Here is a 57,037-nt window from a genome sequence, read left to right as displayed (position 1 = left end):
CCATCATCCACCAGGTCGCAGGTTCCGGAATCGCCGGCACGCCCTGCCCGAAGGCCACTTCAGCGACACCGGTATAACTGACGCCGGCGTGGTTCGGCGGCGTGCTGTTGGCATCGATGCGGAACAGCACGCTGCGCACGCCGGCGACCTGATCGAATGAGAAGGACTGGACTGCCTCATTGCCGAGGCCGCCGACGGCGGCCTGATCCAGCAGTTCGAACAGCGTATCGCCGTTGGCGTCTCGCAGGATCAGGTCGAACCGGGTAACGGCGTAAAAGGCGTTGCTTGCGATGTTGTTGGAGCGATGATTCCACAGGTGAAAATCGCCGATGGTTACCGCCTCGTTGAAGGAAAAGACTGCAAACGCGGTACCGGCGGCGATTGCACCGTTCTGGGTGGTCCAGTGATTGCCGCTGGTGTAGATCGCGTGCAGGCTGTCGAGATCGAAGTTTTCCGGCAGTCCCGATCCGTCGATGGTGTTGCCGATGTCGTACAGGCTGCTGAACTGGCTGCCAGCTGTTGCCGAGTCGGGCTGGAACAGCTGGGCGTGTGCGGAGCCGGTGAAACACGCTGCCGCAATCGCGCAGCTGCCGATGAGACGCAGGTTCATGAAGGTAATCTCCGTTGGCTGAAAGAAGGCGCTGACGGCGCGCCCGCACGGCATTCCGTGAGTGCGCGAAGCAATAGCACCTTTCATGCCAAACCCGGGCCTGCGACGTTCAGCCCCCTGCAAGCAATGGTTTGCGCGTTGTTCGCACAAACCGGACCCAGCGCCGCGTGATGCAATGTAAAGCGTGCCGACAACTCGACCGGCGCGTGTGTGACGGTCAGTGACCCATCACTTCCTCAGCGACCGGCAGCGTCATGCCGACGCCCGGGTTGCGCAGCACCTGGCCCCAGTCGACGACGGCAAATTGCCCGTCGGCATGCTCGACAATGGCAGTGCAGCTGTCTACCCAGTCACCGCAGTTCATGTAGACGAGCCCGTCAATGGTGCGCTGTGCGACCGCATGGATGTGCCCGCAGATGACGCCATCGACGCCCCGGCTGCGCGCCTCGTGCATGACCGAATCCTCGAAGTCGTAGATGAAGCTCACCGCGCTCTTTACCTTGCGTTTGGCATAGCCCGCCAGTGACCAGTAGCCGGCGATGCCGAGCCGGCGACGCACGCGCGACATCCATGCATTGATCCGTACGAGCGCGTTGTAGGCCACGTCGCCGAGCAGCGCCACCCAGCGATGATGGCGCGTCACCTGGTCGAAGTCGTCGCCATGCACGAGCCAGTAGCGCTTGCCGTCCGCCGCGACATGGATGTGATCGAGCCGGACCGCAATGTCGCCGAACACCGTGCCGGCATATTCGCGCAGCGCCTCGTCGTGATTGCCCGGGACGAAGACGACCTGCGTGCCCTTGCGCGCGCGCCGCAGCACCTTCTGCACCACGGTGTTCTGTGCCGGCGTCCAGTGGATCGAGCGGCTCATCGCCCAGAAGTCGATGATGTCGCCGACCAGGTAGAGATAATCGGATTCGTGGTGGCGCAGGAAATCGAGCAGCGCTTCGGCCTGACATCCGCGTGTACCGAGATGGATGTCCGAAAGGAAGATGGCCCGGACGTGGCGCACGAGGGGATCTGGAGCATTCACGCAATGGATTCAAGCCTGTACGTGTGACAGGGCAGTGACGACCGGCAGGTTTTTTCGGGGTGGGCCGTGCGCGCCGTCGCTCATCCGCGGCAGCGGGCTTGCACAGCGGCAGGCTTCACAAGGCGATCGGGATGCGATTCAGCGTACTTTTCGGCTGTGCCCCTCCATGCCCGTCCGCCATGGCCGGAACGCCCGCAATGCCGCGCCATGTGGCAAGGAACCCGGCGACATCCGCCGACGGGAGCGGACGACTGACGAGATAGCCCTGGACCATTCCGCATTTCTTCCTGTTCAGGGTCTCGAAATCCGACCGGGTTTCGACGCCTTCGGCGACCGTCTGCATGTCCAGTGCGACCGACATCGCCAGCAGCGTATCGACGATGGCACACGCCTTGTCCGACTTGCCCATGTCGCGCACGAAGCTCTGGTCGATCTTCAGTGTGTCGAAGGAGAAGGTGCGCAGATAGGTGAGCGCCGAATAGCCGGTCCCGAAGTCGTCGAGCGCAATGCGGTAGCCCAGCGCGCGCAGATCGCGCAACTGTGCCGCGGCGGAGTCGGTACATTCGAGCAGCAGCGATTCGGTGATCTCGAATTCGACCCTCTGCGGCGCGAGTACGGCCGCCGATTGCCGCACGTGGTGCAGAAAGCTGTCGGTACCCAGCTGCACCGCGGACACATTGATGGAGACCGAAATGGATTCGGGCCAGGTGGCAGCCTGCCGGCAGGCTTCGTCCAGCACCCAGTTGCCGATGCCTTCCATCTGACCGGTCGCTTCTGCGATCGGAATGAACTCGGCCGGAGATATGTTTCCAAGTTCCGGATGGCGCCACCGCAGCAAGGCCTCGAAGCCGCAGATGGCGCCGGTGCTCAACATCAGCTGTGGCTGGAAGGCAAGATGCAGCTGCCGGTCGGCGATGGCGTCGCGCAGGGCCATCTCGAGCAGCGTCCGGCGACGCGCCTGTTCGCTCATCGACAGGTCAAAGAATCGCCAGCAGGCGCCTCCATCGCGCTTGGCGGCGTAGAGCGCAAGATCGGCGGAGCCGAGCAGGCTGTCGACGTCATGTCCGTCCTCCGGCGCGATCGCGATGCCCATGCTGGTGCGCATCGGTACGATCTGGCCGGCGATCCGGCAGGGTGCAGTCAGCAAGACGTTCAGCGCCTCAAGTCTTGCCGCGATATCCTCCTCCCGGCACAGATCGGGCAGCAGGAGCGCGAATTCGTCGCCGCCGGTTCGACTTGCGACGTCCTCACTCGTCAGGCAGGCCTTCAGCCGCCGACTGAACTCCTGCAGGTAGCTGTCTCCGGCCGCATGGCCCAGCGTATCGTTGACCTTCTTGAAACCGTCGAGGTCGAAACATACGACCGCAACGCGTTTGCCGGTGGCGCAGGTCAGACGTTCGCGCAGTACCGAACGCACGTAGGCACGGTTGAAAAGACCGGTCAGCGTGTCGTGATGTGCCAGCCATTCCATCCGTTCCACAGCCATCTGGCGCGCCGTGATCTCGGTCGCCACGCCCCGCCATCCGCCCAGCTTTCCGCGGCTGTCGTACAGCGGACTGGCGCTCAGCGACCAGCTCTGCGCACCGCCCTTGCCAACAAGATGAATGATTTCATCGCGAAAGGGTTTGCGGCCGAGAAAGACGTGACGAAGGCGCTGCCAGGCCGCTGCACGTTCTTCGGGTGAGCGCCCGAGCCGATGCCGGATCAGTTGCGCAGCCCTCTTGCTGAAGGCCTCTGCCGACGTCAGGTGCAGACAGGCCTCGAGCCGCTTCGATGCATGGATGAAGCGTCCGTGTCGATCGAGCTCCCAAAGCACATCGCTGGCGTGGTTCTCGAAATCGCGCAACAGCAAGGCGATCACCTCGCTTTGCTGATCGGCCTTCATTTCCGCGACGAGTCGCGCGACGAAGTTGCGCGCCGTTGTCCATGCGCTGAAGATGACGATCAGGCTGTACGCCGCAAGCATGATGCCGATGCCCGGAGCATGATTCATGTCGGACAGTGCCACGGCGATGGCGCTGCCGGTGCCCAGTACGGCCACGTAGCTGGTCGCGGCGCCGGGCACGCTGGACAATGCGAAGCCCCCGCCGCAGATCATGCCGGTGGTCACCAGGCCGACGAACAGCCGCAGCGAATCATCCGGTGACGGGAACAGCACGATGGCCATGGTTGCCCACAGTGCCGCGAGTACGCCGGCCTGCATGCTGGCATGTCGGAATGTTCTGGGCGACGCGGTTTCGATACTGCGGCAACGGGCACGCAGCCAGCCGCGCAGACCCATGCAGGCGGCGATCGTCACCGCGAGCGCCCAGCAGACGAGGAAAACACGCAGGCCGTAGGACCAGGCGGTCAGTACCACCACGATGGCGTTGGTGACGTTGATGGTCATGGCCACGGGCGTGAAGCGCAGCATGGCTTCGATCTGACGACCGCGATAACGCGCGGCCAGCACGTCATCGGGTTCGTACAGGCTGAAGAAGCGCCTGATGGCGTCGCGGGCTCGGTTCAGCATGCTGGCGCGGGTCTTCGTCGCTGCAGGATTGGACGGGCAGCGAGCGGTCGTCGCAAGTGACGGGGGATCCACGTCCATCGAGTCGGCGGGCAGCGTGACCCGGTTGATCAGTTGATGGTCGATGTGTATCGGCTGACTGAGGCGACTGCTTGAGCGGGCGAAGGTGTTCCGGCCAGTGCGTCTCCGGGGGGCTGTCGGGGGCGGTCACCGCGCAGGCAGTGCGGGCTTGCTTCACTGCGCTCGTCGGTCGGACTGGCGTCGCTGACAGGGCGACGGATGCACGAGCGCCGCCCGGATTGAGGTTGAATGAATGCAAGTAATTGATGGGAAAAGAATTTCAGTTGGCGTCCAACGACTTTTCGCTTGGTCGCGGCGCCACCATCCGGATGTCGAGGCTGCCCGTTCGCGGCAGGTGGAGGCCCGGCAGGGCGGGCACGCTCCGACGTTCGGATCGATGTTCGAGACGCCGAAGGTGGATACACTTCTCCACACAAACGGAGGCATGGACGGGGCGGGTCCCGTGCCGGCCTTGCGGCAGCCGGAAAATGGGCACACCACAGCGTGCCCTGCGAGCGACCTGTCCGGCACCTTGCGCGCCGGCATGTCGAACCGGATCAGTACATCAGTTGCAGCCCAAGGATGAAGCGGTTGCGCGAGCGTGCGCCATCGCTGCCCATCTCCGAGTAAAAGGCACTCAGCCGCGCGTTATGTCCCGAAATCACGTAATTCACGCCGACGTCCCATTGGTCGTTGCGGGCGCCGCTGTCCGGCCGGAATTCCTGGTAGCGGACGTGGGGCTCGAAGCGGCCGATGCCGATCTTCGTCGGGAACAGGTAACCGGCCGTGACCAGCCAGGCGTCGCCCTGGACGGCGCCACCGCAGTTCGTGACACGGCTGCAGCCCGGGTCGGCCGGTGAAAGGTCGGTGACGCCGTCGGTGTCGTAGTCGTACCAGGCGCCTTCGAGCGTCACTACGCCGCCGGTGGACAGGCGGGTCTGCATCAATGCGTCGAGGCTCCAGGCCGTGTAGTCACCCCGGGTCAGCGCCGTGCCGACGCCGTCTTTCTGGGTCCGCCACGCGGCGCCGATGGTCAGTATTTCCTTTTCACCGTAGTAATGGTTGCTGTTGAAGTACTCCGTTTCCCGGTCGCGGAAACTCCATGCGAAGCGGGTTGCGTACAGCAGCTGATGCGACGCGTTCGACATATCCTCACCGCGATTCTTGCCCTGGAACGCGCCGACCATGTACTGCAGTCGCCGGTCGAGCACGCTGCCCCACAGCGTTGCGCCGTCATCGCGGCCGGTGTAGGCGTTGGGGTTGCGCGACACCATCGGGTATTCCCACACATTGGCGAAGTAGGGCCCCGCCATCTGCTGACGGTCACCCGGCACGACGTGGCGGCCGACCCACAGGTTGATGTTGTCGGTGAGGGTGAACTGGCCGACCAGATCGAGCAGGCGCATCGACTCACCCGACAGGCGCGCGAAGTTGGTCATGAGTCCGATCTGTTTCGTGAACTTCGCGACCGTGATGATGCGGAAGGAATCGAGCCGCAGGTCGCTGTCGTGCGACCCGTCGGCCTGTTCGGCGCTTGTGTACGCGGCGCTTGACCAGATGCCAAGCGTCAGCGAACTGTCGCCCGGTCCGGTGAAGGTCGGACCGGCGAAGGCATTGCCCGCGGCGGCGACACCGGCGGCGAGCGTGAAGGCGAGCGGCCCGCGTCGCAGGCGGGAAGTCCTCTTCGTCATGGGGTGAGTGTCCTTTGGTGTGCAGTGGCTCGGTACGGGCCCCGGTCTTTGCTGGGTGTCCGCTTGATGCAACAGGCAATGCCCCATCCTGGGGCGGACAAGGGCAGCCGGGTCATGCGCGGCGCATTGTGCACCAAATTGGTGCAATGAGGTCGGGTGGCGCCAGGGGATGTCCGGCGCCACCGCGCGTGCGGAAACGAAAAGGGCGTGCTCGCGCACGCCCTTTGGTTCCGAGGATGCGCCCGCAGGCGCCTGGCTAACCCGTCGGCCCCGACAGGATGGAATTGGCGTGGATGATGGCGCGTGCGATCTCTTCGGTCGGCACGCGGCGGCTCATCGCCTGTTCGCGGATGATGCGGTAGGCCTCGCTGTCGCCGACATTGCGCGTGCGCATCAGGATGGACTTCGCTTCGTTGATCTGGTTGATGCCCAGCAGCTTCTGCTCGAGCCTGAGCACGCGCTTCTCGGCCTTGCGCATCGCTTCGTTCAGACCCACCGTGAGCACCAGCGTCGACAGGATGCCGGTCGAGCGGATCGGCGCCGTGAGCACACCCGTCGCACCCAGCTTGATCATGGCATCGAAGATGGTCGGGTTTTCGTAGCTGATGATGGCAATCACCGCAGGTGGCTGTTCCTGACGGACCCAGTTGAACGACATGCCCATGGCATCCTGGTCGACGGCACAGAACACCAGGTCAACGTTGTCCGGCAGATCGGGCACCGGTGGCCAGAAGGTCTGCACCTGGCAGCCGATGCGCTGCAACTGCTGGGTCAGGGTTTCGCCGTCCTCGTCCTTCGGGTGCAGCACGGCGACGCGCAGGCTGCGCAACTGCCTGAGGAATTCCGGTGTGAGCCGCGCACCGCGGCTGGTGGGGCGCGCCGGGCTACTCACAGCGGGTCTGCTCATCGGCAGGCACGCGCAGGCGATTGCTCCAGTCGTCGAACGAATGACTGACCAGATAGGGATCGGGTTCGACGCCCGACAGCGTTTCCGCGAGTATCGTGAATTGCCCGCTGTCGTTGACGCGGCCGATGCGCGGAAAAAGCCGCGTGTGGTGATTGTTCGGATTGACGCGGATGCGGCCCTGCGGCGCATCGAATTCCATGCCCAGGAGGTGCGGCAGCAGCACATCGCGCTCATCGCTGTTGGCGGCGACGAAGGCACCGGCAAACAGGTGTACCTGGTTGTACGACGATTCCCAGCTCATGTTGGGCTCGACCTGCGAACCGAAAAGCTTGCGGAAGTGCGCCAGGCAGCTGCGGTTGCGTTCGGTGTCGATCGACTGGAAATAGGGGCCCGCCGTGTAGTGACCTTCGGCGATGCGCGTGCCCATTTCGGCGATTTCCTCCTCGCTGGTGCACAGGCTGGCGATCGGCATGCGCGCCGGATCGAGCCCTGCATCGGCGAAGGCCTGATAGAACATCCGGGTCGTCCGTCCGACGACGGTCGAAAAGATGAAATCCGGCTGCTTGGCCTGGATGTCCTTGATGATGGGCGCAAAGGCGCTTTCCAGCGCATCCAGCCGGACGTAGCGCTCGCCCAGCTTCGCGCCGCCCTGCCGCTGGTGTACGAAGTCACTCATGATGCGGTTCGACTCGTACGGAAAGATGTAGTCGCTGCCCACCATGTAGACCCGCGCGCCGAAGCGGCTCGCCATGTAGTCGGCCAGCAGCGCGCTGTTCTGGTTCGGTGCGCCGCCGGTGTAGATCACGTTGCCGGAAAACTCGAAACCTTCGTACATCGTCGGGCAGAACAGCAGGCGGTTCCACTTCTCGACCACCGGAAGTATCGCCTTGCGCGTGCTCGACATATAGCAGCCAAAGATGACATTCACCTTGTCTTCGAGCACCAGCCGCGTCGCGAGTGACTTGAACATCTGCGGGCTGGAGTGCGGGTCGTAATACACCGGCACGAGTTCGCGGCCGTTCAGGCCGCCGGCATCGTTGATTTCACGTATTGCGAAGAGCGTGCCGAGCAGCATCGAATTTTCGATGCGCGAGGTCACACCCTCGCGCGAAAACAGGACGCCGACCTTGACCGGATCGGAGTTGGACACAGGACAGTGAAAGCGGAGAACGAAAAACGAAATTGATACTAACAGAGCTTGACGCGGTGCAGCGGGCGTGACTAGTATTGAGTCATCTCTTCACATCGCCAGCACTGCCGATGTGAGGCAAGGCAAAAGGGCCTGCTCGAATCTCCGGATTCGGCAGGCCCTTTTTTTTTGCGTCTTTTGTCTTGCCGCGCTGCAACAGATTTGCTGCGGCGTCGAGGGATTGATGATCGGCTTTCCATCCAATTTCCGTGTTCTTAAGGAGTCTGACCGATGATTTCAATACCGAAGAAAGGCACGCCGGAGCGCGATCGCCTGATCCGGGCGCATCTCGAGTGCGTGCAGTCGATGGCCGGCGTCGCGGGTTTTTCGGTGCTCAAGTGCGCCACGCCGGGCGACACCACCGTCATCGGCGGCGGCGTGCATGAAGACCCGCTGCTCAAGCGCGTGCTGCTGCGCATGCGGGGTACCTCGACGAAAGGCAAGCTGGTCGTGATCTGTACCCGTGTCGATGCGGAGTGGCGCATTGGGCGGTTGTCCGGCATCCGTGGTGTGCCGCCGGTATTTGCAACCGATGAGGTCTACACCAGCGAGCAGGACATTCAGCACGCCATCTTCCTGATGCGCCTCGATGAAATGCCCGAGTCCGACGGATTCCCTGAGCATTACCACGAAGGCTACAAGCGCCGCGACGACAACTGGCCGGTCACCTGAACCGCGCCTGTCGCGCCGACAGCAGTTTAGCCAGCGACCCCGGCACCGACGCCCGGGCACGCACTTCCCGCAAATTCAAGCAACGCATCCGAACCCCCGGAGGGCGGCGCTCGACTTGGAGAAACGAACACCATGTGTGCAATGCGACTGACCGGATACGCCGACAAGTTCGGTGTTCACCCGGGCGACACGATCAGGTTCTACGTCAATTGCGATGGTCCCGCGAAGTACCGGGCGTCCGTCGTGCAGATGATCAACGGTGATACCAACCCGCGCGGTCCCGGTTTCATCGAGAAGGCGGTGGAGGCGGACTGCGAAGGCGTGTATGACGGCATCAAGCAGGTCGTCTATGGCGGTTCGTACGGCTTCGTGCCTGACGCACCGCAACTCAAGCCGGACAGTTTCACGCTGCAGTGCTGGATCTGGCCGACCACGCCCAAGACCGACAAGCGCTACTGGAAGCACGGTGCACAGGGGCTGGTGACCAAGTGGTCCGGTGGCAAGGGCTATGGCCTGTTCATCAACACCGATGGCTGCGTCGAACTGCGCATCAATGGCGAGACGTACACGAACGGTGCGCCGCTGCGCGACCACGCCTGGCACTTCATCGCCGCCAGCTTCGACGCGCAGACCGGCGAAGTGGTGCTGCATCACGAGCCGCAGGTGGTCTATGCGCTGGACCCGGAGATTCCGCCGGTCAAGGCGACCTTCAAGGGCAAGGTGGAACACACCGACCAGCCGCTGGTGATCGCCGGCTATGTCGATCACCTCGAACCGGGCCCGCTGGGGTTGCCGTCACTGCCGCAGGGCGTCATCGTCGGCGGCCACTACAACGGCAAGATCGACAGCCCGCGCCTGTGCAATCGCGCCCTGTCGCGTTTCGAGATCGAAATGATGAAGGGCGGCGCGCAGCCCGGCCTGACCGAACGCCGCAACGCCGGCCCGACCGGCGCGCTGTCTGAAGCCATCGTGGCGGCCTGGGACTTTTCCGATGGCATCGACACGCTGGTGGCGAAGGACGCCGGCCCGTACCGCTTCAACGCCACGCTGGTGAATTGCCCGACGCGCGCGCTGACCGGCTACAACTGGGCCGGCCAGACCTTCGACTGGAAGGTGGCGCCGAAGGAATACGGGGCCATCCACTTCCACGACGACGACCTCGACAACGCGCGCTGGGAGGTGAGTTTCGAGTGGACGGTGCCGACCGACATCAAGAGCCGCTTCTACGCCGCCAAGCTGACCACGCCCGAGGGCGACGAGGACTACATCCCGTTCTGGATCGTGCCGAAGATCGGCCAGGAACAGTCGAAGATCGCGGTCATGGTGCCCACGATCAGCTACATGGCCTACGCGAACGAACACGTGGCGTGCAACGCCGGTGGCGCGGAACTGTTCATCTATCGCGTACCCATCATGCAGCAGCAGAACATGTTCCTCGCCGAGCACCGCGAGTACGGCGGTTCGATCTACGACACCCACACCGACGGCAGCGGCATCTGCCTGTCGTCGCGGCTGCGCCCCATCCTGAGCATCCGTCCCAAGTACGATCACTTCCTGGCCCAGGCGCCCTGGCAGTACCCGGCCGACCTGCACCTGATCTGCTGGCTCGAGCAGATGGGCTACGAGTACGACGTGTTCACCGACGAGGACGCGACCTACGACGGCCTGGCCCGGCTGGAGAACTACAACGTCATCATCACCGGCTCGCACCCGGAGCACAACTCGGGCACCCAGCTCGATGCCCTGCACAATTACACGCAGCGCGGCGGTCGCCTGATGTACATGGGCGCCGACGCCTGGTACTGGGTGCATTCGTTCCACCCGGGCTACGACGGTCTGGGCAGAGGCGTGGTGACCGAGATGCGCCGCTGTGAATCTGGCATCCGCACCTGGCGCGCCGATCCGGGCGAGTACTACCACCAGGGCACCGGTGAGCTCGGCGGCATGTGGCGTTATCGCGGCCGCTATCTCCATTCGGTGGCCGGGACCGGCATGTCGTCCGAAGGTTTCGACATTTCGTCCTACTTCACGCGGACGCCGGAAAGTCTGGATCCGCGCGTGAGCTGGGCGTTCGACGGCATCACCTACGAAGAGAACCTGGGCAACTTCGGCCTGGTCGGCGGTGGCGCGGCCGGTCTGGAACTGGACATCGTCGACACCATGCTCGGTTCGCCGCCGCACATCCTCACCGTTGCCACGTCGGCCGGCCGTCATACCGAGGCCTACCTGCTGGTGATGGAGGACTTCGGCTTCAATCAGCAAGGTCTGGACGGCACCGTGCATCCGCGGGTGCGTGCCGACGTGACCTTCCACGAGACGCCGAACGGCGGCGGCTGCTTCGCGTTCAGCTCGATCGCCTACTGCGGTTCGCTGCCGTGGAACAACTGCGACAACAACATTTCGCGCCTGACCAAAAATGTGCTCGACCGCTTCATGCAGGACGGCCCGCTGCCGGCCGCGCCGAAGGAAGCGTTCAAGCATCGCGGTCGCGCGGATTACGAGTCGCCGGCGCTGGCCTCATCCACCTGAAGCCCGTCTGCCCGTCCGCAGCATCGTCGGCGGACGGGCAGACGGTATCTGACCCATGTCGATCACGGAGGCTGCATGCTCGATGAAATGATCCGCCCCCCCGGCCTCGATGGCTCGGCGTTCCGGTCGCTGCGCATGGCCCGGCGCGAAGACGAGACGATCTGGACGCGCGACTGGGTGTGCGTCGGGACGACGCATGAACTGGCGGGCGTCGGTGACCTGTTGCCGTTCACCGCGGGCGATCACGCCATCCACATCCAGAGGATGGCGGGCGACGTCCTCGCCGGTCGATTCAACAAGGCGCAGCACGGCGGTTGCCGTGTGGTGCCGGTGCAATGCCAGCAGGGCACGAAGACACCGTGCTCGTTCACTTCCTGCGGACACAGCCGCGACCGGCCGGTCATTGCAGCGTCGGAACTGGGCGATGCGACGCCTGAAATGCACCAGTATCTCGGTCTGCGACCGGAGCGCCTGCTGCCGGTCCGCGTCGACCGGATCGGGCCGCTGCTGTGCGTCAATCTCGATCCGCACGGCGAGGCGATCACGGACACGGCCAGGTCGCTGCAGGCCGCGGTTCCGGCGCTTTCGCGGCAGGACATGCCGCTGCAGGGCAGTCACTGGCAGGAGACAGACGGCAACTGGAAGCGCGTGGCTCAGCGTCTGCTCGCCACGGAACAACTGCCGCGTGCCTTCGGTGCCTCGGTACTGGTGGCTGACACCACCCTCGCCGGCCTGCCGGCCAGGGCGCTCTGGCTGTTTCCGAATCTTGTTCTGCTGGCGCTGCAGCACGCCATGTGTGCCGTCGTGCTGCAACCGGTGGCGCTGACGCGCACGCTGTGCCGCATCACCGTGCTGGGTGACGACACGTTGCCCATGAACGACTGGCGGGCGCTGATCGGCGAACGCCTGTCGGAGGCAACGCCTGATGCGCCGACCCGGGCCGACGCAGCTGTCGCGTCCTGGCTGGCGCACGAAATGACACATCGTCTCGACACCCTGGACCTTGCAACGCACCCATGAAGGACATGCCATGAACACGTCGTCACGACCCGTCGATGCAGCCGTCGCGGCCTATCGCGAAGGCCAGCTTGCCGACGCCCACGCACGCTTCTCGGTGCTGGCCCAGGCGGGAGATCCGGAGGCCCAGGCCTGGATCGGTTCGCTGCATGCCAATGGCGAAGGGGTGCCGGCCGATCTCGAAGCGGCTTTCGCGTGGTATCTGCGCGCGGCCGAGCAGGATCACGTTCCGGCGCAGACCAATGTCGGCGCCATGCTCGTCATGGGGCAGGGCACCGCCGCCGATCCGGTTGCCGGGCTGCACTGGCTGACCCGTGCCGCACAGGCCGGCGACGCGATGGCGCAGAGCAATCTCGCCACGTTGTTGTTCAAGGGTGACCGCGTACCGCACGATGAAGCGGCCGCCGCACACTGGTATCGGCGCGCGGCCGAACAGGGTCACTACCCGTCGCAGGCGCGGCTGGGTTTCATGTACGCAAACGGACTCGGTGTGGAGAAGGACCGCGCGCAGGCTTTCGCCTGGCTTTCGCTGGCTGCGCAGCATGGCGTCGGCACGGCGCTGAATGCGCTCGAAGGCATCGTCGGTCAGATGTCGGTGGAAGAGAAGCACCGGGGGGCGGCGCAGTTCGACCAATGGCGGACGCGCACGGCCGCGGTGTCATCGCCTGCGCGACTGGTGCCGGTTCCGGGGTGAGGCGATGACCTTCAGCGTGCAGCAGATCAAGTTCGAGTGCCTCAGCTACATCAAGGAATTCGGCGCGAAGACGGAGGAATGGGCGATCGGCATGGCGGACGACGCCGAACAGGCGCTGTTCTTGGTCTGCGGTGTCGACAGCCGGGATGACATCTGGCTGTGGAAGCCGACGTTGTCGCCGGCCGCGGCCCGCACCGTCGTCGATTTCATGGTGGCCCGGCACCGGCTTCATCCGGTCGCCGGCTTCGAGGCCGGGCAGCAGGGGCGCTGCATCTTCATGTACCGGATGCGACGCTGAAGGCATGCCCGCAGTGCTGAGCCGAGGGAGTCGGGACCCGGCGGACCACCCCTGCGCGGGTGATGCGTTGCAACAAAAGTGATGCGAATTCAGTGCCGTCAATTTACTGAAAACAGTGCTTGACTCGCTGCAATCGGCTCACTAGTATCAATGTAACTCTTCGCATCGCCAGCATTGCCGGTGCAAAGAAAGGCAAAAAGGCCTGTGCGGATCTCCGGATCCGCCAGGCCTTTTTTTCGTTCTTTTTTCGCAACCGGCGATGTGGCGTTGCAACAAATTTTGTCGTCTGCGCTGCGCTGTGCTGTCTTGAGTCATCCAAACCTTGTCCATCCATTCTTTCGAGGGAAACATGAAAAGTAATCTGCGTCGTGATCTGGTCAAAGCACTCGCCCTGGCTTCCGTGGCGGGCCCGACGATGATGCGTGGTGCGTTTGCGCAGCAGGATGTGGTGAAGGTCGGCATCCTGCATTCGCTGACCGGCACCATTGCGCTGGCCGAAGCCTCTGTGGTCGACGCGGAAAAGCTCGCCATCGACGAAATCAATGCCGCCGGCGGCGTGCTCGGCAAGAAGATCGTGCCAGTGGTGGAGGATGGCGCGAGCGACTGGCCGACCTTCGCCGAAAAGGCCCGCAAGCTGCTCGGGCAGGACAAGGTGGCCGCGGTGTTCGGCTGCTACACGTCGGCGTCGCGCAAGGCGGTGCTGCCGGTATTCGAACAGGCCAAGGGACTGCTGTATTACCCGACCTACTATGAAGGACAGGAGCAGTCGCCGAACATCCTCTACACCGCGCACGAAGCGACCCAGCAATGCGTGCAGGGCTGCAACTGGCTGCTCGAGAACCGCGGCAAGACCTTCTACCTGATCGGTTCCGACTACATCTGGCCGCGCGTCACCAACAAGATTGCCCGCCCGACCATCGTCAAGGGCGGCGGATCGGTGCTCGGCGAGGAATACATGCCGCTGGGCAGCACGTCCTTCGGCTCGACCATCAACAAGATCAAGGCGGTCAAGCCGGACATCATCCTGAGCACCATCGTCGGCGGATCGAACGTGGCGTTCTACAAGCAGCTGAAGGCGGCCGGCGTCAACATGAAGAAGACGACGGTGATGGCGTTCGCCGTATCGGAAGAAGAGGTGTCGGGCATCGGCAACGAGAACGTGCAGGACGTGCTGACCTGCATGAGCTACCTGCAGAGCCTCGATAATCCGGCGAACAAGAAATTCGTGGCTGCGTTCAAGGCGAAGTACGGCCAGAAACGCGTCACCGGCGACACGCTGGCGTGCGCCTACACCGCTGTCTATCTGTGGAAGATGGCGGTCGAGAAGGCCAAGAGCTTCGATGTGGACAAGGTGATCGCCGCGTCGGCCAATCTCGAATTCACCGGACCGGAAGGCCTGGTCAGATTCCACGGCAGCAATCATCACCTGTGGAAGCAGGCGCGCATCGGTGCGTTCGGCGCCGATGGCCAGGTCAACATGATCTACGAGTCACCGCTGATCGAGCCCAACCCTTTCCCGACTATCTGAGCGGGTAGTTGCTGCGCCCGCCGTCGGACGGTGTGCGGCCGTCCGGCGGCGGGTTGTTGGCAAGCACCGCCCCGTGCACACGCCGGAGGCACGTCATGTGCCTCCGGCAACGACGGGTCTTCAAGCCGGTTTTTTCAACCCCGCATTTCAACCTGATGCATCAACCCAACATCAACCGGATCTGTCCATGCTTCGTGTGACCACCATTCTGGGCTGCGCCGCCGACGCCGCGCTGGCGGACAGACTGCATGACATCGAACATCGCGGCGGCCTTGAAACGGTGCGCCTCACGCGCAGCGACATGGCGCGCCGCCGGCAGCAGTTGCAGACCGACCGCGGCAGCACGGTGGCGCTGATGCTGGACCGCGACGCCACGCTGCAGAATGGCTCCGTGCTATGGCTCGATGACGAGCGCGCCGTGGTCGTGCTGCTCGACGAACCGCAGTGGCTTGTGCTGCAGGCCCGCACTGCCGCGGACGCGCTCGAACTGGGCTATTTCGCCGGCAACATGCACTGGAAGGTGAAGTTCGACGGCGAACGGCTGTGCATTGCGCTGGACGGCCCGCGCGACATCTATCTGCAGCGCCTTGCGCACCTGATCCAGCGAGGTTGCGTGAAGGTCTCGGACGAGGCCGGGGCGGGCGCCGGATCCGAACCGGCGCCGCCGGCCGCCCACGGCACCGTGCGTTACATCCCGGTGCCGCATGCACATTGAATCAGGCATCGACCAGCAGCTGGCGATGCTGCAGTTTTCCGACAGCTTCTTCCCCGGCGGTGCCACCTCCTTTTCGTGGGGGCTGGAATCGCTGCGCCTGGACAGGCAGGTCGGCAATGTCGAACAGGTGTTCGGGCTGCTGCAGGCGCAGGTGGCGCATCGCTGGGCCGGCCTGGACCGGCCGCTGATGCATCTGGCACACCAGGCCTGCACGGACTGCGGCGACACGCCGGCGCTGATGGAGGCCCTGTGCGATCTTGACCGTCTGTGCGAGGCGATGTCGCTCACGCGCGGCTGGCGTGAAGCCAGTCGTCGACTGGGCTTCACGCAGCTTCGCATGCACGCCGACCTGGGCGTCGCGTGCGCGCAGCGCTATCTGGAGTCCGTGCGCGGCGCACACGCGCCGGGTCACCTGCCGGTGGTGCAGGGCGCACTGTGGGCGGCGTACGGGCTGCCTGCGGGCAGTTGCGATGCCATGGCGGTGGGCGGCCTGTGCACGTCGATCATCGGTGCGGCGCTGCGCATGGGAATGATCGGGCACGTCGATGGCCAGCGACTGCTCACCCGCATGCGGCCGGTCATCGCCGGCGTGCTGTCACAGCCACCGCCGGCACGCGAGGACATGAGCAGCGGCACGCCCGCGCTCGACATCGCCGCCATGCGCCACGAAGCGCGCAGCGCGCGTCTGTTTGCCAATTGAAGACCGATCGGAATGCAGATCGGACTGCCGACTGGAGTGCCGATGGCGCCCTACCGGGACCGACCGGATGAATGAACTTCGAAGGAGCACGACATGCTGCTGACCCCGACCGAGCTGGAACGTCTCACCATTTTCAACGCGGCGGAACTGTCGCGACGCCGTCGTGCGCGCGGCCTCAAGCTCAATTGCCCGGAGGCGATCGCCTTCATCGTCGATGAAATTCTCGAAGGTGCGCGCGATGGCCGCACGGTGGCGGACATGATCGCGTTCGGCTCGCAGATCCTGAATTCCGACGACGTGCTGCCGGGCGTCGCGGCGCTGATGCCGATGATCCAGATCGAAGCCAGCTTTCCTGACGGCACCAAGCTGGTGACCGTGCATGACCCGATACGGCCCGGACCCGGCGCGCAGATGTCGTCCGGCGGCAGCCGCGCCCGCATTCCGGGCGAAATCATTCCGGCCGAAGGCAGCATCGAAGTCAATGCCGGGCGTCGCAGCGCGACGCTGAAGGCGCTCAATACCGGAGATCGCCCGATACAGATCGGCAGCCACTTCCACTTCTTCGAGGTGAATCGCGCGCTCGACTTCGACCGTGCGCTGGCCTGGGGCATGCATCTGGATATCGCCGCCGGCACCGCCGTGCGCTTCGAGCCGGGCGAATCGAAGGAAGTCACGCTGGTGGCCTTCGGTGGCACGGGCGAGGTGTTCGGCCTGAACCGGCTGACCGAAGGCGCGAGCAACACCGAAGCCGGGTTGGCCGATGCGCTGGTGCGCGCGCGCCAGGCGGGCTTCAGGGGTGCGTGACCGACATGAACAGGAACTGCCGGGAGGATTGATATGGCATGGCTGACCCGTCGCGACTATGCGGCGATGTACGGACCGACCCAGGGCGACATGGTGCGTCTCGGCGACACTTCGCTGCTGGCCGAAATCGAACACGACTTCGCGATACCCGGCGACGAATGCCTGCACGGCGGCGGCAAGACGCTGCGCGACGGACTGGGCATGATGGGCGGGCTGACGTCCGCGCAGGGCGCACTCGACATGCTCATCAGCAATGTCGTGGTGATCGACGCGGTGGTCGGCATCGTGAAGGGTGACATCGGCATCAAGGACGGGCGCATCGTGGCCATCGGCAAGGCGGGCAACCCGCATGTGATGGACGGCGTGCATCCGCAGCTGCTGGTCGGCAACGCGACGACGGTGCGCGACGGTGAAGGGCTGATCGCGACGGCGGGCGGGCTCGACGTACATGTGCATTTCGACTCGGCACAACTGGTCGAGCACGCGCTGGCGTCCGGTATCACGACGATGTTCGGCGGCTCGCTCGGCCCGATCACCGTCGGCATCGACTGCGGCGGTGCGTGGAACGTGGCGCGCATGCTGCAGGCGTCGGAGCAGTGGCCGATGAATTTCGGCTTTCTCGGACGCGGCAATTCGTCGCGTCCCGAATCGCTGGTCGAACAGATGCAGGCCGGCTGCATCGGCCTGAAGATCCATGAGGACTGGGGCGCCACGCCGGCCACCATCGACACCTGCCTGTCGGTCGCCGACGACATGGATTTCCAGGTGCAGCTGCACACCGACACGCTGAACGAATCCGGTTTTCTCGAAGATACGCTGGCGGCGACCAAGGGCCGCACCATCCACATGTATCACACCGAGGGAGCCGGCGGCGGTCATGCGCCGGACGTGATCAGCGTCGTCGGCCAGGCCAACTGCCTGCCGTCGTCGACCAATCCGACCAACCCGTACACGGTGAATACCTTCGACGAACATCTCGACATGATCATGGTGTGCCATCACCTGAACCCGGCCGTGCCGGAGGACGTGGCCTTCGCCGAAAGCCGCATCCGCGCGCAGACCATCGCCGCGGAAGACGTGCTGCACGACATGGGTGCGATATCGATGCTGGGTTCGGACAGCCAGGGCATGGGTCGCATCAATGAAGTCATCTGCCGCACCTGGCAGTTGGCCAGCAAGATGAAGGACCAGTTCGGCCGCCTGCCCGAGGAACGCACACGCAGCGCCGACAACGAACGCATCCTGCGCTACATCGCGAAGTACACCATCAATGCCGCGCGCTCCTTCGGCGTCGACCAGCACGTCGGTTCGCTGGAACCGGGCAAGCTGGCCGACATCGTGCTGTGGCGTCCCGCCTTCTTCGGCATCAAGCCGGAAATCGTCGTCAAGGGCGGTTTCATCGCCTATGGCGCGATGGGCGATTCGGCTGCGTCGCTGATGACCTGCGAGCCGCTCATCATGCGTCCGCAGTGGGGCGCCTTCGGCCGCGCACCGCAGGCGCTGTCGGCCAACTTCGTCTGTGCCGCTTCGCTCGGCCGCGACCTGGAAGGCCGGCTCGATCTGCACAAGGCGCTGCTGCCGGTACACGGCACGCGCACCTTGACCAAGGCCGACATGGTGCGCAACGGCACCTTGCCGAACATCACGGTCAATCCGCAAACCTTCGAGGTCAGCGTGGACAACCACGTGATCGGCTGCGCGCCGGCCACGCATGTGCCGCTGAATCGCCTTTACATGATGAGGTAGCCCCGTATGTCATCGGTCATGCCCCTGCAGTACGCCAGGCCGCGCGGTGCGGCGCGTGTCGGTGTCGGTGGCCCGGTCGGATCGGGCAAGACGGCGCTGCTCGAACAGCTCATTCCGCGCTTCATCGCGCGCGGCACCGACATCGCCGTCATCACCAATGATCTGGTGACTGCGGAAGACGCAGAACGCATCCGTCGCAGCGGCATCATTGCGCCGGAGCGCGTGCTGGCGGTGGAAACCGGCGCCTGCCCGCACACCGCGATACGCGAAGACCCGACACTCAACCTTGCCGCAGCCGATGAACTTGACCGGACCTTTCCCGGCCTGGAACTGATCCTGGTGGAAAGTGGCGGCGACAACCTGGCGTCGTCGTTTTCGCTCGATCTGGTCGATTACTGGCTGTTCGTCATCGATGTGGCCGGCGGCGACGACATTCCGCGCAAGCGCGGTCTGGGTGTGTTGCAGTGCGACCTGCTGGTCATCAACAAGACCGACCTGGCGCCATTCGTGCGTGTGGACCTGGCGCGCATGACGCGTGAAGCCGAAGACGTGCGCGCCGGCAAACCGACACTGCTCACCAACTGCGCGAGCGGCGAAGGCGTCGATGCGGTGGTCGATGCCATCGTGCGCGGGGTCCTGTTTGACTGAACGCCACACCTTCGAGCTGGATTTCGGCTCGGCGGAAGGTCGCAGCTTCGTTGCCCGGCAATACGTTCGTTATCCCGTTCATGTCGGCCGCGCGCTGTACACAGACCCGATCGATCGCGGTCGCTGCACCGTTTTCCTGCAGTCGGTGTCGGGCGGATTGTTCGAAAACGATACGGTGACCGGCCACATTGCCGTGGCGCCGGGCGCGCGCGCGCATGTGGCCACGCCGGCATCGACCATCGTGCACACCATGCGCGGCGGCTGCGCGACGCAGACCGTCGATATCGACGCCGGTGACGGTGCGCAGGTCGAATATCTTCCGGCGCCGCAGATCCTTTTTCCGGGCAGTCATCTGCACGCCCGCATCTCGGTCACGCTGGGTGAGGGCGCCCTCGTGCTGGTGTCGGAAACCTTTCTCGCACACGACCCGACAGCATCCGGTGCGCCATTCGCACTGATGGATTCGGCGATCGACGTCACCGGTCGCGACGGTAGCCTGCTGGCCCGCGAGCGGATGCGCATCCGCGGCGCTGACTGGCTCGGCGCGCAGCCCGGCGTGTCGGGTGAGTTCAGCGTTCAGGGAAGTCTGTGGGTTCTGACGCAGGCCGGATGCGCCGGCTTGCAGGACGCGCTGCGCGCGATCGCGGGCGCAGGGTTGTATGCCGGGGCCTCGACGCTGCCGGGTCAGGCAGGATGGGTGTTCCGTGCGCTGGGCGCAGATGCGATCGTGGTCGGCAAGGCGATGGCCGCAGCGCGCATCGTCGCGCTGGGGTCATTGCAGCCGTAGACGAAAAGGGGCACGCCTGAGCGTGCCCCTGAAGCCACTGAGACCCGGCCGCAGTGCGGCCGGGTCGTGACTCGATCAATACATCAGCTGCACGCCGACGATGAACTTGTCGATGGACTGGGCAGCACCGCCCGGATCCATGTCCGAATACACCGCGGTGATGCGCGCGTTGTGGCCAGCCATCACGTAGGTCACACCCAGATCCCACTGGTCAGCCTTCGAGCCGTTCTGCGGATCGAATTCCTGGAAGCGCGCGTACGGCTGGAACTGGCCGATGCCGAACTTGCCCGGAATCAGGTAGGCGGCCGTCAGCAGGTAGGCTTCACCTTCGGTTGCGCCACCGCAGTTGTTGACATTGACCAGACCGCAGGCGGCTGCAACGGCCACGCCGGTGTCGGCGACACCATCGGTGTCGTAGTCGTAGTAGGCGCCTTCGAGCGTCAGCACGCCGCCGTTCGAGAACTTGGTTTCCATCAGCGCATCGACGTTCCACGCCGTGTAGTCACCCGAGGCACCGGCGATACCGACACCGTTCTTCTGCGTCTGGACAGCGGCGCCGACGGTCAGGATTTCCTTGCCGCCGTAGTAGGTGTTGGTGCCGTAGTAGCCCAGTTCCGGATCCCAGAAGCTGTAGGCCAGACGACCGGCGTACAGCAGCTTGTCGGAGTCATTCGACAGGCCGGCGCCGCGGTTCTTGCCCTGGTAGGCGCCGACTGCGTACAGCAGCTTGCCGCCGAGCACATTGCCCCACAGCAGCGCGCCGTCGTCACGACCGGTGAAGGCGTTCGGGTACTGCGACACCATCGGGTATTCCCAGACGTTGGCGAAATAGGGGCCGGCGAGGTTGGCACGGTCGGTCGGCGGCAGCATGCGGCCGAACCACAGGTTGAGGCCGTCCATCAGTTCGAACTGGGCGACCACGTCGAGCAGGCGCATCGATTCATCCGACTGGCGCTCGAAATTCACCATGCCGCCGATCTGCTTGGTGATCTTGCCGCTGGTGATGATACGGATGGAATCGACCGCAAAATCCTTCGAGCGCGACGTGCCGTTCGGGGCGCCGTCATCCGCGCTGGTGAAGGACGTACGCATCCACAGACCGAGTGTGAGATAGCTCTCGCCGGGGCCGGATACGGTGACGCCGGCATTTGCGGTGCCGGCAGTCGCCAGGGCGACGGCAAGCGCGCCGAGGCGCGGAAGGGACGACACGCTCCGCAGACGGGTTTTGAGGGTGCTTTTCATGGTGCAGGACTCCCGGTTGTTGAAGTGCAGGTTGAAGGTGGAGGGGGCTGGTTACGAAAACCCGGCAATCAGTGACTGATCATCCAGGGACGTTTGGTGGGGAATGCCTTCGAACCGTCCTTGCCTACCGCGGTCGTTCGGCTGGGTTTGCTGCTGCAGCACGAACACCCCGGACCGTGCTTGCGGCTGGCAAGCACCGGTTCGTGGCGGCTGCGTTCGTTGGTGGCATGCGCGAATCGCGTCTCGTGCGGCATGTCGGCGAAGGACGGTGCCGTCACCAGCACCCGCTGCGCGGGCGAACCGCACGCCGGGCACAGGCAGGCGGCGTCGCGCTGGGCGATGCTGCGCAGGGCGGAAAATCCGCCATGCGCCTCGCACTGATAGTCGTAGGTCGGCATGGCGGCGGCCTCAGAGATCCGGCGACAGCGGCATCTGGATGCTGCCGTCGATGAATTTCACCGGGCCGGCTTCGGTCGGCATGATGTCGAAGTCGAAGATGTCGGTCGGCAGCCACAGCGTGGCGCACGCATTCGGAATGTCGACCACGCCGCTGATGTGGCCCTGCACCGGTGCCGTACCCAGAATCGAGTACGCCTGTGCACCCGAGTAGCCGAACTTCTTCAGGTATTCAATGGCGTTCAGGCAGGCCTGGCGATAGGCGACATGCACGTCGAGGTAGTGCTGCTTGCCCTGTTCGTCGACCGAAATGCCTTCGAAGATGAGGTAGTCGTCGTACTTCGGGGTGATCGGGCTGGGCTTGAAGATCGGGTTCTTGATGGCGTACTTCTTCATGCCGTCCTTGATGATGCTCACCCGCAGATGCAGCCAGCCCGCCATTTCGATGGCGCCGCAGAAGGTGATTTCGCCGTCGCCCTGCGAGAAGTGCAGGTCGCCCATCGACAGGCCGCCGCCCTTCACATAGACCGGGAAGTAGATGCGCGAGCCGCGCGACAGATCCTTGATGTCGCAGTTGCCGCCGTGCTCGCGCGGCGGCACGGTACGGGCGGCTTCGGCAGCGGCCTTGTCGCGTGCTTCGCCCTTCAGGCGGCCCATGTGCGCGGTCGGTGCGCACGGCGGGCAGCCCAGCGGCGGCACGCGGTCGGGTTCGGTGTTGATGAAGTCGATTTCGCGGGCGTTCCAGTCGGCCAGCAGCTTCGGGTCCGGCAGGCAGCCGATCAGGCCCGGGTGGATCAGGCCGGCGTACTTGACGCCCGGCACGTGGCGCGATTCGGTGAACATGCCCTTGATGTCCCAGATCGACTTCTGGGCTTCCGGGAAGTGCTCGGTCAGGAAGCCGCCGCCGTTCTTCTTCGAGAAGAAGCCGTTGAAGCCCCACAGGCTGTCTTCCTTGGCACCGATGTCCAGGATGTCGACCACCAGCAGGTCGCCCGGCTCGCAGCCTTCGACGCCGATCGGGCCGGACAGGAAGTGCACCGTCGTCAGGTCGATGTCGCGCACGTCGTCTGCGCTGTCGTTGTTCTGGATGAAGCCGCCGGTCCAGTCGTAGGTTTCGATTTTGAAGTCGTCACCGGGCTTGACCCAGCAGACGATGGGGATGTCCGGGTGCCAGCGGTTGTGCACCATGTCGTTTTCGTACGGCGACTGCTTCAGGTCGACCTTGATCAGGGTCTCAGCCATGTTGATCTCCTTTGGATGTGTGGGCGGATGGTGGGCACTCAGACGGACAGGAACTGCTTGATGCGCGCGGTATCCGTGTCGGCGCGCGTGCTTTCATGGACAAGGCGTCCGCCTTCGATGACGAACAGGCGGTCGGCCACGTCCATGGCGAAACTGAGGACCTGCTCGGACACGACGATGGTGATTTCGCGCAGCTTGCGAATCTCGTTCAGCGCCTTCGCGATGTCCTTGATGATCGAGGGCTGGATGCCTTCGGTCGGTTCGTCGAGCAGCAGCACCTTGGGGTCGGTGACCAGTGCGCGCGCGATGGCCAGCTGCTGCTGCTGCCCGCCGGACAGATTGCCGCCCTTGCGGCTGCGCATTTCCCACAGCACCGGAAAAAGGGCGTAGATCTCGTCCGGCACCTTCTTGACCTTGGCATTCTCGAGGCCGGTGTGGATGTTCTCCTCGACCGTCAGCGTCGGGAAAATCATGCGGCCCTGCGGCACGTAGGCGATGCCCTTGGCGACGCGCTTGTAGCTCTCGTCCCTGGACACTTCCTTGCCGGCGACTTCGATGTGGCCGCTCTTGATCGGCAGGATGCCGATCAGCGATTTGAACAGCGTGGTCTTGCCCATGCCGTTGCGGCCCATGATGGCGATCGTTTCGTTCTTGTTCGCTTCGAACGAAATGCCGTGCAGGGCCTCGCTCTGACCGTAGGCAACGTGGAGATCCTTGACGTTGAGCATGGTGGTGTCCTCTCGTGTTCGATGCGGGTGGCGTGCGGGATCGGTGACCGGACTCAGTGGCCCAGGTACACGTCGATGACCTTGGGATCGTTCTGCACCTTGTCCATCGATCCCTCGGCGAGGATCTTTCCCTGGTGCATGACGGTGACCTTGTGGGCGATGCGCTTGACGAAGTCCATGTCGTGCTCGATCACGATCACCGAGCGTCCCTTGCAGATGCGCTGCAGCAGCTCGCCGGTCAGTTCGCGCTCGCGCACGCTCATGCCGGCGATCGGCTCGTCGAGCATCAGCAGTTCGGGTTCCTGCATCAGCAACATGCCGATCTCCAGCCACTGCTTCTGGCCGTGGCTGAGCAGGCCGGCTTCGACGTCGAGCGAGTCGCCCAGGCTGATTTCGTCGGCCACCGACTGCACGCGTGCCTTCACCTCTTCGGTGCACCGGAAGCCCAGTGCGCCGAACACGCTGCGACCGCGCGGGAAGGACACCTCGAGGTTCTTGAAGACGGAGAGGTTTTCGTAGATCGACGGCGTCTGGAACTTGCGACCGATGCCGGAGCGCACGATCTTGTGCTCGGCCATCTTGGTCATTTCGTGGTTCTTGAACTTGATGCTGCCGCTGCTGGCGCGCGTCTTGCCGCAGATCAGGTCGAGCAGCGTGGTCTTGCCGGCACCGTTCGGGCCGATGATCACGCGCAGCTCGCCGCGATCCACGTACAGGGTCAGCGCGTCGATGGCCTTGAAACCGTCGAAGGACACGGTGAGGTCTTCCACCGCAAGTACGAAGTCGGTATTGCTCATGTCGGTCTCCGTTCGGATCAGGCGGATGTGCCCTGCACGCCGTCAGGCAATGCGGTGCGGGCCAGCGGCTTGCCGCCGTGCGGTGCGCCGCTGTGCAGCGGGGTGGCGGGCGGAACGTCGGACGACGGTGTGCTGTCGGTGCCGGCAGCGGGCTTGTCCTTGCGTTTGCCCAGGCGCGGCTTGACGTGGCTTTCGTACAGACCGGCCAGTCCGTTCGGGAAGGCGAGCACGACGCCGATGAACAGCGCAGCCATCAGGAACAGCCACAGGTCGGGGAAGCTTTCGGAAAAGTAGGTCTTGCCGAAATTGACCAGCAGCGCGCCATACACCGCACCGACCAGCGACATGCGTCCGCCGACGGCGGCGAAGATGACCATTTCGATCGACGGCACGATGCCGACCAGCGACGGCGACATGAAGCCGACCTGCAGCACGAACATCGCGCCGCCGATCGCCGACAGCATCGCGGCGAGGCAGAAGGCGAACACCTTGAACATCGACACGTCGTAGCCGGAGAAGCGCACGCGGTCTTCCTTGTCGCGCATCGCCAGCAGCAGCGTGCCGAGCTTGCTCAGCTGGATCCAGCGGCACAGCAGGATGGCGGCGATCAGCAGTCCGGCGTTGAGGAAGTACAGGATGTACTTGGCTTCGTCGGTGCGCGTGTCCCAGCCGAGGATGGTCTTCAGGTCGGTGATGCCGTTGACGCCGCCGGTGTAGCCTTGCTGACCGACGATGAGCACGGTCAGGATCAGGCACACCGCCTGCGTGATGATGGCGAAATACACGCCGCCGACCCGGCGCCGGAACATCGCGAAACTGATGATGAAGGCCAGCAGCGTGGGGATCAGCAGGACCGCCAGAAGCGCCAGCGGCAGGTGGCGGAACGGCTCCCACCACAGCGGCAGCTCGGTGATCTGGTTCCAGTCCATGAAGTCCGGAATGCCCGGGGTGCTCTGGATCTTGGTGGTTTCCGGATCGGATGCCTCCAGCTTCATGAACATGGCCATCATGTAGCCGCCGAGGCCGAAGAACACGCCCTGGCCGAGACTGAGCACGCCGCCGTAGCCCCACAGCATGACCAGGCCGACGGCGACGAAGGCGTAGGTGAGGTATTTGCCGACCAGATTCAGGCGGAACAAGTCCATCGTCAGCGGGAACACGACGACGATGATCAGCGCGAGTATCAGCACGCTTCCCATTCCGCTACGTGCCAGCCAGCTCTTGATTGAGTCCATTGGGTTCTCCTTGGATCGTGGGTATTCAGGGGTCGGAGCGCAGCCGGACTCAGCGGCGGATCTTCGAAGCAAAGAGGCCTTGCGGACGCAGCATCAGGATGGTCACGATCATCATCAGCGTGAGCACCTTGGCCATCGAGCCGGTCATGAAGAACTCGGCGATCGATTGCGTCTGGGCGATGCCGAAAGCCGAAGCCACGGTCCCGAGCAGACTGCCTGCGCCGCCGAAGGTCACCACCAGGAAGGCGTCGACGATGTACAGCGAACCGCTGGTCGGACCGGTCGAACCGATCGTCGTGAAGGCGGCTCCGGCGATGCCGGCAATGCCGCAGCCGATGGCGAAGGTCAGGCGGTCGGTGCGGCTGGTGTTGATGCCGGTGGCGTTGGCCATCGGGCGGTTGGCCACCGTGGCACGCACACGCAAGCCCCAGCGCGAGCGGTACAGGGCGAGCAGCACGCAGCCGGTCACCAGTGCGGTCAGCGCGAGCACGAACAGGCCGTTGATCGGGATGTCGAGACCTTCGGCCGGCGCCCACGAGCCCAGCAGCCAGTCGGGCAGGGTCGGACTCACTTCGCGTGCGCCGAAGGTCGAGCGGAAGGTCTGCTGCATGGCCAGCGACAGGCCCCAGGTGGCGAGCAGCGTGTCGAGCGGACGCTTGTACAGGTGTCGTATCAGCGCCCATTCGATGAACCAGCCGAAGGCGAAGGCGATGCAGAACGCCGCCGCGATGGCAAACGGGAAGTACATCGACGCGAAACCGGGCAGGAATGTTTCGGTCAGCGACGAGAACATGTAGATCGTGTAGGCGCCGATGGTCATGAACTCGCCATGCGCCATGTTGATCACGCCCATCTGGCCGAAGATGATGGCCAGCCCGAGGCCCATCAGCAGCAGCACCGAAAACAGGCTGAGGCCTGCGAAACCCTGCATCAGGGTGATGTTCATGATGTCGGTCAGTGACATGGTGATCTCCGGCTAGGGGGTATTCACAAATGAAGGTCGTGGGCCGATGAACGCTTGTGGATACGTCCTGGGCGGGGCCGGAGCCCGTGCGAGGAGACGCACGGACCCCGGACCGTCCGGCTTACTGGTAACCCTTGGGGAAGGGGTTCGGTTCGATCAGTTCGGGCGACTCGGCGACCACCTTGAACTGGCCGTCGAGTTGCGCCTGGCCGATGCGCGCCTTGCTCCACAGGTGATGGTTGTCATGCACCTTCACGTAGCCTTCGGGCGCGGTCTTCAACTCGATGCCGCCGGAGGCGGCGGCGATCTTGTCGACATCGAAGCTGCCGGCCTTTTCGACCGTCGCCTTCCAGATCCACGGGCCGAGATAGCCGGCCTGCGTCACGTCGCCGATCACCGACTTCGGACCGTAGGCCTTCTTGAATGCCTCGACGAAAGCCTTGTTGTTGGCGTTGTCGAGTGACTGGAAGTACTTCATCGACGAGTAGAAGCCGGCGATGTTTTCACCACCGATGCCCAGCACTTCGTCTTCGGTCACCGAAATGGTCAGCAGGAACTGCTTGTCCGCGGTGATGCCGGCAGCCTTGAGCTGCTTGTAGAAGGCAACGTTCGAGCCGCCGACCACGGCTGCGAAGATGCAGTCCGGCTTGGCCAGCTTGATCTTGTTGATCAGCGAGTTGAAATTGGTGTGGCCGAGCGGGTAGTACTCCTCGCCGGCGACCTTGCCGAGCTTGGCAACGGATTCGATGTGCTTGCGCGCGATCTTCATCGACGTGCGCGGCCAGATGTAGTCCGAACCGACCAGGAAGAAGGTCTTGGCCTTCTTCTCCTTCGCCGCCCAGTCGAGGCCGTACAGGATCTGCTGCGTGGCTTCCTGGCCGGTGTAGATCACGTTCTTCGACTGTTCCAGACCTTCGTAGAACGTCGGGTAGTACAGCATCCCGTTCTCTTTTTCGAAGATCGGCAGCACCGCCTTGCGCGAAGCCGACGTCCAGCAGCCGAACACGCACGCCACCTTGTCCTGCACCAGCAGCTTCTTCGACTTCTCGGCGAAGGTCGGCCAGTCGGACGCGCCGTCTTCCTTGATCACTCGGATCTTGCGGCCGAGCACGCCGCCCATCGCATTGATCTGGTCGATCGCCAGCTGTTCGGCCTGGATCGAGCCGGTTTCGGAAATGGCCATGGTGCCGGTCGCCGAGTGCAGCTGACCCACGACGACCTCGGTATCCGTCACTGCCAGCTTGGTGGTGTTCACCTTGGCCGTCGGGAACTGCGCTGCCTGGGCCAGCGCCATGCCGGGCATCATCATCGCGGGCATCGCGGCCATGCCCATCAGCACCTTGCGGCGCTGTTCATCGGTAAGCGGCGTCTGGATCGGATCTTTCTTGTCAGCCATAACTGTTCTCCTGAGCGGGGACGGGTTGGGGAGCTTCAGGCGATCCGGTATTGGCCGTTGATTCACTTTTGTGCGGTGCACCGCAACCGGTCGCTGCGGTCCGAAAAGTAGTTGTCGGGGGTGCGTAGCCGGAATACGTCAATCGACGTATGTGAGTACGCCGCGCAACACTCGGGATGCAGAGGGTTCGGTGCTAAGGTGAAGTCCTGCGCTGACGCACTGCACCACCAAGTGGCTCATGCACTTTTTTGGTGCGCTTTCGGCGGCGTGGAGGGAAGCTGTACCTTGTTCTCCGGGCAGGTGCTCACGCACCTCGCCCGGAGCGTTTCTTGCATGCGTCGGGCAGTCCTCCAGCCGCCCGATCCGATGTCAGAAGCCACCCAGCAGATTTTCAAGATCCGTCGCGACTACAACACCTGGGTCGCGACCGAAACGCTCGAGGACTATGCGCTGCGCTACACGCCGCGCAGCTTCCGCAAATGGTCGGAATGGCGGGTCGCCAACACCGCCTTCGGGGCCGTGTCGTTTCTCGCGCTGGAAGCCATCGGCGGCGCGATCGCGCTGAACTACGGCTTCACCAACGCGCTGTGGGCCATCCTGTTCGTCGGCCTGATCACCTTCCTGACCGGCCTGCCCATCAGCTACTGCGCCGCCAAGTACGGCGTCGACATGGATCTGCTGACGCGCGGCGCCGGCTTCGGCTATCTGGGCTCGACGATCACCTCGCTCGTTTACGCCAGTTTCACCTTCATCTTCTTCGCCATCGAGGCGGCCATCATGGCGCTGGCGTTCGAGCTGTATTTCGGCATGCCGCTCGCGTGGGCCTATCTGCTGTGCGCGGTGGTGGTGATTCCGCTGGTGATCCACGGCGTGACGCTGATCAGCCGCATCCAGCTGTGGACGCAGCCGGTGTGGATCGTGCTGCTGGTGCTCCCGTACATTGCGGTGTGGCTGCAGGCGCCGGAAATGTTCAGCGACTTCACCAGCATGAGCGGCCGCTCGTCGGGCAACGCCGACTTCGACTGGCTGATGTTCGGTGCTGCCTCCACCGTGGCCATTTCGCTTGTGGTGCAGATCGGCGAACAGGTCGATTACCTGCGCTTCCTGCCGGAAAAGAACCGCGAGAACCGCTACCGCTGGTGGGCCGCCGTGCTGATTGCCGGCCCGGGCTGGATCGTGCCCGGCATGGTCAAGATGCTGGGCGGCGCCTTTCTCGCCTTTCTCGCGCTGCAGGCCATGGTGCCGGCCGACCGTGCGCTCGAACCGACGCAGATGTATCTGGCCGGCTACGGCTATGTGTTCGATTCTCCGGCGGTCGTGCTGGCGGTGACTGTCGTCTTCGTCATCGTGTCGCAGCTCAAGATCAATGTGACCAACGCCTACGCCGGGTCGCTCGCTTGGTCGAATTTCTTTGCCCGGCTGACGCACAGCCACCCGGGCCGCGTCGTTTGGCTGGTGTTCAATGTGGTGATCGCGCTGCTGCTGATGCTGCTCGGCGTGTTCGAGGCGCTGGAGCACGTGCTGGGTCTGTACGCCAACCTCGCCATCGCGTGGGTCGGCGCACTGGTGGCCGATCTTGTGGTGAACAAGCCGCTCGGCCTGTCGCCGTCGCACATCGAATTCAAGCGCGCACACCTGTACGAGATCAATCCGGTCGGGCTGGGGTCCATGGCGATCGCCACCGTCGTGTCGGTACTGGCCTACACCGGCTGGATGGGGGATGCGGCGCAGGCGTTTTCGCCGGTCATTTCGCTCGCCACCGCCTTCGTCACCGCGCCGCTGATCGCCTGGGCGACGCGCGGCCGCTACTACATCGCGCGCCGCAGCACGATGCAGTGGCGTCCGGGTCAGACCGTCACCTGCCATGTCTGCGAAAACGGCTTCGAATCGGAAGACATGGCCTACTGCCCGGCCTATGGGCAGCCGATTTGCTCGCTGTGCTGCACGCTGGAATCGCGCTGCCACGACCGCTGCAAGACCGATGCGAGTGCGGCGGCCCAACTGCATGCCGTGCTCAACGCCATCCTGCCGATGCGCCTGGCGCGCCGGGTCAATTTCAGGGTCGGCCACTTCCTGGTCGTGTTCCTGTCGCTGACTGCGCTGCTGGCGGTCATCTTTGGCGTCGTGTACTACCAGGAGGCGGTGGTCGCGGATCTGTACGCGTCGGCGCGCGAACCCCTGCTGCTGAGCTTGCTCAAGACTTTCGCGCTGCTGGTGCTGCTGTGCGCCGTGTGCGCCTGGTGGATCGTGCTTGGCTCGGAAAGCCGGCGCCTGGCGCAGGACGAGTCGAACCGGCAGAACCAGTTGCTGATGCGAGAGGTGGATGCCCACCGCAAGACGGACCTCGCCTTGCAGAAGGCGAAGGATTCCGCCGAATCGGCCAACCTCGCGAAGACGCGCTATGTGACCGGCATCAGTCACGAACTGCGCACGCCGCTGAACAGCATTCTCGGCTATGCGCAGATTCTGCTGCGCGAGCTGGGGCAGGGCTCGCCAGCGACGGCTACGCTGACCCAGGTCGATACCCAGCGGCGCGCGCTCGGCACCATCCTGCGCAGCGGCGAACACCTGCTGGGGCTGATCGACGGCCTGCTCGACCTCGCCCGCATCGAAGCCGGCAAGCTGCGGCTCGATCCGTCACCGATGCCGATGCGCGAACTGCTCGATGACCTGGCCAAGATGTTCGAGCCGCAGGCGGTGCGCAAGGGCCTGCGCTTTCGCATCGAAACGACCGGCCGCATGCCCGACTACGTGCGGGTGGACGTGAAGCGGCTACGCCAGGTGCTGATCAACCTGCTGGCCAATGCGGTGAAGTTCACGTCGCGCGGCGAAGTGGTGCTGCGCATCGACTACCGGATGGAAGTCGCGCGTTTCGAGGTGGCCGATACCGGGCCGGGCATTGCGCCGGAAGACCACGCGCGCATCTTCGTGCCATTCGAACGCAGCAGTTCGGGCCGCGGTCAGGCCGAACCCGGGGCCGGCCTCGGGCTGACCATCAGCCGCATGCTGACTTCGTTGATGGGCGGCGAACTGACGCTGGAGAGCGAACCGGGTCGTGGCAGCACGTTCCGGCTGCGCCTCTACCTGCCGGAATACCTGTCGGTGCCGACCAAGGTCAGACCGACGCGCCAGGTTATCGGTTACGACGGCGAACGCCGACGTGCGCTGCTGATCGACGACGACGCCACGCAGCGCCACATGCTGGCGGCCATGCTGCTGCCGCTCGGTTTCGGCATCGACGAGGCGGCGAGCGGGCGCGAAGGGCTCGAAAGGGTCGCGCTGCAGCGCCCCGACGTGGTGCTGCTCGACATCAACATGGACGGCATGGATGGCTGGGAAACCGCGCGCCACCTGCAGCACACGGCCGGGGCACCGATTCCGGTCATCATGGTGTCGGCCAATGTATTCGACAACCGCAGCGAACTGCTGCGCAGCTCAGGCTGCGCCGGCTTCGTACCCAAGCCGGTCATGGAATCGGAGCTGCTGGAACAATTGCGCGACGCGCTCGATCTGACATGGCACGTCGATGAACCGGAATCCCGGAATGTTGCATCCCGCAACGACGAAGGCGATGTACCCTTGCGGGCGCTGGACGAAGAGGAACGCTCGGCCCTGCTCAGGCTGTCGCGTCTCGGCCACGTGAACGGCATCGCGACACTGCTCGATGCCATCGCGGAACGGTCGGACGAGGCGCGCGAAGATTGCGGCCGGCTGCGCAAGCTCATCGATGGTTTTGACCTGATCCGTTTCACCGAATTGCTGCAACGTGATGCCCATGTCCAATGATTCCCCATTCCATCAGCCGGTCGTGCTGGTGGTGGACGACGCGCCGGATTCGCTCGGCTTTCTGTGCGAGGCGCTGTCCCAGGCCGGCTATCTGGTGCTGATCGCCAATGACGGCGAGTCAGCGCTGGCCCGGCTCGAACTGGTCGTGCCCGACGCCATCCTCCTGGATGCGGTCATGCCCGGCCTGTCCGGCTTCGAAACCTGCCGCCTGATCCGAGAAGAGCCAGGTCTGTCGCACGTGCCGGTCATCTTCATGACCGGCCTGTCGGGCACGGCGGAAGTGGTCGAAGGTTTCACCGCCGGCGGCACCGACTACGTGGTCAAGCCGCTGCGCGTCGAGGAAGTGCTGGCACGGCTGTCGGCCCATGTGCGCAATGCGCGAGCCGTGCGCATCGCGCGGCAGGCGGTGGATGTGGCCGGGCTGGGCGTGCTGGTGATCGACGCGCTCGGCCGCATCGCCTGGCGCTCGCCGCGGGCCGCGGACAGCCTTGCGCAGTTCGGCATCGACGCATCCGTTACGCCGCCTGGCGAGTCGCTGGCCCAGCTTGCGCGCATGGCGGACGAACCGGGCACCGACGCAAAGCTGATCGGCGAGAGCGGCGAGAATTCACTCTATGCGCGCAGCCTGGGCGCAGTCGGGCTGGGCGAGCACATGCTGCTGCTCGACGTGCGCCGGCGCGGCGAATCGAGCACCCGCATCGCCGGTGCCCAGCTGACGCCGCGCGAGGCGGAAGTGCTGTCTTGGCTGGCCAAGGGCAAGACCAACCGCGACATCGGCGACATCCTCGGCATGAGCCCGCGCACCGTGAACAAGCACCTCGAACACGTCTACGAAAAGCTCGGCGTCGAAACGCGTGCCGCCGCAGCGGCGCTCGCGATGCGGGCGGAAAGCGACTGATCGTCATGGCCGAGATGGCAACCCCGCGCCTGTATACCTTCTCCGCCGGAGATGCCGGCCCGTGGCACATCACCGGGGTGCGCGCCGTGATCGGCGAAGGCCTGGCGATGGCGCCGCGGCTCGACATCGTCGCCGGGGCGGCTGAAGCCGCCGGAGCGTGGCGGCTGCGCGGCATCGCCAGCAACGAGCGCTATGTCACCCGGCCGGAAAAGCAGCAGCTGCTTGCACTGCAGCCGCCGCTGGCCCGCGCCGGGGCGCGCAGCGCCGCGCTGATTCCGATCCGCAAATCGGCTGTCTGGTGGGCGCTGACGCAGGACGAACGACGCGACATCCTGGAAGAACAATCGCACCACGTGGCGCTTGGCATGCGCGCGCTGCCTGCGGTGGCGCGCAAGCTGCACCACTGCCGCGATCTGTCGGAGACCGAACCGTTCGACTTCCTGACCTGGTTCGAATTCGCACCGCAGGACGCCGCCGTGTTCGACGAACTCACCGCCGCCCTGCGCGCCTCGCCCGAGTGGGCCTACGTCGAACGTGAAGTCGAAGTGACGCTGGCGTTCGATCCGCGCTGACGGCCCCTGCAGGGCGAGTGGGACCCGGAGGTTCCAGGGCGGCTCGGGTAGTATCCGGCGATGAATCCACTCTCCGCACCCCACGGTACCCCGCCTGCCGAAGATATCCCGCCCTCCCGCATCGAACCCGCTGCCCTGGCGGCCGACGACATGTTGCCGCCTGCCCGATCCGAACCGGAGTCGCTGCCCGAGATCGTGCAGGCCGTCGCCGCGGTGCCGCGTCTGCGCAACGGCTCGCGTGCGCTGATCGGGCTGTTCTGGCTGGCCGCACTGGGTGCGGTGTACTTTGCCAGAGCCCTGTTGATGCCCATCGTGCTGGCGGTGCTGTTCGCCCTGCTGCTGGCGCCGCTGGTCACCCTGCTGAAGAAGTGGCGCATCCATGAATCGATTGCCGCCGGCGTGGTGGTCGTGATGTTGGTCGGCGGCGTGGGGGCGGGGCTGTACTTTCTGACCAATCCGGCGCTCGACTGGCTGGAACGCTCGCCGCGCGCGCTGCGCGAGGTCGAGGTCAAGCTGCTCAAACTGCAGCGGCCGGTGGAAGAGGTGCGCGAAGCGACCGAGCGCCTCGAGGCCATGACGTCCAGCAACGACAATCCAAAGGTAAGGTCGGTGGTGCTGAAGGAACCGGGCCTGGGGTCGGTGCTGTTCACCGGCACGCAGTACTTCCTGATCGGCGCCGCCTCGACCGTGGTGCTGCTTTATTTCCTGCTGGCGTCGGGCGATGGCTTCCTGCGCAAGGTGGTGCGGCTGATGCCGACCCTGCGCGACAAGATCCGCGCCATCGGCGTGGCGCGCCAGATACAGCAGGACATCGGCCGCTACTTCCTGACCCTCAGCACCATCAATGCCGGTCTGGGCGTGGCGACCGCCGCTGCCATGTATCTGCTCGACATGCCCAACCCGGCGCTCTGGGGTGTCATGGCCGGCCTGCTCAATTTCATTCCCTATCTCGGACCGACGCTGTGCCTGCTCGCGCTGTCGCTCGCCGCGCTGATCAACTTCGACAGCGTGGCCGAGGCGTGGGCGATTCCGGCCAGTTTCCTCGTCATCACCGTCATCGAAGGCCAGTTCATCCAGCCGATGTTCGCCGGGCGCATGCTGTCGCTCAATCCGGTGGCCGTGTTCATCAGCTTCCTGTTCTGGGGCTGGCTGTGGGGCATCGCCGGCATGCTGATCGCCGTGCCGATGCTCGTCCTCATCAAGGTCGTGTGTTCGCACGTCGAACACTGGGAGCCGATCGGCACCTTCCTCGACCGGTCGTGACCGGCCGCCGGAGGTCGTGCGGACCTTGTATCAGGGGGCTCCGGGCGCGGCGTCAGTGAAACTGTAGCCGGCGCACAGCGCATCCTTGTTGCCCCAGGTGGCGCCGGAACTGACCCGCGCTTCGGCGTCGGCGCAGGTCATCCAGTCGGGGCGCGCACCGAGCAGGTGGTCCATGCGCGCCCAGAAGAGGTCGTAGATGGCGGTGCCCTTGACCGGACCGCCGATGCGCGGCGTAGTCTGGGTGGTCGGCGTCATGCCGAAGGACGACACCGTCGTGCTGCGCTTGTAGGTGAGCAGCGAAAGCCGTGCTTTCGCGCCGCCACCGGTTTCGCTGACCGTCAGCGTCCAGCTGTCGTCGCCGACGATGCGCACCATCTGCGAATAGAACACCCAGTCGCGTTCGGCCAACAGGCTGTTGTCACCCGGCTTGATCCGGAAGTCGTCGCCGTCGGCCAGTCGCCACAGTCGGGTGGCGGCGGCCAGCACGTCCTGCGCGGTGCGGCCCGGATAATCGCGCGTCAGCACCTGTTCGAGTTCGGCCTCGCTCATCGGCGGGCGCGGGGTCACGCATCCGGTCAGGCAGGCCGTACAGAGCAGCAGTGCGGCGAAGGGGAGAAGTCGCTTCATCGGTTCGAGGGTTGTCAAAAGGGTGAGCACTCGCTTTCGGCCAGCCGGGCGCCGTGCGGGCAGGTTCGGCCAGTTCGGGCATTTCCAGCATTTCGCCCATGATGCCGCAATCGCAGCTGCGCGCCGCTGGAAGCGCGCCGGGCGCCTTCAGGGTAGCATCGCGACTTTCCGCAATATCGCCCTGCGCCGGCATGTCAGATTCCCGAACGGACGCCGTCACGGTTGCCGTCTATTTCGTTGCCTCTCCCCTGCAGTACCTCGCGGCACAGCGCATCGCGCGCGATATCGAGCCCGGCGCGCGTCAGGTGCTGGTCTGGTACAAGCCGGGCCTGAAGCCGGTGGTCGACGCCTCGGAATGGGATGCGTGCAGCTACATGCCATGGCCGCGCTGGGAGCCGCTGCCCGGCTGGTTCGGGCGGCACCGCCGGCTGCGCGCGAACATCGATCTGGTTGCGGGTCTGGTCGGGCGATGTGACACCTTGCTGCTGCACAGCGCGGTGTTCGACACCGAAGCGATCAATTACTTCCTGCATGCGCTGCCGCGCCGCGCCGGCGCGCGCACGATGCATGCGCGGATACTGCCCGACGGGCTGATCAGCATCCGCCGCTACCCGCTGTCGCTGCCGAAGCGGCTGATGCAGCGTGTCCGCCTGCTGCGTCGCCTGATCGCGCCCGAACTGCGCTACCGCTGTTTCGACGGCGACCGCATCGGTTCGGACGCGGACTTCTGCGACCGCATCTACGTGCTGCCCGGTCTGCCGCACGCCTACCCGGCCCACAAGGTGTGCGTACTGCCGCCGCTGGTCAGCCGCGCGCAGCCGGTCTTCGAAGACGATGCCGGGCCGCGTCGCGCGCTGGTGATCGGCCAGCCGCTGGTCGGCGCCGGTCTGCTGCCGGCGCCCGCACTGGCGCCGCTGACCGAGCGCATCCGCGGCTGGCTGACCGGGCAGGGCATTGCGGAGATCGACTACAAGGCGCACCCGAAAGACCCCGGCCACGAACTGCGCCACCCGGATTACCAGCTGATCGAGCCCGATTGCGCGCTGGAAATGCATATGGCGCGCACCCGCTACGATGCCGTCGTGGGCGTGCGCTCGAGCGCGCTGCTGTTCGCGCGCCAGATCTATCCGCCGGCGGTGCAGGTGGTCGCCTTCGGCTGGGCCGACGCGCTGTTCAAAAGCGAGCAGGAAAAAACCGACATGAAGCAGGCCTTTGAACAGTGCGGAGTCCGTTTCGCATGATCACCACGCTGCGCGAACGGATTCCGTTCATCAACTCCTGGCTGCTGGCCGGCGTGTTCTTCTCGATTCCGTTGACCGTGGCACCGGCCTACTGGCTGAGTGCGCTGATCCTCGTCTTCTGGCTGGTCGAAGGACGCTACGCGGAAAAGTTGCGCGCGCTGGCGGCCGAACCGCTGGTGTGGCTGTTTGCTGCCTATTACGCGGTGTTCGCGCTGTCGCTGCTGTGGACCGAAGACCTCGACTGGGGGCGGCGCATGACTGGTCGACAGGGCTTTTTCCTGCTGTTCGCGCTGTATTTCAGCGTTGCGCGGCGCGAGCATTTCGGCCGCTATGTCAGCGCCTTCCTGCTGTCTGTCGCCTGCTGCGAAGCGCTGGCCTTCTACAACTGGGCGCAACTGCACGTGTGGCCGGATCTGCCCGACGGGATCCGGGTGGAGAAGGGCGCCGACGACACCGCTCCGTTCGTCGACCGCATGATGTACACACCGGCGCTGGCCCTGGCCGGCTATCTGGCGGGGCACCGCCTGCTGTTCGAGGCGCGCACCGCCGGCGTTCGGATGCTGTACGCCGTCCTGCTGCTGACCACCACGCTCAATCTGCTGATTGCCGGTGGTCGCGCCGGTCTGCTCGGCTTTCTGGTGCTGCTGGCGCTGCTGGTGTTCCAGCGCTTTGCACGCCGCCCGCTGCTGGCGGCGGTGCTGGCCGGCGTGCTGTCGCTCGGCATCGTCGCGGGGGGCTATGCCGGCAATGACTACTTCCGCGAGCGCGTCGACGCCGGCATCGACGAACTGGTCAACTACCAGGACCGCCCCAATACGTCGATCGGCCTGCGCATCGTCTATGCCAGCAACGCCTGGCGCATGTTTTCCGAGTCGCCCTGGCTGGGTGTGGGCATCGGCGACTACCTGGTCGAATACACCAAGGTGAATGCAATCCATACGCCGCAATGGGAGCCGATGTACAACCCGCACAACCAGTATCTGTATGCGCTGACCAATGCCGGCATTCCGGCCGGCGTGCTGGTGCTGGCGGTGCTGCTGTTTCCGCTCGTGCGACGCGGGCCGGCGGACGGCCGGCAACGCATCCGCAAGGCGTTGCCGGTGCTGTTCATTCCGATCTGCCTGTTCGAGTCCTATCTGATGCGTTCCAACCTCAGCATGATGTATGTGCTTTTTCTCGCCGCGCTGTGGTGTGGCGTGAAGGAGCGTCCGGCTTGAAACGTGTGCTCATCGTGCGCACGTCGGCGATCGGCGACGTGGTGTTTGCGTCACCGCTGGCCGCTGCGATCAAGCGCACCCATCCCGATGCCTTCGTCGCCTGGCTGGTCGAGCCGGGCATCGATGCGCTGATTGCGCACGATCCGGCCATCGATGCGCGCATCCTGTGGCCGAAGGCCGAGTGGGCGCAGCTGTGGCGCAGCGGCAGGCGCATCGAGTTGTGGCGCCGCGTGCGCGCCTTGCGTGCGGAACTGCGCAGCCACCATTTCGATACCGTGCTCGACCTGCAGGGGCTGCTCAAAAGTGGCGTGCTCGCCTGGCTTTCGAGCGCGCCGACCCGCATCGGGCTGGGGTCGCGCGAGGGCAGCCAGTGGCTGATGAGCCGCGTGGTGCCGCGCGGTGGCGACGTCGCCCGCATTTCATCCGAATACCTGCATCTGGCCGAACAGCTCGAGCTCGACACCGGCGATTTCATGCCGGCGCTGCATGTGGCGCCCGAAGCCGACGCGCGCGCGCAGGCGCTGCGGGCGGAATACGGTCTGGTGCCGGGTGGTTACGCCGTGTTCGCCGCCTTCACGACGCGGCCGCAGAAGCACTGGTTCGAAGACGCCTGGCAGACGCTGGCGCCGCAACTGGCGGCGCGGACAGGTTTGACGCCGGTGCTGCTCGGTGGCCCGGGCGACGCGCAGGCGGCGGCCCGCATCGCAGCCGGTGCGCCCGGCCTGATCAACCTGGTCGGGCGGACGAAGCTGCCGGAAGCGGCGGCATTGGTGCGCAGCGCCGGTCTGCTGGTCGGCGTCGATACCGGCCTCACGCACATGGGCATCGCGTTTTCGGTGCCGACCGTTGCCATTTTCGGGTCCACCTGCCCATACACGAAGACCGGTCGGGCCAACGCCCGCGTCATCTGGCTCGGCATGCACTGTTCGCCGTGCCGGCGCCGGCCGACCTGTGGCGGCGCCTGGACCTGCCTGCGCGACATCACGCCGGAGCGCGTGCTGGAGGAGGTCGTCAAGGTGCGGTCGCCATGAAGGTGCTTCACGTCGAAGCGGGCAAGCACTATTACGGTGGCGCCCGTCAGGTGGCCTACATCGTCGAGGGGCTGGCGCGGCGCGGCGTGACCAACGTGCTCGCCTGCCCGCCCGGTGCGGGCATCGCCGGCGCGTGCGCCGGTCATGCGCAGGTGGTCGAGATGAAGATGGGCGGCGATGCCGACGCCGGCATGGCGCTGCGGCTGGCCGCACTGATACGCGCCGCGCGGCCGGACATCCTGCATCTGCACAGCCGCCGCGGTGCCGATCTGTGGGGCGGCGTCGCCGCGCGGCTCACCGGCACGCGCTGCGTGCTGTCGCGTCGCGTGGACAACCCGGAAGCGCGCTGGCTGGTTGCGCTGAAGTACCGGCTGTTCGACCATGTCATCACGATTTCCGAAGGGATCCGCCAGGTGCTGCTGTCGGAAGGGCTGGCGGCCGACCGGGTCAGCTGCGTGCGCAGCGCGGTCGACGCGACGCCGTATCTCGTACCGGTCGACGCGCTTGCCTTCCGGCGCGAGTTCGATCTGCCACCCGACGCGCGCGTGATCGGCGTCGTGGCGCAGCTCATCGCGCGCAAGGGCCATCGATACGTGATCGATGCGGTCGATACGCTGCGTGCGGCCTGTCCGGATGTACGGGTGCTTTTTTTTGGCCAGGGACCGCTGCGCGAAGCGCTCGAAGCCGAGGTGCGGGCGCGCGGGCTGAACGGGGTCATCCGCTTCGCCGGCTTCCGCAGCGATCTGCCGCGCTGGCTCGGGGGGCTGGACATCCTCGCCCACCCGGCCGACATGGAAGGGCTGGGCGTATCGCTGCTGCAGGCTTCGGCTGCGGCGGTGCCCATCGTGACCTGCCGTGCCGGCGGTCTGCCCGAAGCAGTGGCCGACGGTGTCAGCGGCCTGCTGATCGAACCGGGCGATGTCGCCGCTCTCACCGCTGCACTGCGCCGCCTGCTGGACGACGCACCGCTGCGTCGCCGCCTCGGCGCGGCCGGCCGGGCGCGCATACTGGCCGACTTTTCGGTCGATGCGATGGTGGACGGCAATCTTGCAATCTATCGTCGCCTGCTTGAACAGGAATGAACATGGTTTCCGTTGATCGTCGCATCGTCCTGGCCATTGCGCTGTTCACCGTGCTGCTGGCGTTGTTCCCGCTGTTGCTGAGCGAGGAATCCTTCGTCTGGGTATTTTCGGAGGCAGGGCCGTTCGAGCGTCTGTCAGAACCGGCCTGGATCGTCACCGCGTTGATCGTGATCTTCCGCATCCGGCCGCTCGGTCCGCGTGCCTGGGCCTTCGCGCTGCTGTGTCTCGCGTTCGCCGCGCGCGAAGCGGACTGGCACAAGGCCTTCACCGGCGAAAGCTTCCTGAAGAACAGTTTCTACCGCGATGCCGCGAGACCGATCGAGGACAAGCTGATCTGCGGTGCCATCGCACTCGTGCTGATCGGGCTGGTACTGTATGCGGGTTTCATCATCGGCCGCTTCCTCTTCCTGCGCGGCGGCTGGCGCTCGCGCTCGGGCGCATGGCTGCTGGCCGGGACCCTGCTGGTCGTCGCCGGCAAGGTGCTCGATCGTCTGCCGGCGACGCTGTCGGTCGATTACGGCATCGAACTCGGATCGACGGTCAAGCTGTATGCGGCCGCGTTCGAGGAGGGCATGTAAATGATCCATCCGATGATCCTCGGCTGGTCGGTCTGGATCAGCCAGTTCGAGCGGCGCTACCTGTCCTGACACGCGTCAACGCACTGCGGCGGTCCCGTCAGGCAGGACCGCCGCAGTGTTCGATGCTCGACCGCCGGACGGACCGGATGACCCGCTTGGCGGGTCGTTACGGCCTCAGCGTTGCGGCACGTATTTCGGGTCAGCCGGCGCAGCGGGGGCCACCGGAGTCGGACGCGCCGAAATGTCGGCGGCTGCCGTGCCCGGGCCCTTGCGGTGGGCACGTTGCGCTTCGTTCGTCTTCATGTCGCCCGATTCGCTGGCTTCGCGACGGTACTTCGGGTCCGCCGGTGCCGCCGGTGCGACGGCGCTGGGCCGCGAGTTGATTTCTGCCGCGGTCTTTTCGGCCGGGGTCTGCGAGGTCGTCTGCGCATCCGTGCCGGTCATGCCTTTCTCGTCGCGGACATATTTCGGATCGGCCGGCGAGGCAGGGGCAACCGCAGCGGGGCGCGCGGAAATCTCGTTCTTGGCACCTGTGACTTCGGCGTAGGCGGTGACCGAACCGATCACGAACGTGGCGGCGATGAGGGACTTGATTGCATTCATTGAAATCTCCTTGGAACATCAAATGTCGGATGGACATTCATGAGTCCCAATGTCTGCCGATTCCGCTGCGGCGACTGTCACCTGCCGCACCAAGACGTGTAGGCGTGAATGACCATTGATGTAGGACGTGGCCCGGCCCGGATCTCGCAGTGTCGATCTCGCTGCGTGTGGTTCAGCGCAGGATCAGCGGCTCGGGTTCCAGCCTGACGTCGAATCGCGCCTGCACACTCGCCTGGATGTCGGCCGCCAGGTCGAGCAGTTCGCCCGCGCTGGCCCCGCCGTGGTTGACCAGCACCAGCGCCTGCCGGTCGTGCACACCGGCATCGCCGCGGCGCGTGCCTCTCCAGCCGCATTGATCGATCAGCCACGCGGCGGCGAATTTCACCGCGCCGTCGGCCGCCGGATGATGCGGTGCGTCCGGGTGGGCGGCGAGCAGCGTCGCTGCGGCATCGGCCGTCAGCACCGGGTTGCGGAAGAAGCTGCCGGCGTTGCCGAGCACCGCAGGGTCGGGCAGCTTGGCGCGGCGCACGGCGCACACCGCGTCGAACACGTGCTGCGGCGTCACCTGAGCAACGCCGCGCGCGGCCAGTTCGCGTTTCAGGTCGGCGTAATCGCAGCGCACACGCGCTTCGGTCGTCAGGCTGAAGGCCACGCGGGTGATGATGGCGCGCTGTGCCAGTTCGCGCTTGAACACGCTGTCGCGGTAGCCGGCGCGGCATTCGGCGGCACTCAGGCGCAGCCAGCGGCGATCGACCATATCCCAGGCGTCGACGTGGGCGAGGCGATCGATCAGTTCGACACCGTAGGCGCCGATGTTCTGGACGGGTGCGGCACCGACGGTGCCCGGTATCAGTGCGAGGTTTTCCAGTCCGTGCCAGCCGTGCGCCAGTGCGCAGGCGACCCAGTCGTGCCAGTTTTCGCCCGCGGCGACCGAAACCCGCACATCGGAGCCGGTGTGCGCCAGGACGTCGATGCCGCGCGTGCGCATGTGCAGCACCGTGCCGTCGATATCCCGTCCGAACACGATGTTGCTGCCTCCGCCGAGCACCAGCACCGGGCCGCCGGTGTCTCGGGCCGCTTCGGTCAGCGCCGGCAGGTCGGCCGCGTCATCCACCGGCTGCAGTCGCGCAGCGCGCGCCCGCAGGTGCAGGGTGTTGAGGTCACGCAGGTCGGCGTCGGTCTGGGCGGGTTGGATCATGGTGCGCCGGGCGGAAAGGGCAGCGCGAGTATAGCCAAGCCCGTAGCCAAGCCCGCCTTCCGCACTCGCAGGGGCGGTCTTGGCGATGAATCGAATAAAAGATATCATATATAAGACTTGAACCACCCGGTCGTGCGCCGCTAGTGCAGTGCGCCATGCGGGTTTGCGAATGACGGCAGCGCACGGTATTGCTGTGTGGCGGCCGGTTCGCATCGGTACAGGCCGCGGATTTTCTGTCCGTGTCTTCGTGCGACGCACCATCGAGCCGGTGTGTCGTTCTATGATGCGAAATACCCGTCCACCGGAGGAACCACCGTGCTTGAAGCTTATCGTGCCCATGTTGCTGAACGCGCCGCGCTCGGCATCCCGCCGCTGCCGCTGACTGCGAAGCAGACTGCCGAACTGATCGAACTGCTGAAGGCGCCGCCCGCAGGCGAGGAAGCCACGCTGGTCGAACTGATCACCCACCGCGTGCCGGCCGGCGTGGACGACGCCGCCAAGGTGAAGGCGAGCTATCTGGCTGCCGTGGCGCACGGCACCGAAAAGTGCGCGCTCATTTCGCGTGCCAAGGCGACCGAACTGCTGGGCACGATGCTCGGCGGCTACAACATCAGCCCGATGATCGAATTGCTGGACGACGCCGACGTCGGCGCCGTGGCCGCCGAAGGCCTGAAGAAGACGCTGCTGATGTTCGACCAGTTCCACGACGTGAAGGACAAGGCCGACGCCGGCAACGCCAACGCGGTCGCCGTGCTGAAGAGCTGGGCCGATGCCGAGTGGTTCACCGGCCGTCCCGAAGTACCGAAGTCGATCACGCTGACCATCCTGAAGGTGACCGGCGAAACCAATACCGACGACCTGTCGCCGGCACCGGACGCCTGGAGCCGCCCGGACATTCCGCTGCATGCGCTGGCCATGCTGAAGAACACCCGCCCGGGCATCACGCCGGAAGAGGACGGCAAGCGCGGCCCGGTCAAGTTCATCGAATCGCTGCGCGCCAAGGGCAATCTGGTCGCCTATGTGGGCGACGTGGTGGGCACCGGATCGAGCCGCAAGTCAGCCACCAATTCGGTGCTGTGGTTCACCGGCGAAGACATCCCCTTCGTGCCGAACAAGCGTTTCGGCGGCGTGTGCCTGGGCAGCAAGATCGCTCCGATCTTCTACAACACGATGGAAGATGCCGGCGCGCTGCCGATCGAGCTGGACGTGAGCCAGATGGACATGGGCGATGTGATCGAACTGCGTCCGTACGAAGGCAAGGCGCTGAAGGACGGCAAGGTGATCGCCGAATTCACCGTCAAGTCCGACGTGCTGTTCGACGAAGTGCGCGCCGGTGGCCGCATTCCGCTGATCATCGGGCGCGGCCTGACGGCCAAGGCGCGCGAGGCGCTGGGTCTGGCGCCGTCGACGCTGTTCCGCCTGCCGCAGGTGCCGGCCGATACCGGCAAGGGTTATTCGCTGGCACAAAAGATGGTCGGCCGCGCCTGTGGCCTGCCGGAAGGCAAGGGCATGCGCCCCGGCACCTACTGCGAACCGAAGATGACGACGGTCGGCAGCCAGGACACCACCGGACCGATGACGCGCGACGAACTGAAGGATCTGGCCTGCCTCGGCTTCTCGGCCGATCTGGTGATGCAGTCCTTCTGCCACACTGCCGCCTATCCGAAGCCGGTCGACGTGAAGATGCACCGTGAATTGCCGGCCTTCATCAGCACGCGCGGCGGTGTTGCGCTGCGCCCGGGTGACGGCGTCATCCACTCGTGGCTGAACCGCCTGCTGCTGCCGGACACCGTCGGCACCGGCGGCGACTCGCACACCCGTTTCCCGATCGGCATTTCCTTCCCGGCCGGTTCCGGTCTGGTCGCCTTCGCCGCCGCCACCGGCGTGATGCCGCTGGACATGCCGGAATCGGTGCTGGTGCGCTTCAAGGGCACGATGCAGCCCGGCATTACGCTGCGCGACCTGGTGCATGCGATTCCGCTGTACGCGATCAAGGCCGGCCTGCTCACCGTCGAGAAGAAGGGCAAGAAGAACATCTTCTCCGGCCGCATCCTTGAAATCGAAGGCCTGCCGGACCTGAAGGTGGAACAGGCATTCGAACTGTCGGACGCCTCAGCCGAGCGTTCCGCCGCCGGCTGCGCGGTCAAGCTCAACAAGGCGCCGATGATCGAGTACATGAATTCGAACATCGTGCTGATGAAGAACATGATCGCCAACGGCTATCAGGATGCGCGCACGCTGGCCCGCCGCATCAAGGCGATGGAAGCCTGGCTGGCCGATCCGAAGCTGCTGGAAGGCGACGCCGATGCCGAATATGCGGCGGTGATCGACATCGATCTGGCCGACATCACGGAACCCATCGTGTGTTGCCCGAACGATCCGGACGACGCGAAGTTCCTGTCCGAAGTGCAGGGCCAGGCCATCGACGAGGTGTTCATCGGCTCGTGCATGACCAATATCGGCCATTTCCGCGCGGCGTCGAAGCTGCTTGAAGGCAAGCGCGACATTCCGGTCAAGCTGTGGATTGCGCCGCCGACCAAGATGGATGCGGCCGAACTGACCAAGGAAGGTCACTACGGCGTGTTCGGCGCCGCCGGTGCGCGCACCGAAATGCCGGGCTGCTCGCTGTGCATGGGCAATCAGGCACAGGTGCGCGAAGGCGCGACCGTCATGTCGACCTCGACCCGCAACTTCCCGAACCGTCTCGGCAAGAACACCAATGTGTATCTGGGTTCCGCCGAGCTGGCCGCGATCTGCTCCAAGCTGGGCCGCATCCCGACCGTCGCCGAGTACCACGCCGACATGGGCGTCATCAACAAGGACGGCGACAAGGTGTATCGCTACATGAACTTCGACCAGATCGAGGAATACGCGGAAACCGCGAAGGAAGTCGCTGCCTGATCCTGCGCGCGGCGCAGGGACGCACCGAAGGCCCGCCGATGTCCGGCGGGCCTTTTTCATTCGGGATCCGTGCGCGGCGACCCGTGCAGGCCTTGCGTGGGTGGGCGCGCGGCTCATGTTGCGCTGCGACGGAGCCGCTAATGGGAGATCGCATTCGTCACCGCTTCAGCCGGGCCCGCCATGTCTCCCGATCTCATGCACCTCGACGTGCTGCTGGTGGAACCGTCACCCACGCAGCTGAAAATCATCCGTGAACGCGCCATCGCGCTGGGCATCGTGCAGATACGCGAAGCCGACGGGCTGCAGTCGGCGCTCGCCGCCATGCAGCAGAAATTGCCCGATGTGGTGATCAGCGCGCTCTATCTGCCCGATGGTGACGGTACGGACCTGGTGCAGGCGATGCGCTCGACCGAGGCGCTGCAGAACGTCGCGTTCGTGCTGGTGTCGAGCGAAACACGACCGCAGGCGCTCGATCCGGTGCGCCAGTCCGGCGTCTGCGGCATCCTGCCCAAGCCTTTCTCGGACGCCCAGTTGCGGCGCGTACTCGAGGCAACGGCGGATTTCCTGGCCGAGGGCGAAACGGACGATGCCGACATCGATTTCGAGTCGCTGCGCGTGCTGCTGGTCGACGACAGCGGGAACGCGCGCCGCTTCATGCGCCGGGTGCTCGAGAACATCGGCCTGCGCGACTTCGTCGAGGCCGAGAACGGGCTCGAGGCGGTCGCCCATCTGGACCAGACGATGTTCGACCTGATCGTCACCGACTACAACATGCCGGAAATGGATGGCCGCGCGCTGGTGGAGTACGTGCGCCAGCAGAGCTGGCAGGCGTCCGTGCCCATCCTGATGGTGACCAGCGAATCGGACATGAGCCGGCTCGCCGCTGTCGAGCACGCGGGCGTGTCGGGCATCTGCGACAAACCATTCGAAGCGGCTTCGATACGTGCGCTGCTGCGGCGCGCACTGTTGCAGCCCGTCTGACGGCGTCCTACCGGAGAATGCGATGGAAACCTTGATGTCGGTGTTCCAGGTCAGCCTGGGTGTTGCGCTGGTCGTCGGGCTGTTACTGCTGCTGTTGTACCGCTACATTCAGGACAGCACGCAGACGAAGCACACCATCCTGCGCAATTACCCGGTGGTGGGTCACCTGCGCTACTTCTTCGAGCAGCTGGGCGAGTACTTCCGGCAATATTTCTTTCTGGGCGACCGCGAAGAGATGCCGTTCAATCGCGCCACCCGCGGCTGGGTGTACCGGCTGGCGAAGAACGAGGGCGGCATCATCGGCTTCGGGTCGACCTATTCGCTGCACGAGCCCGGCGCACTGATCTTCGTCAACGCGCCATTTCCGGTCCTCGACGAGGATCGCGAAACCACGCCGCCGCTGATCCTGGGCAACGGCTTCTGCGACAAGCCCTTTACCGCGCGCTCCATCGTGAACGTCAGCGGCATGAGTTTCGGTGCGATTTCAGCGCCGGCCGTGCAGGCCCTGTCGCGCGGCGCCGCCCACGCGGGGTGCTGGATGAGCACCGGCGAGGGCGGGCTGTCGCCGTATCACCTCGAAGGCAACTGCGACGTCATCATGCAGATCGGTACCGCCAAGTACGGCGTGCGCGATTCACAGGGCCTGCTGTCGGAGGCGAGGCTGCGCGAGCTGGCCGCGATCGAATCGGTGCGCGCGTTCGAGATCAAGTTGTCGCAGGGCGCCAAACCGGGCAAGGGCGGTGTATTGCCGGCGGCGAAGGTGACCGAGGAGATCGCGCGCATCCGGGGCATTCCGCAGGGCGTCGATTCGATCAGCCCGAATCGTCATCCGGAAGTGTCGAACGTCGAACAACTGCTCGACCGCATTGCGCTGATCCGAGATGTCACCGGCAAGCCTGTCGGCATCAAGACAGCGCTCGGCGGCTGGCACTTCATGAACGATCTGTGTGAGGCCATCCTGCGCCGCGGTATCGCGGCGGCACCGGATTTCATCGCGATCGACGGCGGCGAGGGCGGCTCGGGGGCGGCGCCGCAGGCGCTGGCCGATCACGTGGCACTGTCGATCGACGAGGCGTTGCCGCGGGCGGTCGACGCACTGATCGAAGCGGGTCTGCGCGAGCGGGTGAAGGTGATTGCCGCCGGCAAGCTCGTGACCTCGGCGCGCGCAGCCTGGGCGCTGTCGGCCGGAGCGGATTTCGTCAATACCGCGCGCGGCTTCATGTTCTCGCTCGGCTGCATCCAGGCGTTGCGCTGCCATTCGAACACCTGCCCGACCGGCATCACGACACACAACCCGAAGCTGCATCGCGGGCTCGACGTCGAGGACAAGGCGGCCCGCGTGGCCCACTACTGCCTCAACATGAATCACGAAATCGACATGATTGCCCATTCGTGCGGGCTGCGCCACGCGCGCGAATTCCGCCGCGAACACACCCGCATCGTGCAGCCGAATGGCCAGAGCACTGCGCTGAACATGCTGTACCCCTACCCGGTGGCGCGCGCCGCCTGAACACGCGGCGCGCGCATCGGCCCGCCGCGTGGCAAGAATTTACTTCTTCAGCGTGCTGCCCGCACGTTCGAGTCCGCCTTCGTAGATGCCGCTGATCACCTTCTTCGCTTCTTCGTCACTGGCGCCATTGGCGTCGAAGGTCGATGACCACTTCACCCGCGTCTTGCCTTCGCCGGCCGGGCTCAGCGTCAGCGTCGACACGTAGTTCTTCACCGGCAGCGGGCTGCTGAGGATGGTGTAGGTATAGGTGTGCTTGACGCCGCTGTAGGCGGTCAGCTTTTCCTCGATCTTTGCGCCGTTGCCCAGTGTCAGCGTGCGGGTTGCACCGGCCTTGATGCCGGCCCCCTTCATGGTGCTGGACGCCACGGCCGGGTGCCACACGTCCAGCCCGTTGAAATCACCGACCAGTTTCCAGACGGTGTCGGGCGAACCGTCGACCGTGGCTTCGCGTTCGACCGCCAGCTTGCCGGCGGCGACACTGCAGGTGGCAATCAGCATCAGGCTGGTGCCGGCGACGAAAGTGCGAAAAGCGTTCATCAGTTGTTCCTTTTTGAAGTTCGGATCGGAGCGCCACAGGGGCGCTGCCGCGGATTATCGGCTGCATCCGCCGCAAGACAGCGAATTATTCCCTTCCGGCGGTGGCCAGGCGTCGCTGCAGCGCGTCGGCAGTCGTTGCGGCCAGTTCGCGCAGCATGCGTTCGGTGGTCGCCCAGTCGACGCAGGCGTCGGTGACCGAGCAGCCATGGCGCAGTTGCGACAGGTCCTTCGGAATCGGCTGATTGCCAGCTTCGAGATGGCTTTCGATCATGACGCCGACGATGGAGCGGTTGCCGTCGCGGATCTGTGCGGCGACGTCGGCCAGCACGAGCGGCTGCATTTCGGGCTTCTTGAACGAGTTCGCGTGCGAACAATCGACGACGATGTTCGGTGGCAGCGCTGCCCGGATCAGCGACTGTTCGGCCAGCTTGACGCTGACCGAATCGTAGTTCGGCCGCCCGGCACCGCCGCGCAACACCAGATGGCCATGCGGGTTGCCGCGCGTGCGGATGATGCTGGAGCGGCCATAACGGCTGATGCCGAGAAAGCTGTGCGGACGCGACGCGGAAATGATGGCGTTGATCGCGGCGTCCACATCGCCATCGGTCGCATTCTTGAAGCCGACCGGCGTGGACAGCCCGCTCGCCATCTCCCGGTGCGTCTGCGATTCGGAGGTGCGCGCGCCGATCGCCGTCCACGACACCAGATCGCCCAGGTACTGCGGCGAGATCGGATCGAGCGCCTCGGTGGCCGCCGGCAGACCCAGTTCGGCAACATCGAGCAGGAAGCGGCGTGCGCGGCGCATGCCTTCCTCGATGCGGAAGCTGTCGTCCATGAAGGGGTCGTTGATGTAGCCCTTCCAGCCGGTGGTGGTGCGCGGCTTCTCGAAATAGACGCGCATCACGAGCAGCAGGCTGCCGGCCAGTTCTGCAGCCAGCCCGTGCAGGCGCCGCGCGTACACCATGCAGGCGACCGGATCGTGCATCGAACACGGACCGACCACCACCAGCAGCCGCGGATCGCTGCGTTCGAGCACGCCGCGCACGGCCGCGCGTCCGTCATTCACGCTGTGTGCGGCGGCCGCGCTCAGCGGCAGGTCGTTCTTGATGTCGACCGGCGCCGCCATCACGCCGAAACTTTCTATTCGCCCGTCTTCGAGTGAGCTGTCGCTGTCCATGTCCGTCCTCCTCGGTCGCACCGGACAGTGAACGCCCGTGCGGGCGTCAAGTCAATCCGCCATGCCGCGGCATCAAGGCAGTGCCGCGTCGCCGGCCGCGGTCCGGGTGCCGTTCCAGCGCACGCGGTAGATCGCGTTCGCGTGGTCGTCGGACACCAGCAAGCTGCCGTCGGGCAGCTCCAGCACATCCGCCGGGCGGCCGAGCACGGCGTCGTTGCGGCCGAGGAAGCCTTCGATGAACGGCGTATAGCTGACCACTTTGTTGCCCTCGAGCCGTGCCATCATCACCCGGTAGCCATCCGGCTTGCTGCGGTTCCACGAGCCGTGCTCGGCGATGAACAGCGCGCTGCGGTATTCGTCCGGAAATTGCTGGCCGCCGTAGAAACGCATGCCGAGCGGCGCGACGTGAGCCCCCAGTTTCAGCGCAGGTGCCGTGTAGTCGCCGCACGACTTGCCCTGTCCGAACTCCGGATCGGCGACCGTGCCGCCGTGGCAGTACGGATAGCCGAAGTGCTGGCCCGCCTGGGCTACGCGGTTCAGTTCGCAGGGCGGCGTGTCGTCGCCCATCCAGTCGCGGCCGTTGTCGGTGAACCACAGCTCGCCGCTTTTCGGATGCCAGTCAAAGCCGACCGTATTGCGCACCCCGCGTGCGAACACCTCGAGTTCGCTGCCATCCGGATTCATGCGCATGATGTTCGCGTAGCTGTCCTTGTCGCGGTCGCAGATGTTGCAGGGCGCGCCGACCGGTACATACAGCTTGTCGTCAGGGCCGAAGGCGATGAATTTCCAGCCGTGCGCCTTGTCCGACGGGAAGCGGTCGCTGACCAGCACCGGCGTCGGCGGTGCGTCGAGCCGCTTGTCGATGCCGGGCAGTTTGACGATGCGGTCGACGGCCGATACGTAGAGGTCGCCCTTGCGCCAGGCGACGCCGACCGGCATGTTCAGACCGCTCGCAACCTTTACCGGGGCCCCGGCCGCCATGGTTCGGCTGTCGTACGGCACCGCGCTGACGTGGCCCTTTCGCGACCCGACATAAAGCCGGCCCGCCTCGCCCAGCACCATCGCGCGCGGGTTGTCGACCTTGGCCCACAGCTCGATGCCGAAGCCGGGTGGCACGCTGAGATGTTGCGGGGCTTGCTGCGCGTGGGCGGCGACCGGGCTCAATGCGATGGCGCAGGCGGTCAGCAGGGTTCGGATCATCGGGTTCTCCTGGAGCAGAATCGGCACGGTGGTACCGGATCGACCGATGCGGTCGTCCGGCGTTCCTCACAATGATGCTTCCGGACACGGAAGACGGAAGGCACGCAATGAAGCTGGTGAGCTGGAACATCCAGTGGGCGCGCGGTTGCGACGGCCACGTCAGCACGGGACGGATCGCACGCGCGCTGAACGATTTCGGCGACGCCGACGTGATCTGCCTGCAGGAGGTCGCGCGCGGCCACGACGATCTGCCCGGTCTGACAGGCGACGATCAGGTGGCGCAGTTCGCCGCGCTGTTTCCCGATCACTCGCCGATCTTCGCACCCGGTGCCGACAGTCTGCGCCCGGATGGCACGCGCCGGCAGTTCGGCAATCTCACGCTCAGTCGGCTGCCGGTGCTTGCCGCCTGGCGGCATCTGCTGCCCTGGCCGGCGGACGGCACCGTTCCGAGCATGCAGCGCGCCTGCGTCGAGGTCGTGCTCGGTGGCCCGAGCGGCGGGTTCCGGGTGCTGAACACCCACCTGGAGTACTACTCACGATGGCAGCGCATGGCGCAGATCGAGGCGTTGCGCGCACTCAATGCCGAGGCGCTGGCCCACGCGGCTGCGCCGCCGGCTGCGAAGGCAGCGGGCGGTGCCTTCGCAGCCGTGCCGCGGCCGGCGGCGGCCCTGCTGTGCGGCGACCTCAACTGCGAACCGGGCAGCGACGAATTCATCTGTCTGGTTGCGCCGGATGGGTCGGCCGATGCGCGCTGGCACGACCTGTGGGCGCACTGTCACTGTGCGGTGGCGCATGCCGACACGGTCGGGTTGCATGGCTGCGACTGGCCGGCGCGGCGTTTCTGCTGTGATTTTGCGTTGGCCAGCGCGCCGCTGCTGCCACGGGTGCAAGCGGTGGAGGTCGATCAATCGACAGCGGCGTCGGACCACCAGCCGGTCTGGATCACGCTCGCCGACTGATTCGCCGTTCCGCGCTCAGGCCAGATCGTCCGGTTCCAGCATGCGTTCGATCTGATCGATGCGGTCGCGCAACATGAGTTTGCGTTTCTTCAGGCGGCGCAGCAGCAATTCGTCGCTGGCCTGGGCGGCGTGCAGATCGGCGATCGCCTGATCAAGGTCGCGGTGTTCGATGCGCAACAGCTCGAGCGATGCGCGCAGTTCGTCATCTTCCATGTACGGGGCCGAATCGTGACAACCGGCGTGCGGCCTGCGCCGTTAAGGGATGGTGGATGTTAGGAGCGCGTTGCAGCCGGTGCAAGCTCCCTTCAGCGCGGGGTCGAGCGGCCGTTATATCACTTGAAAGGCGGCAGGATTGCCCCACCTGCAAGGCAGGAGTTTTGCAGTGCAGTATCGAGCAGCCGGACAACCGTCTGGCTGCAAGCTGGTGAGCCGCACAAGCCAAGGAGAGACATCATGCACATCATGTTCAACAATCCGCTGGTTTACGTGGTCGAGTATTCGGGTCTGGAAGCGGTCGAAGTCATCGACAAGCGCGTCGGGCGCGGCGCCCTGATCCGTGACGATGCAGCGAAGCGCTTCCGCGAGGAACTGAAGGCCCTGGTCGACCACGAGGTCGATCATGAAGTCGGCGCGGAAGCGTTCGACGCTTTCATGGTGCCGTGGGAAGCGTTGCTGACCCAACCGGCGATCTATCACTGATTCGGTAAGATGCGTGCTCGTCCAACGAGCACGCAGTCACTGACATCCGGATGAACAAGGCCTTCACGAAGGAAACCGACACCGAGGAAGAAGATCCCGAAGTCGTCACTGCGTTGCCGCCCGGCAGCAAGAACTACATGACGCTCGCCGGCTACGGCCGACTGCGGGCCGAGCTTGACCAGCTGGTGCGCGACGAGCGCCCGCGCATCGTTGAAACAGTCGCCTGGGCCGCCTCGAACGGCGACCGCTCGGAGAACGGCGACTATATATATGGCAAGAAGCGCCTGCGCGAAATCGACCGTCGCATCCGTTTCCTGATCAAGCGCCTCGAATCCGCCACCGTTGTCGATCCGCAAGACCAGCAGAACGCCGACCAGGTGTTCTTCGGCGCCACCGTGCGCTACGAGGATGAAGATGGCAGCGAACAGACGGTGCAGATCGTCGGTGTCGACGAAGCCAATGCCTCGGAAGGTCGCATCTCCTGGATATCACCGCTGGCCCGCGCCTTGTTGAAGGCGCGTGAAGGAGACCTGGTCCGCGTGCAGAGCCCGGCCGGGTTGCGCGAGATCGAAGTCACGGGAATTTCCTACCGTTAGGCGTACTCCACGGATGTCTTCGCGTCCTTCACAGCACTCGAACCCCGTTTTTCAACCACAGGACAACACCATGCGCCGCTTGCTGACTGCCGCACTGCTCACCTTGATCGCCGCACCGGCCATCGCTGACATCACCGTCAAGGACCCCTGGGTCCGCGCCACCGTGCCGCAGCAGAAGGCCACCGGCGCCTTCATGCAGATCACCGCGCCGAAAGCCGCCCGACTGGTCGAAGCCAGTTCGCCGGTGGCCGGCGTGACCGAAATCCACGAAATGACGATGGACAACGACATCATGCGCATGCGCGCCATCCCGGGCATCGACCTGCCGGCCGGCAAGGCGGTGGAGCTGAAGCCGGGCGGTTATCACGTCATGCTGATGGATCTGAAGGCACCGATCACCGAAGGGCAGGACGTGCTGGTGACACTGGTCATCGAGGGCGCCGACAAGAAGCGTGAAACCGTGGTCATCAAGGCGACCGCGCGCGCCCTGGGCGCCAGCGGTGCGATGGATCACAAGCACTGAGCGAGGCCTCGCGGATCGAGCGGCGCTTGAGCGGGTCCGGCTATAGTCCGGCTTTCCGGACCGCATCACGCACTGCATGACCGTCAGCCTGACCGACCCCGCCATCCTGATCGCGCTTCTGGCCGCTGCACTGCTGGGCGGTGTGCTGAGCGCCATCTGGCTGCGCATCCGCACGGCGCTGGAGATCGAACGCGCGCAGGCCGAGCGCACGGCCCAGCTGCTGACCGCGCAGGAACGGCTGCGCGCCGCATCGCTCGACATCGACCGCCTGCGCGCCGAATTGAAGGTGAGCGGTGCCGACCGGGCCACGCTCGACCTTCAGCTGCAGCAGGAGAAGGCGGCGCGTGTGCGTGCCGAAACGCAGGCCCAGCGTCTGCCGGCGCTCGAACAGGCGCTGGCCGACGCCCGGCTCGCCCACGACAAGGCGCTGGCGGAAGGCGCAGCGCAACGCCAGTCGCTGGCGGAGGCCGTGGCCGGATTGCGCACCCAGCTCGACGCCGAACGCAGCCAGACGACCGAAAAGCTCGCACTGCTCGACGATGCGCGTGACCAGATGGGGCTGCATTTCCAGGAGGTGGCGAACCGCATCCTGGAAGAGAAGAGCCAGCGCTTCACGCAGCAGAACCACGACAACCTCGGTCTGCTGCTCAATCCACTGAACGAGAAGATCAAGGCCTTCCAGGACCAGGTGGCGCAGACCTACGACCGCGAATCGAAGGAGCGGCTGACGCTGAAGAACGAGATCGAGCGGCTCGCGCTGCTCAATACGCGGATCAGCGAAGATGCGGTCAATCTCACCCAGGCGCTCAAGGGCAGCAACAAGTCGCAGGGCATCTGGGGCGAAATGGTGCTGGAAAAGGTGCTCGAATCGTCCGGTCTGCGGCGCGGGCACGAGTACGTCGCCGAGGAGAGCTATGCCGCCGATGACGGCAACCGGCGCCGGCCGGACGTGGTCATCCAGCTGCCCGAAGGCCGCCACATGATCATCGACGCCAAGATGTCGCTGCTCGGCTACGAGCGCTACTGCAGCGCCGACAACGACGCCGCACGCGCGGCGGCGCAGCGCGAGCACGTGCAGTCGATCCGCGCCCACATCAAGGGGCTGTCGGACAAGAACTATCCGATGCTCAACGGGCTGAAAGCGCCCGATTTCGTGCTGATGTTCGTGCCGGTCGAGCCGGCGTTCATGCTCGCCGCCACCAGCGACACCACGCTCTTCGAGGACGCTTTTGCGCGCAACGTGCTGCTGGTCAGTCCGAGCACGCTGCTGGCAGTACTGCGCATGGTGGCCAACGTCTGGCGACAGGAAAGCCAGGGCCGCAACGCCCAGCAGATCGCCGAACAGGGCGCGCGGATGTATGACAAGTTCGTCGGCTTTGTCGAAGACCTCGAAGAGATCGGCAAGCGCATCGACCAGACGCAGAAGGCCTATCAGGACGCACACGGCAAGCTGTCATCGGGTCGCGGCAATCTTGTTCGACAGGTCGAGAACCTGCGCCGGCTGGGCGTCAAGCCCGCCCGGCAACTGCGCCCCGGCCTGCTGCCGGATGAGCTGGCCATCGAGGGGTCGTCGCCGGATCCCGAGCTTCCCGACTGAGGCGCTCGCGGCGTCGGAGCGGCCTCAGCGAAGGCTGAAGGCCGGGTGCGCGAGGACGGTCGCAAGAGCGCTTGCCGGCGTCAACATTTAAAGTGGTCAGCGGCGGTTTTCAGGATTATTTGCGCACTCAGGAAACCTGACGCGCCCTTCACCCCACAAAGCAGCAGTGGCATGCCTTGACCGGTTCGCGCGGACAGCGTCGGCCGACCGGCATGACCGAGGTCTGCAGCATGGCGGGCAGACCGCAGGACGCCGCCCCATCGACGCGTTCGCCATGCGCGACAGACCAGGAGATTCCGAATGAATTACCGGATGCTCGCCCTCATCGTTGCGACGGCTGCGCTCGCCGGTTGCGCCGCAGTGCCCCCGCACGACACCCGCGCCGACACGCTGCCCGGCGTGGCCGAAGTCAGTCCCGGCAAGGCAGGCGTGTATGTTTTCCGCACCGGCTACAGCAGTCCCGCGCTGCCGATCGATGTGCTGCTCGACGGCGAGCCGATCGGCTCGACCGTGTCGCAAACGCATCTTTTCAGGGAAATCGAACCGGGCCGGCACACACTGGGCTCACAGCTTCAGTTCACGTCGAAGCTCGAGTTCGACGTGAAACCCGGCCAGATCGTGTACGTGCGGCAGGACCTGTGGCTCGGTTACCTGCAGGTTCACACGCGTCTTCGCAAGGTGCATCCGGACGACGGCGCGCGTGCGGTGCGCAGCACGAGGCTTGCTGTCTCCCGCTGAGAGGTCGCGCGGCGCGGACGTTCGCTGCGTTCTTACAGCGTGTCGCCCGGATGGCATGGACAGGATTGGCCGTGGAGCGCGCCGGACCTGCCGATGCGGGCACCCTGGCGGATCAACCCGGGCGCTCTCCATCGCGGGTCCTACAGGGTGTGGGAGCCCGACTACATCGAACTACTCCGCAAGAACTAGGCTGCAGTCATGGGCATCCATTCGATGCCTGCCACCCTATGGAGGTCCAAAATGACTTTAGTCCGAACCGCCGTTGCACTTGCGATCGCCGCATTTTCCGTGTCGGTCAGCGCTCAGTCGTATCCGAGCAAGCACCAGAAAGAGGTGATGCCGGAGGCGCAGCAATCCGAAAGTCAGAAGAAGTACCAGCCGGAACAGGATCAGGCTCGCCAATCGAAGCAATACCCGAGCGAGCATGCCAACGACGTGGTGCGCGACCGGGACACCAAGCAGAAGGCGTCCGAGCGCGCGGATGAACGCGAACGCCGCCCGGAAGGCCAGACCACCCCCGAACCCCGCAACTGAAGATTGAAGGTCCGCGCGTGCCGCCCGCCGCCACAAGCGGTGTGCGGCCCGATTCCGTTGTCGTTCGCGACGGGCACGGAGGGCAAGGCCTGCCCGCGATTCACCGTGAGTCGTGCCGCTTCGCCGCGGGGCTTTTCCGGATGCAAAGGGGGCCGTGCGATCGACGTCAGTCGCTTGCAGGATCGCCAACGAAACATACTTCGGGACGCGTAAACGACAAAGGCCTTCTTGCGAAGGCCTTCATTTTCAGCTGTGTGTTCTGGCTCCCCGACTTGGGCTCGAACCAGGGACCTACGGATTAACAGTTGAAAATAACAGGCCAGAATAACAAGTGCTGTGGGCCGTAACCCACTTGTTTCATTGGTTTTTTATCCGAACTACACCGAACTGTTCCGCAGTCAAACGAAGCCCTGCGAAGGCTTCATCGCTAACAAATTCGCTAACACCATTTGTCATAATCGGAAATCGGGCCGGTGTAAGCAGTTAAGTTGCCAGCGTCTTCATGTTAGCGCTGATGTGGCCTGCTGAGTATAGGTAAAGATTTTTCCGGGCAAGGCGAAGTCCAGTTTCCAAAAGCGAACCGAACCTGCGGCCGGCTTTGTTCCAGGATAAGTGGGCGCGGGACCCAACCCCGATCGATCAGCATGTCTTAGAGCCGTGGCCCGCAGCAGGGCAGCGCAGTTAACAAGCCGAGGTGAGCGACCGGTCGATCGGCTCGTAGTCTCCCTTGTGCGCATACCTAACGACGCTGTAGAAAAACCCCATTTCGGGGCAAGTTGCTGCGTCCGGACATTGCCGGCTTGAACTCATTCTTCATCGCATCAATCCGGTTTCACTGCTTTCATCTTCGTC

Annotated in this window: 52 protein-coding genes (1 of these 52 cut by a window edge); 31 read left to right on the top strand and 21 right to left on the bottom strand. The window is 65.0% G+C overall.

All coding sequences use genetic code 11. The features are described from left to right. The 6 genes from ACTIFF_RS15725 to ACTIFF_RS15700 form a co-directional block, all read right to left on the bottom strand. Positions 1–610 carry the 5' portion of a PEP-CTERM sorting domain-containing protein gene (locus tag ACTIFF_RS15725; RefSeq protein WP_439537682.1) on the bottom strand. 50 nt of this gene lie to the left of the window's left edge, so only the first 610 of its 660 coding nucleotides appear in the window; its start codon is at positions 608–610; its stop codon lies beyond the left edge, outside the window. 217 nt (positions 611–827) lie between these two features. Further along, entirely contained in the window at positions 828–1,622 is a 795-nt protein-coding gene (locus tag ACTIFF_RS15720) for a UDP-2,3-diacylglucosamine diphosphatase (protein WP_439537681.1), read from the bottom strand. Positions 1,623–1,758: 136 nt separating this feature from the next. Next, complete coding sequence (locus ACTIFF_RS15715; protein ID WP_439537680.1) at positions 1,759–4,155, bottom strand: putative bifunctional diguanylate cyclase/phosphodiesterase; 2,397 nt, start codon at positions 4,153–4,155, stop codon at positions 1,759–1,761. A 614-nt stretch (positions 4,156–4,769) separates the two neighbouring features. After that, positions 4,770–5,903, bottom strand: a complete 1,134-nt coding sequence (locus ACTIFF_RS15710) for a hypothetical protein (protein WP_439537679.1) — start codon at positions 5,901–5,903, stop codon at positions 4,770–4,772. Between the two features lie 256 nt (positions 5,904–6,159). Beyond that, entirely contained in the window at positions 6,160–6,810 is a 651-nt protein-coding gene (locus ACTIFF_RS15705) for an ANTAR domain-containing response regulator (RefSeq protein WP_439537678.1), read from the bottom strand. After that, entirely contained in the window at positions 6,788–7,960 is a 1,173-nt protein-coding gene (locus ACTIFF_RS15700) for a transporter substrate-binding domain-containing protein (protein ID WP_439537677.1), read from the bottom strand. Before ACTIFF_RS15700 ends, ACTIFF_RS15705 begins: the two co-directional genes overlap by 23 nt. Positions 7,961–8,230: 270 nt before the next feature. On the opposite strand from ACTIFF_RS15700, the gene ACTIFF_RS15695 reads away from it, so the two are divergent. The 12 genes from ACTIFF_RS15695 (at position 8,231) to ACTIFF_RS15640 (ending at position 20,137) form a co-directional block, all read left to right on the top strand. Beyond that, positions 8,231–8,671 (top strand): N,N-dimethylformamidase, small subunit, encoded by a 441-nt coding sequence (locus tag ACTIFF_RS15695; RefSeq protein WP_439537676.1) that lies wholly within the window; start codon positions 8,231–8,233, stop codon positions 8,669–8,671. 132 nt (positions 8,672–8,803) lie between these two features. Then, on the top strand, positions 8,804–11,200 hold the full coding sequence (locus tag ACTIFF_RS15690) for a N,N-dimethylformamidase beta subunit family domain-containing protein (RefSeq protein WP_439537675.1): 2,397 nt from the start codon (positions 8,804–8,806) through the stop codon (positions 11,198–11,200). Between the two features lie 75 nt (positions 11,201–11,275). Further along, entirely contained in the window at positions 11,276–12,220 is a 945-nt protein-coding gene (locus tag ACTIFF_RS15685; RefSeq protein ID WP_439537674.1) for a hypothetical protein, read from the top strand. A gap of 10 nt (positions 12,221–12,230) precedes the next feature. Next, entirely contained in the window at positions 12,231–12,911 is a 681-nt protein-coding gene (locus ACTIFF_RS15680) for a tetratricopeptide repeat protein (protein ID WP_439537673.1), read from the top strand. Between the two features lie 16 nt (positions 12,912–12,927). Continuing rightward, entirely contained in the window at positions 12,928–13,209 is a 282-nt protein-coding gene (locus ACTIFF_RS15675; protein WP_439537672.1) for a hypothetical protein, read from the top strand. 349 nt (positions 13,210–13,558) lie between these two features. Continuing rightward, a complete protein-coding gene (gene urtA, locus ACTIFF_RS15670; RefSeq protein ID WP_257097708.1) occupies positions 13,559–14,737 on the top strand; it encodes an urea ABC transporter substrate-binding protein in 1,179 nt (392 codons plus the stop codon). Positions 14,738–14,924: 187 nt separating this feature from the next. After that, entirely contained in the window at positions 14,925–15,452 is a 528-nt protein-coding gene (ureE, locus tag ACTIFF_RS15665) for an urease accessory protein UreE (RefSeq protein WP_439537671.1), read from the top strand. Next, complete coding sequence (locus tag ACTIFF_RS15660; protein WP_439537670.1) at positions 15,442–16,152, top strand: urease accessory protein UreF; 711 nt, start codon at positions 15,442–15,444, stop codon at positions 16,150–16,152. The genes ureE and ACTIFF_RS15660 overlap by 11 nt, the downstream gene beginning before the upstream one ends. 93 nt (positions 16,153–16,245) lie before the next feature. Then, positions 16,246–16,956, top strand: coding sequence for an urease subunit beta (locus tag ACTIFF_RS15655; protein WP_439537669.1), 711 nt, complete (start codon positions 16,246–16,248; stop codon positions 16,954–16,956). 33 nt (positions 16,957–16,989) lie between these two features. Continuing rightward, positions 16,990–18,702, top strand: coding sequence for an urease subunit alpha (gene ureC / locus ACTIFF_RS15650; RefSeq protein WP_439537668.1), 1,713 nt, complete (start codon positions 16,990–16,992; stop codon positions 18,700–18,702). Between the two features lie 6 nt (positions 18,703–18,708). After that, a complete protein-coding gene (gene ureG, locus ACTIFF_RS15645; RefSeq protein ID WP_439537667.1) occupies positions 18,709–19,350 on the top strand; it encodes an urease accessory protein UreG in 642 nt (213 codons plus the stop codon). Further along, on the top strand, positions 19,343–20,137 hold the full coding sequence (locus ACTIFF_RS15640) for an urease accessory protein UreD (RefSeq protein WP_439537666.1): 795 nt from the start codon (positions 19,343–19,345) through the stop codon (positions 20,135–20,137). The genes ureG and ACTIFF_RS15640 overlap by 8 nt, the downstream gene beginning before the upstream one ends. Positions 20,138–20,212: 75 nt before the next feature. On the opposite strand, the gene ACTIFF_RS15635 is transcribed toward ACTIFF_RS15640, so the two are convergent. From ACTIFF_RS15635 to urtA (ACTIFF_RS15600), 8 genes are all read right to left on the bottom strand, one after another. After that, complete coding sequence (locus ACTIFF_RS15635) at positions 20,213–21,379, bottom strand: hypothetical protein (protein ID WP_439537665.1); 1,167 nt, start codon at positions 21,377–21,379, stop codon at positions 20,213–20,215. Between the two features lie 68 nt (positions 21,380–21,447). Then, complete coding sequence (locus ACTIFF_RS15630; RefSeq protein ID WP_257081418.1) at positions 21,448–21,777, bottom strand: FmdB family zinc ribbon protein; 330 nt, start codon at positions 21,775–21,777, stop codon at positions 21,448–21,450. A gap of 10 nt (positions 21,778–21,787) precedes the next feature. Continuing rightward, a complete protein-coding gene (gene fmdA / locus ACTIFF_RS15625; RefSeq protein WP_439537664.1) occupies positions 21,788–23,017 on the bottom strand; it encodes a formamidase in 1,230 nt (409 codons plus the stop codon). Between the two features lie 38 nt (positions 23,018–23,055). Then, complete coding sequence (urtE, locus tag ACTIFF_RS15620; RefSeq protein WP_439537663.1) at positions 23,056–23,745, bottom strand: urea ABC transporter ATP-binding subunit UrtE; 690 nt, start codon at positions 23,743–23,745, stop codon at positions 23,056–23,058. Between the two features lie 53 nt (positions 23,746–23,798). Beyond that, the gene (gene urtD / locus ACTIFF_RS15615) at positions 23,799–24,542 is read right to left on the bottom strand and encodes an urea ABC transporter ATP-binding protein UrtD (RefSeq protein WP_439537662.1); all 744 of its coding nucleotides are present in this window, start codon (positions 24,540–24,542) and stop codon (positions 23,799–23,801) included. Positions 24,543–24,559: 17 nt separating this feature from the next. Then, the gene (gene urtC, locus ACTIFF_RS15610) at positions 24,560–25,777 is read right to left on the bottom strand and encodes an urea ABC transporter permease subunit UrtC (protein WP_439537661.1); all 1,218 of its coding nucleotides are present in this window, start codon (positions 25,775–25,777) and stop codon (positions 24,560–24,562) included. Between the two features lie 49 nt (positions 25,778–25,826). Further along, positions 25,827–26,741, bottom strand: coding sequence for an urea ABC transporter permease subunit UrtB (urtB, locus tag ACTIFF_RS15605; protein WP_439537660.1), 915 nt, complete (start codon positions 26,739–26,741; stop codon positions 25,827–25,829). Positions 26,742–26,862: 121 nt separating this feature from the next. Then, the gene (gene urtA, locus ACTIFF_RS15600; RefSeq protein WP_305613514.1) at positions 26,863–28,137 is read right to left on the bottom strand and encodes an urea ABC transporter substrate-binding protein; all 1,275 of its coding nucleotides are present in this window, start codon (positions 28,135–28,137) and stop codon (positions 26,863–26,865) included. 366 nt (positions 28,138–28,503) lie between these two features. Here urtA (ACTIFF_RS15600) and ACTIFF_RS15595 point away from each other — a divergent pair, with 366 nt between their 5' ends. Genes ACTIFF_RS15595 through ACTIFF_RS15580 form a run of 4 tightly spaced genes read left to right on the top strand, consistent with a single transcriptional unit; the run spans position 28,504 to position 34,656 of the window. Beyond that, positions 28,504–31,923: an ATP-binding protein gene (locus tag ACTIFF_RS15595; RefSeq protein WP_439537659.1), complete on the top strand. Its 3,420-nt coding sequence runs from the start codon at positions 28,504–28,506 to the stop codon at positions 31,921–31,923. Then, positions 31,907–32,821 carry a response regulator gene (locus tag ACTIFF_RS15590; RefSeq protein ID WP_373691474.1) on the top strand — a complete coding sequence of 305 codons (915 nt, stop codon included), beginning with the start codon at positions 31,907–31,909 and terminating at the stop codon, positions 32,819–32,821. Before ACTIFF_RS15595 ends, ACTIFF_RS15590 begins: the two co-directional genes overlap by 17 nt. Before the next feature lie 5 nt (positions 32,822–32,826). Then, complete coding sequence (locus ACTIFF_RS15585; RefSeq protein WP_439537658.1) at positions 32,827–33,393, top strand: chlorite dismutase; 567 nt, start codon at positions 32,827–32,829, stop codon at positions 33,391–33,393. Between the two features lie 60 nt (positions 33,394–33,453). Next, the gene (locus ACTIFF_RS15580) at positions 33,454–34,656 is read left to right on the top strand and encodes an AI-2E family transporter (RefSeq protein ID WP_439537657.1); all 1,203 of its coding nucleotides are present in this window, start codon (positions 33,454–33,456) and stop codon (positions 34,654–34,656) included. A gap of 30 nt (positions 34,657–34,686) precedes the next feature. On the opposite strand, the gene ACTIFF_RS15575 is transcribed toward ACTIFF_RS15580, so the two are convergent. Further along, complete coding sequence (locus tag ACTIFF_RS15575; RefSeq protein ID WP_439537656.1) at positions 34,687–35,283, bottom strand: hypothetical protein; 597 nt, start codon at positions 35,281–35,283, stop codon at positions 34,687–34,689. A 191-nt stretch (positions 35,284–35,474) separates the two neighbouring features. On the opposite strand from ACTIFF_RS15575, the gene ACTIFF_RS15570 reads away from it, so the two are divergent. Genes ACTIFF_RS15570 through ACTIFF_RS15550 form a run of 5 tightly spaced genes read left to right on the top strand, consistent with a single transcriptional unit; the run spans position 35,475 to position 40,432 of the window. Then, entirely contained in the window at positions 35,475–36,524 is a 1,050-nt protein-coding gene (locus ACTIFF_RS15570) for a hypothetical protein (protein ID WP_439537655.1), read from the top strand. Beyond that, positions 36,521–37,741 (top strand): O-antigen ligase family protein, encoded by a 1,221-nt coding sequence (locus ACTIFF_RS15565; RefSeq protein ID WP_439537654.1) that lies wholly within the window; start codon positions 36,521–36,523, stop codon positions 37,739–37,741. Before ACTIFF_RS15570 ends, ACTIFF_RS15565 begins: the two co-directional genes overlap by 4 nt. 5 nt (positions 37,742–37,746) lie before the next feature. Next, a complete protein-coding gene (locus tag ACTIFF_RS15560) occupies positions 37,747–38,772 on the top strand; it encodes a glycosyltransferase family 9 protein (RefSeq protein WP_439537727.1) in 1,026 nt (341 codons plus the stop codon). After that, positions 38,769–39,854 carry a glycosyltransferase gene (locus ACTIFF_RS15555; protein WP_439537653.1) on the top strand — a complete coding sequence of 362 codons (1,086 nt, stop codon included), beginning with the start codon at positions 38,769–38,771 and terminating at the stop codon, positions 39,852–39,854. Before ACTIFF_RS15560 ends, ACTIFF_RS15555 begins: the two co-directional genes overlap by 4 nt. A 2-nt stretch (positions 39,855–39,856) precedes the next feature. Next, on the top strand, positions 39,857–40,432 hold the full coding sequence (locus ACTIFF_RS15550) for a hypothetical protein (protein WP_439537652.1): 576 nt from the start codon (positions 39,857–39,859) through the stop codon (positions 40,430–40,432). A gap of 174 nt (positions 40,433–40,606) precedes the next feature. On the opposite strand, the gene ACTIFF_RS15545 is transcribed toward ACTIFF_RS15550, so the two are convergent. Together ACTIFF_RS15545 and murB are read right to left on the bottom strand one after the other, a co-directional pair. Next, positions 40,607–41,035, bottom strand: coding sequence for a hypothetical protein (locus ACTIFF_RS15545; RefSeq protein WP_439537651.1), 429 nt, complete (start codon positions 41,033–41,035; stop codon positions 40,607–40,609). A 172-nt stretch (positions 41,036–41,207) separates the two neighbouring features. Further along, positions 41,208–42,233 (bottom strand): UDP-N-acetylmuramate dehydrogenase, encoded by a 1,026-nt coding sequence (gene murB, locus ACTIFF_RS15540; RefSeq protein ID WP_439537650.1) that lies wholly within the window; start codon positions 42,231–42,233, stop codon positions 41,208–41,210. A 315-nt stretch (positions 42,234–42,548) separates the two neighbouring features. Between murB and acnB the strand changes: the two genes are divergently transcribed. The 3 genes from acnB (at position 42,549) to ACTIFF_RS15525 (ending at position 47,625) form a co-directional block, all read left to right on the top strand. After that, positions 42,549–45,134, top strand: coding sequence for a bifunctional aconitate hydratase 2/2-methylisocitrate dehydratase (gene acnB / locus ACTIFF_RS15535; protein WP_439537649.1), 2,586 nt, complete (start codon positions 42,549–42,551; stop codon positions 45,132–45,134). Between the two features lie 180 nt (positions 45,135–45,314). Next, entirely contained in the window at positions 45,315–46,115 is an 801-nt protein-coding gene (locus ACTIFF_RS15530) for a response regulator (protein WP_439537648.1), read from the top strand. A gap of 22 nt (positions 46,116–46,137) precedes the next feature. Continuing rightward, positions 46,138–47,625: an FMN-binding glutamate synthase family protein gene (locus ACTIFF_RS15525; RefSeq protein ID WP_439537647.1), complete on the top strand. Its 1,488-nt coding sequence runs from the start codon at positions 46,138–46,140 to the stop codon at positions 47,623–47,625. A gap of 39 nt (positions 47,626–47,664) precedes the next feature. Here the strand turns inward: ACTIFF_RS15525 and ACTIFF_RS15520 are convergent, their stop codons facing one another. From ACTIFF_RS15520 to ACTIFF_RS15510, 3 genes are all read right to left on the bottom strand, one after another. Beyond that, complete coding sequence (locus ACTIFF_RS15520; RefSeq protein ID WP_439537646.1) at positions 47,665–48,162, bottom strand: SRPBCC family protein; 498 nt, start codon at positions 48,160–48,162, stop codon at positions 47,665–47,667. 85 nt (positions 48,163–48,247) lie between these two features. Beyond that, positions 48,248–49,339, bottom strand: a complete 1,092-nt coding sequence (locus ACTIFF_RS15515; protein ID WP_439537645.1) for a 3-deoxy-7-phosphoheptulonate synthase — start codon at positions 49,337–49,339, stop codon at positions 48,248–48,250. A 72-nt stretch (positions 49,340–49,411) separates the two neighbouring features. Further along, a complete protein-coding gene (locus ACTIFF_RS15510) occupies positions 49,412–50,539 on the bottom strand; it encodes a PQQ-dependent sugar dehydrogenase (RefSeq protein WP_439537644.1) in 1,128 nt (375 codons plus the stop codon). Positions 50,540–50,646: 107 nt separating this feature from the next. On the opposite strand from ACTIFF_RS15510, the gene ACTIFF_RS15505 reads away from it, so the two are divergent. After that, positions 50,647–51,498: an endonuclease/exonuclease/phosphatase family protein gene (locus ACTIFF_RS15505; protein ID WP_439537643.1), complete on the top strand. Its 852-nt coding sequence runs from the start codon at positions 50,647–50,649 to the stop codon at positions 51,496–51,498. A 15-nt stretch (positions 51,499–51,513) separates the two neighbouring features. Here ACTIFF_RS15505 and ACTIFF_RS15500 read toward each other — a convergent pair whose 3' ends face one another. Then, entirely contained in the window at positions 51,514–51,711 is a 198-nt protein-coding gene (locus tag ACTIFF_RS15500) for a DUF465 domain-containing protein (protein ID WP_439537642.1), read from the bottom strand. Between the two features lie 240 nt (positions 51,712–51,951). Here ACTIFF_RS15500 and ACTIFF_RS15495 point away from each other — a divergent pair, with 240 nt between their 5' ends. From ACTIFF_RS15495 to ACTIFF_RS15470, 6 genes are all read left to right on the top strand, one after another. Continuing rightward, positions 51,952–52,197 (top strand): DUF3567 family protein, encoded by a 246-nt coding sequence (locus ACTIFF_RS15495; RefSeq protein ID WP_439537641.1) that lies wholly within the window; start codon positions 51,952–51,954, stop codon positions 52,195–52,197. Between the two features lie 50 nt (positions 52,198–52,247). Then, complete coding sequence (gene greB, locus ACTIFF_RS15490; protein WP_257081378.1) at positions 52,248–52,793, top strand: transcription elongation factor GreB; 546 nt, start codon at positions 52,248–52,250, stop codon at positions 52,791–52,793. Positions 52,794–52,863: 70 nt separating this feature from the next. Beyond that, a complete protein-coding gene (locus ACTIFF_RS15485) occupies positions 52,864–53,316 on the top strand; it encodes a copper chaperone PCu(A)C (protein ID WP_439537640.1) in 453 nt (150 codons plus the stop codon). 76 nt (positions 53,317–53,392) lie between these two features. Beyond that, positions 53,393–54,913: a DNA recombination protein RmuC gene (gene rmuC / locus ACTIFF_RS15480; RefSeq protein ID WP_439537639.1), complete on the top strand. Its 1,521-nt coding sequence runs from the start codon at positions 53,393–53,395 to the stop codon at positions 54,911–54,913. A gap of 300 nt (positions 54,914–55,213) precedes the next feature. Continuing rightward, entirely contained in the window at positions 55,214–55,651 is a 438-nt protein-coding gene (locus tag ACTIFF_RS15475) for a DUF2846 domain-containing protein (protein ID WP_439537638.1), read from the top strand. 198 nt (positions 55,652–55,849) lie between these two features. Further along, on the top strand, positions 55,850–56,185 hold the full coding sequence (locus ACTIFF_RS15470) for a hypothetical protein (protein WP_439537637.1): 336 nt from the start codon (positions 55,850–55,852) through the stop codon (positions 56,183–56,185). The last annotated feature ends 852 nt before the right edge of the window (positions 56,186–57,037 follow it).

Source organism: Methyloversatilis sp. (assembly GCF_051861465.1).
In the GTDB taxonomy this organism is placed as follows: Bacteria; Pseudomonadota; Gammaproteobacteria; order Burkholderiales; family Rhodocyclaceae; genus Methyloversatilis.
Note: the sequence above shows the minus strand (reverse complement) of the source record. Positions and strands in the feature narration are given on the sequence as shown.

Coding starts and splice junctions, on each gene's coding strand:
- ACTIFF_RS15515 (WP_439537645.1), bottom strand. CDS start 49,339: ATGGACAGCGACAGCTCACTCGAAGACGGGCGAATAGAAAGTTTCGGC.
- ACTIFF_RS15630 (WP_257081418.1), bottom strand. CDS start 21,777: ATGCCGACCTACGACTATCAGTGCGAGGCGCATGGCGGATTTTCCGCC.
- ACTIFF_RS15685 (WP_439537674.1), top strand. CDS start 11,276: ATGCTCGATGAAATGATCCGCCCCCCCGGCCTCGATGGCTCGGCGTTC.
- greB (WP_257081378.1), top strand. CDS start 52,248: ATGAACAAGGCCTTCACGAAGGAAACCGACACCGAGGAAGAAGATCCC.
- ACTIFF_RS15570 (WP_439537655.1), top strand. CDS start 35,475: ATGTCAGATTCCCGAACGGACGCCGTCACGGTTGCCGTCTATTTCGTT.
- ACTIFF_RS15680 (WP_439537673.1), top strand. CDS start 12,231: ATGAACACGTCGTCACGACCCGTCGATGCAGCCGTCGCGGCCTATCGC.
- ACTIFF_RS15710 (WP_439537679.1), bottom strand. CDS start 5,903: ATGACGAAGAGGACTTCCCGCCTGCGACGCGGGCCGCTCGCCTTCACG.
- urtB (WP_439537660.1), bottom strand. CDS start 26,741: ATGTCACTGACCGACATCATGAACATCACCCTGATGCAGGGTTTCGCA.
- urtC (WP_439537661.1), bottom strand. CDS start 25,777: ATGGACTCAATCAAGAGCTGGCTGGCACGTAGCGGAATGGGAAGCGTG.
- ACTIFF_RS15500 (WP_439537642.1), bottom strand. CDS start 51,711: ATGGAAGATGACGAACTGCGCGCATCGCTCGAGCTGTTGCGCATCGAA.
- ACTIFF_RS15660 (WP_439537670.1), top strand. CDS start 15,442: ATGCACATTGAATCAGGCATCGACCAGCAGCTGGCGATGCTGCAGTTT.
- ACTIFF_RS15690 (WP_439537675.1), top strand. CDS start 8,804: ATGTGTGCAATGCGACTGACCGGATACGCCGACAAGTTCGGTGTTCAC.
- ACTIFF_RS15590 (WP_373691474.1), top strand. CDS start 31,907: ATGCCCATGTCCAATGATTCCCCATTCCATCAGCCGGTCGTGCTGGTG.
- ACTIFF_RS15495 (WP_439537641.1), top strand. CDS start 51,952: ATGCACATCATGTTCAACAATCCGCTGGTTTACGTGGTCGAGTATTCG.
- ACTIFF_RS15695 (WP_439537676.1), top strand. CDS start 8,231: ATGATTTCAATACCGAAGAAAGGCACGCCGGAGCGCGATCGCCTGATC.
- ACTIFF_RS15520 (WP_439537646.1), bottom strand. CDS start 48,162: ATGAACGCTTTTCGCACTTTCGTCGCCGGCACCAGCCTGATGCTGATT.
- ACTIFF_RS15595 (WP_439537659.1), top strand. CDS start 28,504: ATGTCAGAAGCCACCCAGCAGATTTTCAAGATCCGTCGCGACTACAAC.
- rmuC (WP_439537639.1), top strand. CDS start 53,393: ATGACCGTCAGCCTGACCGACCCCGCCATCCTGATCGCGCTTCTGGCC.
- ACTIFF_RS15565 (WP_439537654.1), top strand. CDS start 36,521: ATGATCACCACGCTGCGCGAACGGATTCCGTTCATCAACTCCTGGCTG.
- fmdA (WP_439537664.1), bottom strand. CDS start 23,017: ATGGCTGAGACCCTGATCAAGGTCGACCTGAAGCAGTCGCCGTACGAA.
- ACTIFF_RS15705 (WP_439537678.1), bottom strand. CDS start 6,810: ATGAGCAGACCCGCTGTGAGTAGCCCGGCGCGCCCCACCAGCCGCGGT.
- urtE (WP_439537663.1), bottom strand. CDS start 23,745: ATGCTCAACGTCAAGGATCTCCACGTTGCCTACGGTCAGAGCGAGGCC.
- ureG (WP_439537667.1), top strand. CDS start 18,709: ATGTCATCGGTCATGCCCCTGCAGTACGCCAGGCCGCGCGGTGCGGCG.
- ACTIFF_RS15470 (WP_439537637.1), top strand. CDS start 55,850: ATGGGCATCCATTCGATGCCTGCCACCCTATGGAGGTCCAAAATGACT.
- ACTIFF_RS15655 (WP_439537669.1), top strand. CDS start 16,246: ATGCTGCTGACCCCGACCGAGCTGGAACGTCTCACCATTTTCAACGCG.
- ACTIFF_RS15550 (WP_439537652.1), top strand. CDS start 39,857: ATGGTTTCCGTTGATCGTCGCATCGTCCTGGCCATTGCGCTGTTCACC.
- ACTIFF_RS15580 (WP_439537657.1), top strand. CDS start 33,454: ATGAATCCACTCTCCGCACCCCACGGTACCCCGCCTGCCGAAGATATC.
- ACTIFF_RS15475 (WP_439537638.1), top strand. CDS start 55,214: ATGAATTACCGGATGCTCGCCCTCATCGTTGCGACGGCTGCGCTCGCC.
- ureC (WP_439537668.1), top strand. CDS start 16,990: ATGGCATGGCTGACCCGTCGCGACTATGCGGCGATGTACGGACCGACC.
- ureE (WP_439537671.1), top strand. CDS start 14,925: ATGCTTCGTGTGACCACCATTCTGGGCTGCGCCGCCGACGCCGCGCTG.
- ACTIFF_RS15575 (WP_439537656.1), bottom strand. CDS start 35,283: ATGAAGCGACTTCTCCCCTTCGCCGCACTGCTGCTCTGTACGGCCTGC.
- murB (WP_439537650.1), bottom strand. CDS start 42,233: ATGATCCAACCCGCCCAGACCGACGCCGACCTGCGTGACCTCAACACC.
- urtA (WP_257097708.1), top strand. CDS start 13,559: ATGAAAAGTAATCTGCGTCGTGATCTGGTCAAAGCACTCGCCCTGGCT.
- ACTIFF_RS15525 (WP_439537647.1), top strand. CDS start 46,138: ATGGAAACCTTGATGTCGGTGTTCCAGGTCAGCCTGGGTGTTGCGCTG.
- ACTIFF_RS15635 (WP_439537665.1), bottom strand. CDS start 21,379: ATGAAAAGCACCCTCAAAACCCGTCTGCGGAGCGTGTCGTCCCTTCCG.
- ACTIFF_RS15715 (WP_439537680.1), bottom strand. CDS start 4,155: ATGCTGAACCGAGCCCGCGACGCCATCAGGCGCTTCTTCAGCCTGTAC.
- ACTIFF_RS15530 (WP_439537648.1), top strand. CDS start 45,315: ATGTCTCCCGATCTCATGCACCTCGACGTGCTGCTGGTGGAACCGTCA.
- ACTIFF_RS15545 (WP_439537651.1), bottom strand. CDS start 41,035: ATGAATGCAATCAAGTCCCTCATCGCCGCCACGTTCGTGATCGGTTCG.
- ACTIFF_RS15505 (WP_439537643.1), top strand. CDS start 50,647: ATGAAGCTGGTGAGCTGGAACATCCAGTGGGCGCGCGGTTGCGACGGC.
- ACTIFF_RS15510 (WP_439537644.1), bottom strand. CDS start 50,539: ATGATCCGAACCCTGCTGACCGCCTGCGCCATCGCATTGAGCCCGGTC.
- ACTIFF_RS15585 (WP_439537658.1), top strand. CDS start 32,827: ATGGCCGAGATGGCAACCCCGCGCCTGTATACCTTCTCCGCCGGAGAT.
- ACTIFF_RS15485 (WP_439537640.1), top strand. CDS start 52,864: ATGCGCCGCTTGCTGACTGCCGCACTGCTCACCTTGATCGCCGCACCG.
- urtA (WP_305613514.1), bottom strand. CDS start 28,137: ATGGCTGACAAGAAAGATCCGATCCAGACGCCGCTTACCGATGAACAG.
- ACTIFF_RS15555 (WP_439537653.1), top strand. CDS start 38,769: ATGAAGGTGCTTCACGTCGAAGCGGGCAAGCACTATTACGGTGGCGCC.
- urtD (WP_439537662.1), bottom strand. CDS start 24,542: ATGAGCAATACCGACTTCGTACTTGCGGTGGAAGACCTCACCGTGTCC.